The organism is Pseudomonas sp. H2_A10 (assembly GCF_054680085.1).
Genome location: NZ_CP162821.1, coordinates 911027 through 968336 on the forward strand (window position 1 = coordinate 911027; position 57310 = coordinate 968336).

General features: G+C 61.0%; 50 protein-coding genes and 3 pseudogenes (2 of these 53 cut by a window edge). 35 read left to right on the plus strand and 18 right to left on the minus strand.

Annotated features, from left to right (window positions below; all coding sequences use genetic code 11):
* The 20 genes and pseudogenes from yidD to AB4O23_RS04185 form a co-directional block, all read left to right on the plus strand.
* On the plus strand, positions 1-176 hold the 3' portion of the coding sequence (yidD, locus tag AB4O23_RS04090; RefSeq protein WP_019816912.1) for a membrane protein insertion efficiency factor YidD. It extends 70 nt beyond the left edge of the window; only the last 176 of its 246 coding nucleotides appear in the window; its start codon lies beyond the left edge, outside the window; the stop codon is at positions 174-176.
* A gap of 2 nt (positions 177-178) precedes the next feature.
* Positions 179-1861: a membrane protein insertase YidC gene (gene yidC, locus AB4O23_RS04095; RefSeq protein WP_017528677.1), complete on the plus strand. Its 1683-nt coding sequence runs from the start codon at positions 179-181 to the stop codon at positions 1859-1861.
* Between the two features lie 79 nt (positions 1862-1940).
* Positions 1941-3311, plus strand: coding sequence for a tRNA uridine-5-carboxymethylaminomethyl(34) synthesis GTPase MnmE (gene mnmE / locus AB4O23_RS04100; protein ID WP_017528676.1), 1371 nt, complete (start codon positions 1941-1943; stop codon positions 3309-3311).
* Between the two features lie 552 nt (positions 3312-3863).
* Positions 3864-5755: pseudogene (gene mnmG / locus AB4O23_RS04105) on the plus strand (tRNA uridine-5-carboxymethylaminomethyl(34) synthesis enzyme MnmG).
* Entirely contained in the window at positions 5752-6396 is a 645-nt protein-coding gene (rsmG, locus tag AB4O23_RS04110) for a 16S rRNA (guanine(527)-N(7))-methyltransferase RsmG (RefSeq protein ID WP_017528674.1), read from the plus strand. Before mnmG ends, rsmG begins: the two are co-directional and overlap by 4 nt.
* Positions 6397-6414: 18 nt before the next feature.
* Positions 6415-7212: a ParA family protein gene (locus AB4O23_RS04115; protein ID WP_017528673.1), complete on the plus strand. Its 798-nt coding sequence runs from the start codon at positions 6415-6417 to the stop codon at positions 7210-7212.
* 9 nt (positions 7213-7221) lie between these two features.
* Positions 7222-8094 (plus strand): ParB/RepB/Spo0J family partition protein, encoded by an 873-nt coding sequence (locus AB4O23_RS04120; RefSeq protein ID WP_460089423.1) that lies wholly within the window; start codon positions 7222-7224, stop codon positions 8092-8094.
* Positions 8095-8242: 148 nt separating this feature from the next.
* Positions 8243-8650 carry a F0F1 ATP synthase subunit I gene (locus tag AB4O23_RS04125; RefSeq protein WP_010565865.1) on the plus strand — a complete coding sequence of 136 codons (408 nt, stop codon included), beginning with the start codon at positions 8243-8245 and terminating at the stop codon, positions 8648-8650.
* Positions 8651-8666: 16 nt separating this feature from the next.
* Positions 8667-9536, plus strand: a complete 870-nt coding sequence (atpB, locus tag AB4O23_RS04130; RefSeq protein ID WP_065879216.1) for a F0F1 ATP synthase subunit A — start codon at positions 8667-8669, stop codon at positions 9534-9536.
* Positions 9537-9669: 133 nt separating this feature from the next.
* Positions 9670-9927: a F0F1 ATP synthase subunit C gene (gene atpE, locus AB4O23_RS04135; RefSeq protein WP_002555987.1), complete on the plus strand. Its 258-nt coding sequence runs from the start codon at positions 9670-9672 to the stop codon at positions 9925-9927.
* A 56-nt stretch (positions 9928-9983) separates the two neighbouring features.
* A complete protein-coding gene (locus AB4O23_RS04140; RefSeq protein WP_008439543.1) occupies positions 9984-10454 on the plus strand; it encodes a F0F1 ATP synthase subunit B in 471 nt (156 codons plus the stop codon).
* A gap of 12 nt (positions 10455-10466) precedes the next feature.
* The gene (locus AB4O23_RS04145) at positions 10467-11003 is read left to right on the plus strand and encodes a F0F1 ATP synthase subunit delta (RefSeq protein WP_017528669.1); all 537 of its coding nucleotides are present in this window, start codon (positions 10467-10469) and stop codon (positions 11001-11003) included.
* 21 nt (positions 11004-11024) lie between these two features.
* Positions 11025-12569, plus strand: a complete 1545-nt coding sequence (gene atpA / locus AB4O23_RS04150) for a F0F1 ATP synthase subunit alpha (protein ID WP_003177064.1) — start codon at positions 11025-11027, stop codon at positions 12567-12569.
* 50 nt (positions 12570-12619) lie between these two features.
* Positions 12620-13480 (plus strand): F0F1 ATP synthase subunit gamma, encoded by an 861-nt coding sequence (gene atpG / locus AB4O23_RS04155; RefSeq protein WP_017528668.1) that lies wholly within the window; start codon positions 12620-12622, stop codon positions 13478-13480.
* A gap of 27 nt (positions 13481-13507) precedes the next feature.
* Positions 13508-14884 (plus strand): F0F1 ATP synthase subunit beta, encoded by a 1377-nt coding sequence (atpD, locus tag AB4O23_RS04160; RefSeq protein WP_003177062.1) that lies wholly within the window; start codon positions 13508-13510, stop codon positions 14882-14884.
* Positions 14885-14928: 44 nt separating this feature from the next.
* Entirely contained in the window at positions 14929-15345 is a 417-nt protein-coding gene (locus AB4O23_RS04165; RefSeq protein ID WP_005792601.1) for a F0F1 ATP synthase subunit epsilon, read from the plus strand.
* Positions 15346-15468: 123 nt separating this feature from the next.
* Entirely contained in the window at positions 15469-16836 is a 1368-nt protein-coding gene (gene glmU / locus AB4O23_RS04170) for a bifunctional UDP-N-acetylglucosamine diphosphorylase/glucosamine-1-phosphate N-acetyltransferase GlmU (protein WP_460062346.1), read from the plus strand.
* Between the two features lie 227 nt (positions 16837-17063).
* Entirely contained in the window at positions 17064-17831 is a 768-nt protein-coding gene (locus AB4O23_RS04175) for a DeoR/GlpR family DNA-binding transcription regulator (protein WP_017528666.1), read from the plus strand.
* A gap of 10 nt (positions 17832-17841) precedes the next feature.
* Complete coding sequence (glmS, locus tag AB4O23_RS04180) at positions 17842-19674, plus strand: glutamine--fructose-6-phosphate transaminase (isomerizing) (RefSeq protein ID WP_017528665.1); 1833 nt, start codon at positions 17842-17844, stop codon at positions 19672-19674.
* A 61-nt stretch (positions 19675-19735) separates the two neighbouring features.
* Positions 19736-20101 (plus strand): hypothetical protein, encoded by a 366-nt coding sequence (locus AB4O23_RS04185; protein ID WP_017528664.1) that lies wholly within the window; start codon positions 19736-19738, stop codon positions 20099-20101.
* A 39-nt stretch (positions 20102-20140) separates the two neighbouring features.
* Here AB4O23_RS04185 and pbpC read toward each other — a convergent pair.
* Together pbpC and AB4O23_RS04195 are read right to left on the minus strand one after the other, a co-directional pair.
* Positions 20141-22437: pseudogene (gene pbpC, locus AB4O23_RS04190) on the minus strand (penicillin-binding protein 1C).
* On the minus strand, positions 22418-28228 hold the full coding sequence (locus AB4O23_RS04195; RefSeq protein ID WP_065879220.1) for an alpha-2-macroglobulin: 5811 nt from the start codon (positions 28226-28228) through the stop codon (positions 22418-22420). Before AB4O23_RS04195 ends, pbpC begins: the two are co-directional and overlap by 20 nt.
* 71 nt (positions 28229-28299) lie before the next feature.
* Here AB4O23_RS04195 and AB4O23_RS04200 point away from each other — a divergent pair.
* A pseudogene (locus AB4O23_RS04200) lies at positions 28300-28490 on the plus strand (Lrp/AsnC ligand binding domain-containing protein); the annotation flags it as partial.
* A 68-nt stretch (positions 28491-28558) separates the two neighbouring features.
* Here the strand turns inward: AB4O23_RS04200 and AB4O23_RS04205 are convergent.
* The 6 genes from AB4O23_RS04205 to AB4O23_RS04230 are packed head-to-tail and all read right to left on the minus strand — an operon-like array spanning position 28559 to position 34246.
* On the minus strand, positions 28559-29491 hold the full coding sequence (locus tag AB4O23_RS04205; RefSeq protein ID WP_017528659.1) for a phosphatidate cytidylyltransferase: 933 nt from the start codon (positions 29489-29491) through the stop codon (positions 28559-28561).
* A 1-nt stretch (position 29492) separates the two neighbouring features.
* Entirely contained in the window at positions 29493-30113 is a 621-nt protein-coding gene (locus AB4O23_RS04210; protein WP_017528658.1) for a lysophospholipid acyltransferase family protein, read from the minus strand.
* Between the two features lie 10 nt (positions 30114-30123).
* Positions 30124-30567, minus strand: a complete 444-nt coding sequence (locus tag AB4O23_RS04215) for a hypothetical protein (protein ID WP_065879221.1) — start codon at positions 30565-30567, stop codon at positions 30124-30126.
* Entirely contained in the window at positions 30557-31855 is a 1299-nt protein-coding gene (locus tag AB4O23_RS04220) for a phosphatase PAP2/dual specificity phosphatase family protein (RefSeq protein WP_068936552.1), read from the minus strand. Before AB4O23_RS04220 ends, AB4O23_RS04215 begins: the two co-directional genes overlap by 11 nt.
* Positions 31856-31857: 2 nt before the next feature.
* Complete coding sequence (locus tag AB4O23_RS04225) at positions 31858-33612, minus strand: bifunctional alpha/beta hydrolase/class I SAM-dependent methyltransferase (RefSeq protein ID WP_017528655.1); 1755 nt, start codon at positions 33610-33612, stop codon at positions 31858-31860.
* Positions 33613-33622: 10 nt separating this feature from the next.
* Positions 33623-34246, minus strand: a complete 624-nt coding sequence (locus AB4O23_RS04230) for a CDP-alcohol phosphatidyltransferase family protein (protein ID WP_017528654.1) — start codon at positions 34244-34246, stop codon at positions 33623-33625.
* 308 nt (positions 34247-34554) lie between these two features.
* On the opposite strand from AB4O23_RS04230, the gene hflK (AB4O23_RS04235) reads away from it, so the two are divergent.
* The 8 genes from hflK (AB4O23_RS04235) (at position 34555) to cfaB (ending at position 43729) form a co-directional block, all read left to right on the plus strand.
* Positions 34555-36480 (plus strand): protease modulator HflK, encoded by a 1926-nt coding sequence (gene hflK / locus AB4O23_RS04235; protein WP_065879223.1) that lies wholly within the window; start codon positions 34555-34557, stop codon positions 36478-36480.
* A gap of 9 nt (positions 36481-36489) precedes the next feature.
* On the plus strand, positions 36490-37485 hold the full coding sequence (gene hflC, locus AB4O23_RS04240) for a protease modulator HflC (protein ID WP_370737716.1): 996 nt from the start codon (positions 36490-36492) through the stop codon (positions 37483-37485).
* Positions 37482-38516 (plus strand): protease modulator HflK, encoded by a 1035-nt coding sequence (hflK, locus tag AB4O23_RS04245; RefSeq protein WP_017528651.1) that lies wholly within the window; start codon positions 37482-37484, stop codon positions 38514-38516. The genes hflC and hflK (AB4O23_RS04245) overlap by 4 nt, the downstream gene beginning before the upstream one ends.
* On the plus strand, positions 38513-40399 hold the full coding sequence (locus AB4O23_RS04250) for a cation-translocating P-type ATPase (protein WP_065879224.1): 1887 nt from the start codon (positions 38513-38515) through the stop codon (positions 40397-40399). Before hflK (AB4O23_RS04245) ends, AB4O23_RS04250 begins: the two co-directional genes overlap by 4 nt.
* Positions 40400-40516: 117 nt before the next feature.
* Positions 40517-40768, plus strand: coding sequence for a BufA2 family periplasmic bufferin-type metallophore (gene bufA2, locus AB4O23_RS04255; RefSeq protein ID WP_017528649.1), 252 nt, complete (start codon positions 40517-40519; stop codon positions 40766-40768).
* Between the two features lie 64 nt (positions 40769-40832).
* Entirely contained in the window at positions 40833-41678 is an 846-nt protein-coding gene (gene bufB / locus AB4O23_RS04260) for an MNIO family bufferin maturase (RefSeq protein ID WP_017528648.1), read from the plus strand.
* A complete protein-coding gene (locus AB4O23_RS04265; RefSeq protein WP_017528647.1) occupies positions 41669-42457 on the plus strand; it encodes an HvfC/BufC N-terminal domain-containing protein in 789 nt (262 codons plus the stop codon). Before bufB ends, AB4O23_RS04265 begins: the two co-directional genes overlap by 10 nt.
* A gap of 87 nt (positions 42458-42544) precedes the next feature.
* The gene (gene cfaB, locus AB4O23_RS04270) at positions 42545-43729 is read left to right on the plus strand and encodes a C17 cyclopropane fatty acid synthase CfaB (RefSeq protein ID WP_017528646.1); all 1185 of its coding nucleotides are present in this window, start codon (positions 42545-42547) and stop codon (positions 43727-43729) included.
* Positions 43730-43856: 127 nt separating this feature from the next.
* On the opposite strand, the gene cls is transcribed toward cfaB, so the two are convergent.
* Positions 43857-45296 carry a cardiolipin synthase gene (gene cls, locus AB4O23_RS04275; protein ID WP_116078258.1) on the minus strand — a complete coding sequence of 480 codons (1440 nt, stop codon included), beginning with the start codon at positions 45294-45296 and terminating at the stop codon, positions 43857-43859.
* A 130-nt stretch (positions 45297-45426) separates the two neighbouring features.
* On the opposite strand from cls, the gene AB4O23_RS04280 reads away from it, so the two are divergent.
* Positions 45427-45948: a DUF3617 domain-containing protein gene (locus AB4O23_RS04280; RefSeq protein ID WP_065879225.1), complete on the plus strand. Its 522-nt coding sequence runs from the start codon at positions 45427-45429 to the stop codon at positions 45946-45948.
* Here AB4O23_RS04280 and AB4O23_RS04285 read toward each other — a convergent pair.
* The 7 genes from AB4O23_RS04285 to folE2 are packed head-to-tail and all read right to left on the minus strand — an operon-like array spanning position 45945 to position 51564.
* Positions 45945-47282: a dihydroorotase gene (locus AB4O23_RS04285; protein WP_460062367.1), complete on the minus strand. Its 1338-nt coding sequence runs from the start codon at positions 47280-47282 to the stop codon at positions 45945-45947. The two genes, AB4O23_RS04280 and AB4O23_RS04285, sit on opposite strands and share 4 nt — an antisense overlap.
* Before the next feature lie 3 nt (positions 47283-47285).
* Positions 47286-47846: a gamma carbonic anhydrase family protein gene (locus tag AB4O23_RS04290; protein WP_003231797.1), complete on the minus strand. Its 561-nt coding sequence runs from the start codon at positions 47844-47846 to the stop codon at positions 47286-47288.
* Positions 47843-48256, minus strand: coding sequence for a phosphoribosyl-AMP cyclohydrolase (gene hisI / locus AB4O23_RS04295; RefSeq protein ID WP_017528642.1), 414 nt, complete (start codon positions 48254-48256; stop codon positions 47843-47845). The genes AB4O23_RS04290 and hisI overlap by 4 nt, the downstream gene beginning before the upstream one ends.
* On the minus strand, positions 48253-49131 hold the full coding sequence (locus AB4O23_RS04300) for a metal ABC transporter substrate-binding protein (RefSeq protein ID WP_065879226.1): 879 nt from the start codon (positions 49129-49131) through the stop codon (positions 48253-48255). The genes hisI and AB4O23_RS04300 overlap by 4 nt, the downstream gene beginning before the upstream one ends.
* Positions 49132-49142: 11 nt before the next feature.
* On the minus strand, positions 49143-50009 hold the full coding sequence (locus AB4O23_RS04305; protein ID WP_017528640.1) for a metal ABC transporter permease: 867 nt from the start codon (positions 50007-50009) through the stop codon (positions 49143-49145).
* Entirely contained in the window at positions 50009-50677 is a 669-nt protein-coding gene (locus tag AB4O23_RS04310; protein WP_065879227.1) for a metal ABC transporter ATP-binding protein, read from the minus strand. Before AB4O23_RS04310 ends, AB4O23_RS04305 begins: the two co-directional genes overlap by 1 nt.
* Positions 50674-51564, minus strand: a complete 891-nt coding sequence (gene folE2, locus AB4O23_RS04315) for a GTP cyclohydrolase FolE2 (RefSeq protein WP_017528638.1) — start codon at positions 51562-51564, stop codon at positions 50674-50676. The genes AB4O23_RS04310 and folE2 overlap by 4 nt, the downstream gene beginning before the upstream one ends.
* A gap of 129 nt (positions 51565-51693) precedes the next feature.
* On the opposite strand from folE2, the gene AB4O23_RS04320 reads away from it, so the two are divergent.
* The gene (locus AB4O23_RS04320) at positions 51694-52896 is read left to right on the plus strand and encodes an N-acetylmuramoyl-L-alanine amidase (protein WP_017528637.1); all 1203 of its coding nucleotides are present in this window, start codon (positions 51694-51696) and stop codon (positions 52894-52896) included.
* On the opposite strand, the gene AB4O23_RS04325 is transcribed toward AB4O23_RS04320, so the two are convergent.
* Positions 52893-53261 (minus strand): hypothetical protein, encoded by a 369-nt coding sequence (locus AB4O23_RS04325; protein WP_017528636.1) that lies wholly within the window; start codon positions 53259-53261, stop codon positions 52893-52895. The genes AB4O23_RS04320 and AB4O23_RS04325 overlap by 4 nt on opposite strands.
* 203 nt (positions 53262-53464) lie before the next feature.
* Here AB4O23_RS04325 and zigA point away from each other — a divergent pair, with 203 nt between their 5' ends.
* Genes zigA through AB4O23_RS04340 form a run of 3 tightly spaced genes read left to right on the plus strand, consistent with a single transcriptional unit; the run spans position 53465 to position 56321 of the window.
* Positions 53465-54670 carry a zinc metallochaperone GTPase ZigA gene (gene zigA / locus AB4O23_RS04330; RefSeq protein ID WP_017528635.1) on the plus strand — a complete coding sequence of 402 codons (1206 nt, stop codon included), beginning with the start codon at positions 53465-53467 and terminating at the stop codon, positions 54668-54670.
* The gene (locus AB4O23_RS04335) at positions 54670-55314 is read left to right on the plus strand and encodes a DUF1826 domain-containing protein (protein WP_065879228.1); all 645 of its coding nucleotides are present in this window, start codon (positions 54670-54672) and stop codon (positions 55312-55314) included. The genes zigA and AB4O23_RS04335 overlap by 1 nt, the downstream gene beginning before the upstream one ends.
* 44 nt (positions 55315-55358) lie before the next feature.
* A complete protein-coding gene (locus tag AB4O23_RS04340; protein WP_460070308.1) occupies positions 55359-56321 on the plus strand; it encodes a CobW family GTP-binding protein in 963 nt (320 codons plus the stop codon).
* Here the strand turns inward: AB4O23_RS04340 and AB4O23_RS04345 are convergent.
* Entirely contained in the window at positions 56315-56710 is a 396-nt protein-coding gene (locus tag AB4O23_RS04345; protein WP_017528632.1) for a DUF3301 domain-containing protein, read from the minus strand. The two genes, AB4O23_RS04340 and AB4O23_RS04345, sit on opposite strands and share 7 nt — an antisense overlap.
* 116 nt (positions 56711-56826) lie before the next feature.
* Here AB4O23_RS04345 and pdxY point away from each other — a divergent pair, with 116 nt between their 5' ends.
* A protein-coding gene (gene pdxY, locus AB4O23_RS04350) for a pyridoxal kinase PdxY (protein ID WP_065879229.1) crosses the window boundary here: on the plus strand, positions 56827-57310 show its 5' portion. The gene runs 389 nt beyond the window's last position; only the first 484 of its 873 coding nucleotides appear in the window; it begins with the start codon at positions 56827-56829; its stop codon lies beyond the right edge, outside the window.

The following is a 57310-nucleotide window of genomic DNA, read 5'->3' on the forward strand; positions in this document are numbered from 1 at the left end:
GTCGTTTCTACCCCAGTTGTTCCTGCTACGCGTTAGAGGCCATAGAAAATCATGGTCTTCTGCGCGGTGGCTGGCTGACCTTTCGTCGTTTAGGTCGCTGTCATCCGTGGAATCCCGGTGGTTATGACCCGGTTCCACCTATCCCTACCTCCCGTTCTTCTTCGATGGCCGAGTAATCATGGATATTAAACGCACAATCCTGATCGTCGCCCTGGCAATCGTGTCCTATGTCATGGTCCTTAAATGGAACCAGGACTACGGTCAGGCTGCCCTGCCGACTCAGAATGTTGCTACCAATCAGGCTGCGCCGGCAATTGCGGACACCCCGCTGGGTAACAATGCGTCCGCGAGTGCCGATGTTCCCAGCGCGAATGGCGAGACAAGTGCCCCGTTAGAAACGCCAGTGGTCACCAACAAAGACCTCATCCACGTGAAAACGGATGTGCTCGACCTGGCTATCGACCCACAGGGTGGTGATATCGCACAGCTGAAGCTGCCGCTTTATCCACGTCGCCAAGACCATCCGGATGTGCCGTTCCAACTGTTCGATAACGGCGGTGAACGTACTTATCTGGCGCAAAGCGGCCTGACCGGCACCAATGGTCCGGATGCACGTGCTACCGGTCGTCCGGTTTATTCGACCGAACAGAAGACTTATCAACTGGCAGACGGCCAGAACCAGTTGAACGTCGACCTGAAATTCAGCCTCGACGGCGTCAACTACATCAAGCGTTTCAGCTTTACCCGCGGTTTGTACGATTTGAAGGTCACTTACCTGATCGACAACACCAGCGACAAAGCCTGGAGCGGCAACCTGTTTGCCCAGCTCAAGCGTGACGCCAGCTCCGATCCGTCTTCCAGCACCGCCACCGGCACCGCGACTTACCTGGGCGCCGCCCTGTGGACAAGTAACGAGCCGTACAAAAAAGTGTCGATGAAAGATATCGACAAGGGCACGCTGAAAGAAACCGTCCAAGGTGGCTGGGTAGCGTGGCTGCAGCACTATTTCGTGACCGCCTGGATCCCGAACAAGGGTGACGCGAACCTGGTTCAAACCCGCAAGGACAGCCAGGGCAACTACATCATTGGCTTCACTGGCCCGGCGTTGACCGTCGCTCCAGGCGCCAAGGCTGAAACCAGCGCTACCCTGTACGCCGGCCCTAAAAGCCAGGCCGTATTGAAAGAGTTGTCCCCAGGTCTGGAACTGACTGTGGATTATGGCTTCCTGTGGTTCATTGCCCAGCCGATCTTCTGGCTGTTGCAACATATCCACAGCATCGTCGGTAACTGGGGCTGGTCGATCATCTTCCTGACCATGCTGATCAAAGGGCTTTTCTTCCCTCTGTCGGCAGCCAGCTACAAGTCGATGGCGCGTATGCGTGCAGTGGCGCCAAAGTTGGCTGCACTGAAAGAACAGCATGGCGATGATCGGCAGAAAATGTCGCAAGCCATGATGGAGCTGTACAAGAAAGAGAAGATCAACCCGCTGGGTGGATGCTTGCCGATTCTGGTGCAGATGCCGGTGTTCCTGTCGCTGTACTGGGTACTCCTGGAAAGCGTAGAAATGCGTCAGGCTCCGTTCATGCTGTGGATAACCGACCTGTCGATCAAAGACCCGTTCTTTATCCTGCCGATCATCATGGGCGCGACCATGTTTATCCAGCAACGCTTGAACCCGACTCCGCCGGACCCGATGCAGGCCAAAGTGATGAAAATGATGCCGATCATCTTCACCTTCTTCTTCTTGTGGTTCCCAGCTGGTCTGGTGCTGTACTGGGTGGTCAACAACGTATTGTCGATCTCTCAACAGTGGTACATCACACGTAAAATCGAAGCGGCTACCAAAAAAGCCGAGGCGTAATTTACTCTGTGGATAACCACTCAAGACGCCCCCTAGTGGGGCGTTTTGCTTTCCGTCACTTTTGTCCTGGAACCTGCCGATGAGCGCTCCTCGTGAAACCATCGCTGCTGTTGCAACCGCTCAAGGTCGCGGCGGTGTCGGTATTGTGCGTATTTCCGGACCGCTCGCAGGTCCTGCCGCCAAGGCGATCAGCGGTCGGGAGTTGAAGCCGCGTTACGCCCATTACGGCCAATTTCTGGCCGCCGACGAAAGCGTGTTGGACGAAGGCCTGGCGCTCTATTTCCCAGGCCCCAACTCCTTCACCGGTGAAGATGTCCTGGAGCTACAGGGCCACGGCGGCCCCGTGGTCCTGGATATGCTGTTGCAACGCTGTCTGCAATTGGGTTGCCGTCTGGCCCGTCCAGGTGAGTTCAGTGAGCGGGCATTCCTTAACGATAAGCTCGACCTGGCACAGGCCGAAGCCATCGCCGACTTGATTGAGGCCAGTTCTGCACAGGCGGCGCGCAACGCGTTGCGTTCTTTGCAGGGGGCATTTTCGGTGCGTGTGCATAACTTGACCGAGCAATTGATTAGCCTGCGTATCTACGTTGAGGCGGCGATTGATTTTCCTGAGGAAGAAATCGACTTCCTCGCCGATGGCCACGTCTTGGCGATGCTGGATAAAGTCCGTGAGGAGTTATCCACCGTTCTGCACGAAGCCGGGCAGGGCGCTTTACTGCGCGATGGGATGACCGTGGTGATTGCGGGTCGACCCAATGCCGGTAAATCCAGCCTCCTCAACGCATTAGCCGGCCGTGAAGCGGCTATCGTCACCGAAATTGCCGGCACCACCCGGGACATCCTGCGCGAACATATCCACATCGACGGCATGCCACTGCACGTGGTCGACACCGCAGGCTTGCGCGATACCGACGACCAAGTGGAAAAGATCGGCGTGGAGCGCGCCCTCAAGGCCATCAGCGAAGCGGATCGCGTGTTGCTGGTGGTCGATGCCACTGCGCCGGAGGCTGCGGATCCCTTTGCCTTGTGGCCGGAATTTCTAGAGCAGCGACCTGACCCGGCCAACGTTACCCTGATCCGCAACAAGGCCGACCTGACAGGCGAAGCCATCGTTCTGGAAACCAGCGAGGATGGCCATGTCACTATCAGCTTGAGCGCCAAGTCGGCGGGTGATGGGCTTGAATTGCTGCGAGACCATCTCAAAGCCTGCATGGGCTATAAGCAGACGTCCGAAAGCAGTTTCAGTGCGCGTCGCAGGCACCTGGAGGCGCTGCGTCATGCCAGCGCGGCCCTCGAGCATGGACGGGCTCAGCTGACCCTGGCGGGTGCTGGGGAGCTGTTGGCTGAGGACTTGCGTCAGGCACAGCAACTCCTGGGCGAGATCACTGGCGCATTCAGCTCGGATGATTTGCTGGGTCGGATTTTTTCCAGCTTCTGCATCGGTAAATAACCCTTCGTTGTTCACAGGCAGGCCATTCGTGCGTGCCTGTTTTGCCCGTTTCAGGGCAGCTCTTTTGATTTTCTGATTAATCCCTCGCATCGAGGCGGCCTTGCCGTGGGCGAAATGTGCCGCCAACTACGCTTTTGTGTGGATTAAGCCCTGTGAATAACCGCGCCTGTGCCCAGTTGATAACAGGGCGTAAAACCTGAGTAAAAACCCCTCTGTGGATAACCAATACTTTAATCCACAGGCTTAAAGCACTTATCCAAGGGCCTCATTGGCACATGACCACAGACTTTTGAATCTCTGTACACACCGTAAATAAAGGCTTGTAGAGATCTATCCACAGAAAAGGTGCTCAGTAGAAATAAACATAAAAACAAAGATCTTATAAATTTCTTTCTTTTTAATTTCTATTGTCTGTGATTCATCCACAGCTGGTTAAATTTTGTGCAAAGGGTTCTTTAGGAAGGGCTAAGTCCCTATACTTGCCGCCAAAGCTCTAAAACCCTTTCAACAAACAATTCCTGATTACCTACATAAGCAGGCACGAGGTGCGTGGTGGATTTCCCTTCCCGTTTTGAAGTGATCGTCATCGGCGGCGGTCATGCCGGTACCGAGGCAGCACTGGCGTCAGCACGCATGGGCGTAAAAACCCTGCTGCTCACGCATAACGTGGAGACCCTCGGTGCAATGAGTTGCAACCCTGCCATTGGCGGAATTGGCAAAAGCCATCTGGTCAAGGAAATCGACGCCCTTGGCGGCGTCATGGCCATGGCTACCGATAAGGGTGGCATTCAATTTCGCGTGCTCAACAGCCGCAAAGGCCCGGCCGTGCGCGCTACTCGGGCACAAGCTGACCGTATTCTGTACAAGGCGGCAGTACGCGAAACCCTGGAAAACCAGCCGAACCTGTGGATATTTCAACAGGCGGCGGATGACTTGATCGTCGAACAGGACGTGGTGAAGGGCGTTGTCACCCAAATGGGTCTGCGTTTCTTCGCGCAATCCGTGGTGTTGACCACCGGTACCTTCCTCGGCGGACTTATCCACATTGGCATGCAGAACTATTCCGGTGGCCGTGCTGGTGATCCGCCGTCGATTGCCCTGGCAAAGCGCCTGCGTGAGTTGCCCCTGCGTGTCGGCCGTCTGAAAACCGGTACCCCACCACGTATCGACGGGCGTTCGGTGGATTTTTCGGTGATGACCGAACAAGCCGGTGATACCCCGATTCCGGTCATGTCGTTCATGGGTTCCAAAGAACAGCACCCAACACAGGTGAGCTGCTGGATTACCCACACCAATGCGCGTACCCACGAGATCATTGCCGCGAACCTCGACCGTTCGCCGATGTATTCCGGGGTTATCGAAGGCATTGACCGCGTTATTGCCCCTCGATCGAAGACAAGATCCACCGCTTTGCCGACAAGGAAAGCCACCAGGTCTTCATCGAGCCCGAAGGCCTGACGACGCACGAGTTGTACCCGAACGGGATTTCCACTTCGCTGCCGTTCGATGTGCAAATCCAGATCGTGCAGTCGATTCGCGGCATGGAAAACGCACACATCGTGCGTCCAGGCTATGCCATCGAGTACGACTACTTCGACCCGCGCGACCTGAAGTACAGCCTCGAAACCAAAGTGATCGGCGGCCTGTTCTTTGCCGGGCAAATCAACGGCACCACCGGTTACGAAGAAGCCGGAGCCCAAGGTTTGTTGGCCGGGACCAACGCGGCGCTGCGTGCACAGGGCAAAGACAGTTGGTGCCCGCGTCGTGATGAAGCGTACATCGGCGTGTTGGTTGACGACCTGATTACCCTGGGTACCCAGGAACCGTACCGGATGTTTACATCCCGGGCCGAATATCGCCTGATCCTGCGCGAAGACAACGCCGACTTGCGCCTGACCGAAAAAGGTCGCGAACTGGGCCTGGTCGATGACGCGCGTTGGGCCGCGTTCTGCAAAAAACGCGAGAGCATTGCACTCGAAGAACAGCGCCTGAAAAGCACGTGGGTTCGTCCGGGTACCGAACAGGGCGACGCGCTCGCCGAAAAATTCGGGACGCCGCTGACCCACGAATACAACCTGCTGAACTTGCTGTCCCGTCCTGAAATCGACTACGCGGGCCTGGTCGAAGTAACGGGCGGTGGCGCAGAAGATCCACAGGTCGCCGAACAGGTTGAAATCAAAACCAAATACGCCGGTTACATTGACCGCCAGCAGGACGAAATCGCCCGTCTGCGTGCCAGTGAAAACACCAAGCTGCCTGTGGATATCGACTACACCGGTATCTCCGGGCTGTCGAAAGAGATTCAAAGCAAGCTGGGGATAACTCGGCCGGAAACCCTGGGCCAGGCGTCACGCATCCCCGGCGTCACCCCGGCAGCCATTTCGCTGTTGATGATTCATTTGAAAAAACGCGGCGCGGGCCGTCAGTTGGAGCAAAGCGCTTGAGTTCGTTGGTTACCTCGCAACACGCCGAAGAGTTATCCACAGGTGCCCGCCAGTTGGGCGTTGACCTGAGCCCCGTCCAGCAGCAATTGCTGCTCGGCTACCTGGCCCTGTTGATCAAATGGAACAAGGCTTACAACCTCACGGCGGTGCGTAATCCCGACGAGATGGTGTCCCGGCATTTGCTCGACAGTCTGAGCGTTATGCCGTTCATCGAAAACGGTCGCTGGCTGGATGTGGGCAGTGGCGGCGGCATGCCGGGCATTCCCTTGGCCATCCTGTTTCCCGAGTCGCAAGTGACCTGCCTGGACAGCAACGGCAAGAAAACCCGCTTCCTGACCCAGGTCAAACTCGAACTCAAGCTGGATAACCTGCAAGTTATCCACAGTCGCGTCGAAGAGCTCATCCCTGAACAGCCTTTCAACGGGATTGTGTCCCGAGCGTTCAGCAGCATGGAGAACTTCAGCAACTGGACCCGTCACTTGGGCGACCGCGATACTCGCTGGCTGGCAATGAAGGGCGTCCATCCAAGCGATGAGCTGTTAGCATTGCCGGCAGACTTCCACCTCGATAGCGAACACGCCCTGGCCGTACCCGGTTGCCAAGGCCAACGCCATCTGCTGATACTGCGCCGCACGGCATGATTGGGAACACAAGCAAGAATGGCTAAGGTATTCGCGATAGCGAACCAAAAAGGTGGCGTGGGTAAAACCACCACCTGCATCAACCTCGCAGCATCCCTGGTCGCGACCAAGCGCCGGGTGCTGTTGATCGATCTCGATCCACAGGGCAACGCCACCATGGGTAGCGGTGTGGATAAACACGGCCTGGAAAACTCGGTCTACGATTTGCTGATCGGCGAGTGCGACCTCGCACAGGCCATGCACTATTCCGAGCACGGTGGTTATCAACTGCTGCCGGCCAACCGCGATTTGACCGCGGCGGAAGTGGTGCTGCTGGAAATGCAGATGAAAGAAAGCCGTCTGCGCAGCGCCCTGGCGCCGATCCGTGATAACTACGACTACATTCTGATCGACTGTCCACCCTCGCTGTCGATGCTCACGCTCAACGCGTTGGTCGCCGCCGATGGGGTGATTATCCCCATGCAGTGCGAGTACTACGCGCTGGAAGGGCTCAGTGACCTTGTGGATAACATCAAGCGCATCGCCGAGTTGCTCAACCCGAACCTGCAGATCGAAGGCCTGTTGCGCACCATGTTCGACCCGCGCCTGAGCCTGATGAACGATGTGTCGGCCCAGCTCAAGGAACACTTTGGCGAGCAGCTATACGACACCGTAATCCCACGTAACATCCGCTTGGCCGAAGCGCCGAGCTATGGCATGCCGGCGTTGGCGTATGACAAGACTTCGCGTGGCGCCATTGCCTACCTGGCTTTGGCTGGCGAGATGGTTCGCCGTCAACGCCGCAACTCCCGCACCGCTGCAGCCCAGCCAACTTAAGGAATCCCCATGGCCGTCAAGAAACGAGGTCTCGGACGTGGACTGGATGCACTGTTGAGTGGTCCGACCGTCACATCGCTTGAAGAACAAGCGGTGCAGGCTGACGAACGTGAGCTGCAGCACCTGCCTCTGGACCTTATCCAGCGCGGCAAGTACCAGCCACGCCGGGACATGGACCCGCAGGCGCTGGAAGAACTGGCCAACTCGATCAAGGCCCAGGGCGTGATGCAGCCGATCGTGGTTCGCCCGATCGGCGCCGGGCGCTTTGAAATCATTGCGGGCGAACGCCGCTGGCGCGCCAGTCAGCAGGTCGGCAAAGAGACCATTCCGGCGATGGTGCGCGATGTGCCGGATGAAACGGCCATTGCCATGGCGTTGATCGAGAACATTCAGCGTGAAGACCTCAACCCGATCGAAGAAGCGATCGCCTTGCAGCGTTTGCAACAGGAATTCCAGCTGACCCAGCAACAAGTGGCCGAGGCGGTGGGTAAATCCCGCGTAACCGTGTCCAACCTGCTGCGCCTGATCGCGTTGCCGGAAGTCATCAAGACCATGTTGTCCCATGGTGACCTGGAAATGGGCCACGCCCGTGCATTGCTCGGATTGCCTGAAAATCAACAGGTTGAGGGGGCGCGACACGTTGTCGCACGGGGGCTCACCGTTCGTCAGACCGAAGCCCTGGTTCGCCAGTGGCTCAGCGGCAAACCTGCACCGGTCGAAACCGCCAAACCTGATCCGGATATCGCGCGTCTTGAGCAGCGCCTGGCCGAGCGCCTGGGCTCTGCGGTGCAAATTCGCCATGGCAAGAAAGGCAAAGGCCAATTGGTCATCGGATATAACTCCCTTGATGAGCTGCAGGGCGTCCTTGCCCACATCCGCTGAAACATTTGCTTATGTAGCGCGTGATCGGAAATCACTACCCGGCAGTTGAATAGGGGCAGAACCGCCCCTATACTCTGCGCGCATTTTGTCGGCACAAATTATGCCAAGTTATTGATTTCCGGCAGCCGACCATTGAGGAGCAAGAGTGATGGAAACCCGCACGCCAAACACGTTGCCGTTCCATCGCTTGGCCGTTTTCCCGGTCCTATTGGCTCAATTTGTCATTTTGCTGATCGCCGCATTGGCGCTTTGGTACTGGCACGGAGTCGTAGCCGGATATTCAGGACTCTGCGGAGGCCTGATAGCCTTGCTGCCCAATATGTATTTTGCTCATAGGGCCTTTCGGTTTTCCGGCGCCCGAGCAGCCCAGGCTATCGTCCGGTCTTTTTATGCCGGCGAGGCAGGGAAACTGATTTTGACGGCAGTGCTGTTTGCACTGACCTTTGCAGGTGTGAAGCCATTGGCGCCGCTGGCTGTATTCGGCGTCTTCGTGTTGACCCAACTGGTCAGCTGGTTCGCTCCCCTGCTAATGAAAACAAGACTTTCGAAACCTTAGGGCGTTTGAGGCAACCATGGCAGAAACAACCGCTTCGGGCTATATCCAGCACCACTTGCAGAACCTGACCTTCGGTCAGCTTCCCAACGGCGGCTGGGGCTTTGCCCACTCCGCAGCAGAAGCCAAAGAAATGGGCTTCTGGGCTTTCCACCTGGACACTCTGGGTTGGTCGGTCGCACTGGGTCTGATCTTCGTCCTGATTTTCCGCATGGCGGCAAAAAAGGCGACTTCCGGTCAACCGGGTGCCCTGCAGAACTTCGTCGAAGTACTGGTCGAATTCGTCGATGGCAGCGTGAGAGACAGCTTCCATGGCCGCAGCGCCGTGATTGCACCGCTGGCACTGACCATCTTCGTCTGGGTTTTCCTGATGAACGCCGTCGACCTGATTCCGGTTGACTGGATTCCTCAACTGGCCATCCTCATCTCCGGCGACCCGCACATTCCATTCCGCGCGGTATCGACCACTGACCCGAACGCTACCCTGGGCATGGCCCTGTCGGTGTTCGCGTTGATCATTTTCTACAGCATCAAGATCAAGGGCATCGGCGGCTTCATCGGCGAACTGACCCTGCACCCGTTCGGCAGCAAGAACGTTTTCGTTCAAGCCCTGCTGATCCCGGTGAACTTCCTGCTGGAATTCGTCACCCTGGTCGCCAAGCCGATTTCCCTGGCGCTGCGACTGTTCGGCAACATGTATGCCGGCGAGCTGGTGTTCATTCTGATCGCTGTGATGTTCGGTAGCGGTCTGCTCTGGCTTAGCGGCCTGGGCATTGTTCTGCAGTGGGCGTGGGCCGTGTTCCACATCCTGATCATCACCCTGCAGGCCTTCATCTTCATGATGCTGACCATCGTCTACCTGTCGATGGCGCACGAAGAGAACCATTAAGGCCAGTCTCGACTAGTCTGATGTCCTTCCCGGTGAAACGGGAAGGTGGCCCACCAGGGCTATGAAACGATTTGTTTTACCGCTTTAAAATCTAAAAAACCTAAACCATACGACGTAAAAGTCGGGAGGAAAGATGGAAACTGTAGTTGGTCTAACCGCTATCGCTGTTGCACTGTTGATCGGCCTGGGCGCTCTGGGTACTGCCATTGGTTTCGGCCTGCTGGGCGGCAAATTCCTGGAAGGCGCAGCGCGTCAGCCAGAAATGGTTCCAATGCTGCAAGTTAAAATGTTCATCGTCGCCGGCCTGCTCGACGCCGTGACCATGATCGGTGTTGGTATCGCTCTGTTCTTCACCTTCGCGAACCCCTTCGTTGGTCAACTCGCCGGTTAATCACTCATTTTTTTGAGTGATTGGTGTGTTGTGCAACGAACGAGCGAGGTATTGGCGTGAACATTAATGCAACCATTATTGGTCAGTCCTTAGCGTTCTTGATTTTTGTAGTTTTCTGCATGAAGTTCGTATGGCCTCCGGTCATCGCGGCTTTGCACGAACGTCAGAAGAAGATCGCGGATGGACTGGACGCTGCCGCCCGAGCAGCTCGCGACCTGGAGTTGGCCCAAGATAAAGCGGGTCAGCAACTGCGCGAAGCGAAAGCCCAGGCAGCCGAAATCATTGAGCAAGCCAAGAAACGCGGTAACCAGATTGTTGAAGAGGCTGTTGAAAAAGCCCGTATCGACGCTGACCGTGTGAAGGTTCAGGCTCAGGCCGAGATCGAGCAGGAACTCAATGGTGTCAAAGATGCGCTGCGTGCCCAACTGGGTGCTCTGGCCGTCGGCGGTGCTGAGAAGATCCTGGGTGCCACAATCGATCAAAACGCGCACGCGGAGCTGGTTAACAAACTGGCTGCTGAAATTTAAGCGAGGGCGATCATGGCAGAATTGACCACGTTGGCCCGACCTTACGCTAAGGCAGCCTTCGAGCACGCCCAGGCCCACCAGCAGCTGGCCTCTTGGTCAGCCATGCTCGGCCTGGCTGCAGCAGTGTCGCAAGACGACACCATGCAGCGCGTGCTCAAGGCCCCGCGACTGACGAGCGCAGACAAGGCCGCCACTTTTATTGAAGTGTGCGGCGACAAGTTTGATGTGAAGGCACAGAACTTCATCAACGTCATTGCCGAAAACGACCGTCTCCTGCTTCTGCCGGAGATTGCCGCTCTGTTCGACCTGTACAAGGCTGAGCAAGAGAAGTCGGTAGACGTTGAAGTCACCAGTGCTTTTGCATTGAACCAAGAACAGCAAGACAAACTCGCCAAGGTTCTCAGTGCACGACTCGACCGGGAAGTGCGCCTGCAAGTTGCGGAAGACCCATCCCTCATTGGGGGTGTTGTCATTCGCGCCGGCGACCTGGTTATCGATGGCTCGATTCGCGGCAAACTCGCGAATCTTGCCGAAGCATTGAAATCTTGAGTTTGAAGGGGCAGCAGAGCAATGCAGCAACTCAATCCTTCCGAAATAAGTGAAATTATCAAGGGCCGCATCGACAAGCTCGATGTGACCTCCCAAGCCCGTAACGAAGGCACTGTCGTCAGCGTATCTGACGGCATCGTGCGGATTCACGGTCTGGCCGACGTTATGTACGGCGAGATGATCGAGTTTCCGGGCGGCGTCTACGGTATGGCCCTCAACCTGGAGCAAGACTCCGTAGGTGCCGTTGTATTGGGCGCATACACCAGTCTGGCTGAAGGCATGAGCGCCAAGTGCACAGGCCGCATCCTCGAAGTTCCGGTTGGTAAGGAACTGCTGGGTCGCGTAGTCGACGCACTGGGTAACCCTGTTGACGGTAAAGGTCCACTGGGCAACACCGAGACCGACGCGGTCGAGAAAGTTGCTCCAGGCGTGATCTGGCGTAAGTCGGTAGACCAGCCTGTACAGACTGGCTACAAGGCTGTCGATGCCATGATTCCTGTCGGCCGTGGCCAGCGTGAGCTGATCATCGGTGACCGTCAGATCGGTAAAACCGCTCTGGCCATCGACGCGATCATCAACCAGAAGAACAGCGGCATTTTCTGCGTCTACGTCGCTATTGGTCAGAAGCAATCGACCATCGCCAACGTGGTTCGCAAGCTGGAAGAAAACGGCGCCCTGGCCAACACGATCATCGTGGCTGCCAGTGCTTCGGAATCTCCTGCGCTGCAATTCCTGGCACCGTACTCCGGTTGCACCATGGGTGAATTCTTCCGCGACCGCGGTGAAGACGCGCTGATCGTTTATGACGATCTGTCCAAGCAGGCAGTGGCTTATCGCCAGATCTCCCTGCTGTTGCGCCGTCCACCAGGCCGTGAAGCTTACCCAGGCGACGTGTTCTATCTCCACTCCCGTCTGCTGGAGCGCGCATCCCGCGTTTCGGAAGAGTATGTAGAGAAGTTCACCAACGGCGCAGTGACCGGAAAAACCGGTTCCCTGACCGCACTGCCGATCATCGAAACCCAGGCTGGCGACGTTTCCGCGTTCGTTCCGACCAACGTGATTTCCATCACCGACGGTCAGATCTTCCTGGAATCGGCCATGTTCAACTCAGGCATCCGTCCTGCAGTGAACGCCGGTGTTTCGGTATCCCGTGTGGGTGGTGCCGCTCAGACCAAGATCATCAAGAAGCTCTCCGGTGGTATCCGTACCGCTCTGGCTCAGTACCGTGAACTGGCGGCATTCGCCCAGTTCGCATCTGACCTGGACGAAGCGACCCGTAAGCAACTTGAGCATGGTCAGCGCGTTACCGAGCTGATGAAGCAGAAGCAATACGCCCCAATGTCGATCGCTGACATGGCGTTGTCGCTGTATGCCGCTGAGCGTGGGTTCCTGACCGACGTTGAAATCGCCAAGGTCGGCAGCTTTGAACAAGCGCTGATTGCTTACTTCAACCGCGATCACGCCGAATTGATGGCGAAGATCAACGTGAAGGGTGACTTCAATGACGATATCGACGCTGGCATGAAAGCCGGTATCGAGAAGTTCAAGGCCACCCAAACCTGGTAAGCCGCAGCGGGAGCCGCAAGGCTCCCGCTTGCTAACCTGATAGGTGTTACATGGCAGGCGCAAAAGAGATTCGCAGTAAGATTGCGAGCATCAAAAGCACGCAAAAAATTACCAGCGCCATGGAAAAAGTGGCGGTCAGCAAAATGCGCAAGGCACAAATGCGCATGGCTGCTAGCCGTCCTTATGCGGAGCGTATCCGCCAGGTAATTGGGCATCTGGCCAACGCCAACCCGGAATACCGCCACCCGTTCATGATCGGCCGCGAAGTTAAGCGTGCGGGTTATGTGGTAGTGAGCAGTGACCGTGGTTTGTGCGGTGGTTTGAATACCAACCTGTTCAAGGCCCTGGTCAAGGACATGGCGGTAAACCGCGAAAACGGCGTCGAGATCGATCTGTGTGTTGTTGGTAGCAAGGGTGCGGCCTTTTTCCGCAACTTCGGCGGTAACGTCGTTGCAGCTATCAGCCACCTGGGTGAAGAGCCGTCGATCAATGATTTGATCGGCAGTGTGAAGGTGATGCTGGATGCGTACCTGGAAGGCCGGATTGACCGCCTGTCCGTGGTATCCAACAAGTTCATCAACACCATGACCCAGCAGCCAACCGTGGAGCAGTTGATTCCACTGGTGGCGACCCCGGATCAGGAACTCAAGCACCACTGGGACTACCTCTACGAACCAGACGCCAAAGAGCTGCTTGACGGCTTGATGGTGCGCTACGTGGAGTCGCAGGTGTACCAGGCGGTGGTCGAGAACAACGCAGCTGAACAAGCGGCGCGGATGATCGCGATGAAAAACGCTACCGATAACGCCGGTGATCTGATCAGCGATTTGCAGCTGATCTACAACAAGGCGCGTCAGGCTGCGATCACCCAAGAGATCTCGGAAATCGTCGGCGGCGCTGCCGCGGTTTAACGGTTCAAATATTCAGAGGATCCAGCTATGAGTAGCGGACGTATCGTTCAAATCATCGGCGCCGTTATCGACGTGGAATTCCCACGCGACAGCGTACCGAGCATCTACAACGCGCTGAAAGTACAAGGCGCGGAAACTACTCTGGAAGTTCAGCAGCAGCTGGGCGACGGCGTAGTTCGTACCATTGCGATGGGTTCCACCGAAGGCTTGAAGCGCGGTCTGGACGTTATCGACTCTGGCGCAGCCATCTCCGTACCGGTCGGTAAAGCGACCCTGGGCCGGATCATGGACGTACTGGGCAACCCGATTGACGAAGCTGGTCCGATCGACACCGAAGAGCGCTGGGGCATTCACCGTCCAGCACCTTCGTTCGCCGAGCAAGCGGGCGGCAACGACCTGCTGGAAACCGGCATCAAGGTTATCGACCTGGTTTGCCCGTTCGCCAAGGGCGGTAAAGTCGGTCTGTTCGGTGGTGCCGGTGTAGGCAAAACCGTAAACATGATGGAACTGATCCGTAACATCGCCATCGAGCACAGCGGTTATTCCGTGTTCGCCGGTGTGGGTGAGCGTACTCGTGAGGGTAACGACTTCTACCACGAGATGAAGGACTCCAACGTTCTGGACAAAGTGGCACTGGTTTACGGTCAGATGAACGAGCCGCCGGGAAACCGTCTGCGCGTAGCACTGACCGGCCTGACCATGGCCGAGAAGTTCCGTGACGAAGGTAACGACGTTCTGCTGTTCGTCGACAACATCTACCGTTACACCCTGGCCGGTACTGAAGTATCCGCACTGCTGGGCCGTATGCCTTCTGCAGTAGGTTACCAGCCGACCCTGGCTGAAGAGATGGGCGTTCTGCAAGAACGTATCACTTCGACCAAGGAAGGTTCGATCACTTCGATCCAAGCGGTATACGTACCTGCGGATGACTTGACCGACCCATCGCCAGCCACCACCTTCGCCCACTTGGACGCCACTGTCGTTCTGTCCCGTGACATCGCTTCCCTGGGTATCTACCCAGCGGTCGATCCACTCGACTCGACTTCGCGCCAGCTGGACCCGAACGTGATCGGCCAGGAGCACTACGACACCGCTCGCGGCGTTCAGTACGTGCTGCAGCGTTACAAAGAACTGAAGGACATCATTGCGATCCTGGGTATGGACGAGCTGTCGGAAGCCGACAAGCAGTTGGTAAACCGTGCTCGTAAGATCCAGCGCTTCTTGTCGCAGCCGTTCTTCGTGGCTGAAGTCTTCACCGGTGCTTCGGGTAAATACGTTTCCCTGAAAGACACCATTGCTGGCTTCAAAGGCATCCTCAACGGTGACTACGACCACCTGCCAGAACAAGCGTTCTACATGGTCGGCGGCATCGAAGAAGCGATCGAGAAAGCCAAGAAACTGTAATCCAAGCGCCCGGAAACGGGCGCTCATCAGGTTGAGGCAATCAGATGGCTATGACAGTCCATTGCGATATCGTCAGCGCGGAAGGAGAAATTTTCTCCGGTCTGGTCGAGTTTGTAACAGCGCACGGCGACCTGGGTGATCTTGGTATCGCCATGGGTCACGCCCCGTTGATTACCAGCTTGAAGCCAGGTCCGATCACGTTGACCAAGCAAGGCGGGGAAAAGGAGGTGTTTTACATCTCCGGTGGTTTCCTCGAAGTTCAGCCGAACATGGTCAAGGTACTTGCCGACACCGTGCAACGTGCTGGCGACCTGGATGAAGCCTCCGCTCAGGAAGCCGTCAAGGCTGCCGAGAAGGCGCTGAACGAAAAAGGCGCAGACTTCGACTACAGCGCTGCTGCAGTCCGTCTGGCCGAGGCCGCAGCCCAGCTGCGTACTCTCCAGCAGATCCGCAAGAAGTAAGCGGCCACGCCGTCATGCTTCATGCGCGATTGATTAAAAAGGGTAGCCTCGGCTACCCTTTTTCTTTTTTTGCAAAACACTTCTCTGGTCTGAAGCCGGACCGCCCAGGATTGGTAGCCATTCATGTCTCTTGAAATCGTCATTCTCGCCGCAGGCCAGGGCACCCGTATGCGTTCGGCCCTGCCCAAGGTGCTGCACCCGGTTGCCGGCAACTCTATGCTGGGCCATGTTATCCACAGCGCCCGGCAGTTGGCCCCGCAGCGTATCCACGTGGTCATCGGCCACGGTGCCGATGTGGTGCGTGAGCGTCTGGCGGCGGATGACCTAAATTTCGTCCTGCAGGACAAGCAACTGGGCACCGGCCACGCCACAGCACAAGCCGTGCCGTTCATCACCGCTGACACCGTGCTGATCCTCTACGGCGACGTACCGCTGATCGAAGTGGAAACCCTGCAACGCCTGCTCAAGCACGTGGTCCCAGGCCAAATGGGCCTGCTGACCGTCGAACTGGATGACCCCACCGGCTACGGCCGCATCGTGCGTAATGCCGACGGCAAGGTCGCCGCCATCGTGGAACACAAGGACGCCAGCGAAGCCCAACGCGCCATCACCGAAGGCAATACCGGCATCCTCGCCGTCCCGGCCAACAAGCTCGCCGACTGGATGAGCCGCCTGTCGAACAACAACGCCCAAGGCGAGTACTACCTCACCGACGTCATCGAGATGGCGGTGAGTGACGGCCTGGTGGTCGCCACCGAGCAGCCCCACGACCCGATGGAAGTGCAGGGCGCCAACGACCGCAAGCAGCTTGCAGAGCTGGAGCGCCACTACCAACTGCGCGAAGGCCGCCGCCTGATGGCCCAGGGCGTCACCCTGCGCGACCCGGCTCGCTTCGATGTACGCGGTGAGGTCACGGTAGGCCGCGACGTATTGATCGATATCAACGTGGTCCTCGAAGGCCGCGTGATCATCGAAGACGACGTGGTGATTGGCCCGAACTGCGTGATCAAGGACAGCACCCTGCGCAAGGGCGTGGTGGTGAAAGCCAACAGCCATATCGACGGTGCCGTGATGGGCGAGGGCAGCGATGCCGGCCCGTTCGCACGTTTGCGTCCCGGTAGCATGCTGGGAGCCAAGGCACATGTGGGTAACTTTGTTGAAATGAAAAATGCCCAATTGGGTGACGAGGCTAAAGTCGGCCATTTGACCTATTTGGGTGATGCCACGGTGGGGGCGCGTACCAACATTGGCGCTGGCACTATCACGTGCAATTACGATGGCGCCAATAAGCACCAGACCACCATCGGTGCAGACGTCTTTATTGGCTCCAACAATTCGTTGGTCGCCCCCGTTACTCTCGACGATGGCGCCAGCACCGCAGCAGGCTCAACCATCAACCAGAATGTGGATAAGTCCCAGTTGGCCGTCGCCCGCGCCCGCCAACGCAACATCGACGGTTGGAAACGCCCGGTCAAAATCAAAAAGACCTGAGTTATCCACAGCCTCACCGGCCACATAACTCCAATGTGGGAGGGGGTTTGCTCCCGATAGCAGTGTGTCAGGCACTTATATGCCACTGATACACCGCTATCGGGAGCAAGCCCCCTCCCACATCTGCTCTGCGTCGTTAACAAAAAATGCGGTCCGGCGCTTGACGATCTTTCGCTAATAGGTTTTGATTGCCTTCGTTATCTTTCGAAACGAAACTTATCACTGCCATGTCGAAACGAAATACACCCCAACGACGCCACAACATCCTGACCTTGCTCAACGAACAAGGCGAAGTCAGCGTGGACGAATTGGCCAAGCGTTTCGAAACGTCAGAAGTCACCATCCGCAAGGATTTAGCCGCGCTGGAAAGCAATGGCTTGCTGTTGCGCCGCTACGGTGGCGCGATCACCATGCCCCAGGAACTGGTCGGCGACCCTGCCCAACCCATCTCAACCTACAAACGTGCCATCGCCCGTGCTGCCGTGAAGCGCTTGCGCGAACACGCCCGCATCATCATCGACAGCGGCAGCACCACCGCCGCCATGATCCCCGAACTCGGGCACCAACCCGGCCTGGTGGTGATGACCAATTCCTTGCACGTGGCCAGCGCGTTGAGCGAACTGGAACACGAGCCGGTATTGCTGATGACCGGCGGCACCTGGGACCCGCATTCGGATTCATTCCAGGGTCAGGTCGCCGAGCAGGTACTGCGCTCCTACGACTTTGATCAACTGTTCATTGGCGCCGATGGCATCGATCTGGAGCGCGGTACTACCACCTTCAACGAACTGCTGGGCCTGAGCCGTGTGATGGCCGAGGTCGCCCGTGAAGTGGTGGTGATGGTCGAGTCCGACAAGATCGGCCGCAAGATTCCCAACCTGGAGCTGCCCTGGAGCAGCGTCCATACCCTCATTACCGATGATCGCCTGCCGCTTGAGGCCCGCGACCAGATCCAAGCCCGCGGCATTACGCTGATATGCGCGGCAATCATCTAGGAGAAGCACCATGTGTGGAATTGTTGGCGCAGTTGCCGAACGTAACGTTACCGCCATCCTGATCGAAGGCCTCAAGCGCCTGGAATACCGCGGCTACGACAGCGCGGGCGTGGCGGTTTTCACCAACGCCGGCAAGCTTGAGCGTGTGCGTCGCCCAGGCAAGGTCAGTGAGTTGGACCAGGCCCTGGCCGGCGAGCCGCTGGTTGGCCGCCTGGGCATTGCCCACACCCGCTGGGCAACCCACGGCGCCCCGTGTGAACGTAACGCCCACCCCCACTTCTCCGGCGACCTGGCGGTGGTGCACAACGGCATCATCGAAAACCACGAAGTGCTGCGCGAACAGCTCAAGGGCCTGGGCTATGTGTTCACCTCCGACACCGACACCGAAGTCATCGCCCACCTGCTCAACCACAAACTCAAGGACCACAGCGACCTGACCACCGCGCTCAAGGCTACGGTCAAGGAACTGCATGGCGCCTACGGCCTGGCGGTAATCAGCGCCAGCCAGCCTGACCGTGTGGTCGCCGCCCGCAGTGGCAGCCCGCTGGTGATCGGCCTGGGCCTGGGGGAAAACTTCCTTGCCTCCGACCAACTGGCCCTGCGCCAGGTTACTGACCGCTTCATGTACCTGGAAGAAGGCGATATCGCCGACATTCGCCGCGAAAGCGTGCAGATCTGGGACGTGAACGGCAACTCCGTCGAGCGCGAAGCCGTGCAATACCGCGACGGCGCCGAAGCGGCCGACAAAGGCGAATACCGCCACTTCATGCTCAAGGAAATCCACGAGCAACCGGCCGTGGTGCAACGCACCCTGGAAGGTCGTCTGGGTGACAAGCAAGTGCTGGTCAACGCGTTCGGCCCACAAGCCGCCGAGTTGTTCGCCAAAGTGCGCAATGTGCAGATCGTCGCTTGTGGCACCAGCTACCACGCCGGCATGGTTGCCCGTTACTGGCTGGAAGAACTGGCCGGCATCCCGTGCCAGGTCGAAGTGGCCAGCGAGTTCCGCTACCGCAAAGTGGTGGTGCAGCCCGATACCCTGTTCGTGACCATCTCCCAGTCCGGCGAAACCGCCGACACCCTGGCCGCCCTGCGTAATGCCAAAGAGCTGGGCTTCCTCGCCAGCCTGGCGATCTGCAACGTCAGCATCAGCTCATTGGTGCGTGAGTCAGACCTGACCCTGCTGACCCAGGCCGGTCGCGAAATCGGCGTGGCCTCTACCAAAGCCTTCACTACCCAACTGGTGGGCCTGCTGCTGTTGACCCTGTCCCTGGGCCAAGTGCGCGGTACCCTGGCCGACGGCGTCGAAGCCACCCTGGTGGAAGAACTGCGCCGCCTGCCGACCCGCCTGGGCGAAGCCCTGGCCATGGACAGCGTTGTGGAAAAAGTCGCCGAGTTGTTCGCCGACAAAAACCACACCCTGTTCCTCGGCCGTGGCGCGCAATACCCGGTGGCGATGGAAGGTTCCCTCAAGCTCAAGGAAATCTCTTACATTCACGCCGAAGCCTACCCGGCCGGTGAGCTCAAACACGGCCCATTGGCCCTGGTGGATGACGACATGCCGGTGGTCACCGTCGCGCCGAACAACGAACTGCTGGAAAAGCTCAAATCCAACCTGCAGGAAGTGCGCGCACGTGGCGGCCAACTGGTGGTCTTCGCTGACGAGAAGGCCGGCATGACTAATGGCGAAGGTACCCACGTCATCAACATGCCGCATATCAACGACACCCTGTCGCCGATCCTCTACACCATCCCGCTGCAGTTGTTGTCGTACTACGTGGCGGTGTTGAAGGGCACCGACGTCGACCAGCCGCGCAACCTGGCCAAGTCGGTGACCGTGGAATAACCCGCCCTGCGCCTGGAGGCCCCGTTGGATCTCCAGGCGCCCACGCAAGGATGCGACAGTGATGACACCTGTCTTTTCCCAACTCGGCGAGCGTTTGCACAATCGCCGATTTGCGGTCAGCCACAATACCCACGGGCTATCCGGCGCCGGCACGGTGTTTCACTACCGGGTCGAGGGTGACGCTATTTCCAGTACCTACCAGGGCGGTCGAATTCGCTTGGGCACGCAAGTCGGACGCGTAACTGGCGCCGATACCATCGAGCTGCTTTTCCAGTGCCTGACGCTGGACGGTGAACTGCTGTCCGGTTGGTCGCGCGGCACAGTGGCTGTGGATAAGTCTGGGCGCACTACCCTGAGTTTTGTTTGGGGGTGGTTGTCGGGTGCGGTGGGGGGAGGGGAGTCCGATTATCGTGAACTGGTTGAGTAGCCTCCTCGGCTCACCAGCCTTCCAAAGGTATTGAGGCACTCAAGGCACAAACTCCACCCTCAACCCGCGACTCGCAGTGCGCCCCTGATCATCGCTCACCCGCAACCGATACTCCCCGGACTTGCCCGGCCGCCAGTTCAGTGTGGTTTGCGGCGGGCCCTGGCCGATCAAGGTTTGATCAGCAAACCAATACAGCGTCGCCGCATCGCTGGCCGCATTCGCGTTCAACGGGATGCTTTCCTGGGGCTGGGACAGGCGCAACTGATAACTTACTTGAGTCAGCGGTGAGCGGATCTGCGGCGCCTCGCTCTGGTCGCTGATGCGGTTGGGCCGGCAATTTTTCATCACGTTCGGCGGCGTGCGGCGAGGCAGCCTGCGGCGCGGTACAGGCGTTGCACGTCGCTGGGCCAGAATTCGAAGATTTCTTCGCGGGTGTACTGCGGGTCGAACGGCGGGCAGGCGGCCTTGCCGGTGCGGGTGTCGATTAGCACCGGGCGATGCAGGTTGGACACGCGAATCGGTGAGACGCCAGGGATGTACCAAGTCTTGCGGGTTTGCGGGCACCAGCGATTGGGCAGCTCGCCCGACGCCGCGCAGACGTCGATGCGCACCAGACCGGCGGGTGGTTTATCGGCTTTGATCGCCACCGTCGGCAAGGCCAGCGGCAGGGCGTCAGCGATGCGAAAGAACAGCGGCGCGGCGGTCTTGGCGCCGATAAACGCCGGGTTCGGCCGGCCATCGAAGTTGCCCACCCACACCACCAGCACGTAGGGGCCGACCAGGCCGGCGCTCCACGCATCGTGAAAGCCCCACGAGGTGCCGGTTTTCCATGCGGTGCGCCACTGTCGGGCGGGCAGGCCATCCGGGCGCGGGTTGCGGCGCAGCATGTCGCGCACCATAAAGGCTGCCTGGGGCGTGAGCAGTTGCGCACCAGTGGCCTGCGGTTGCTCCTGCAAGTAGCGCAACGGCCGCAGGTGCCCGTCGCCAGCCAGCATCACATACAGCCGCGCCAGTTCCTCCGGGGTCATCTCGCCGCCGCCAAGCGCCAAGGCCAGGCCGTAATGGCTTTCGTCGCGCAGGCCCTTGATACCGGCGCGTTGCAGCAACCCATACAGCGAAGGCGATTTAACCTGGCTGGCCAGCCACACCGCCGGGATATTGCGACTACGGATCAAGGCATCTCGCGCGGTCAGCGGCCCGACAAAACTGCCGTCGAAGTTTTCCGGTTGGAAGTAGCCGAAGTTACTCGGCAAGTCCTTAAGGATACTCATGGGGTGAATCACCCCCTGGTCCAGCGCCAGCCCATAGAGAAACGGCTTGAGCGTCGACCCTGGCGAGCGGCGCGACAGCACGCCATTCACTTGCCCGTGGATGCCTGTGGATAAGTAATCCGCCGAACCCACCAGGGCCTTGACGCTCTGGTCGCGGCTGTCGATCAGGATCGCCGTGGCGTTTTCCACGCCGGTGCTGCGCCGCTCGGCAATAAAGCCGGTGATCAGGCGTTCGAGCAACTGCTGCAAGGGCAGGTTAAGGGTGCTATTCAATTCATTGCCGGCCTGGGACGCCAACAGTTGTTCGCTCAGGTGCGGCGCCAGAAACGGGATCTGCTGGCGGTTGCGCGCCTCCAGCGGCAAGTCCAGCAAACTGTCATTGCGCGGGTCGTGTGGATAAGTTTCGCGCCAGTCATTCATCAGGCGCAGCCGCGCGGTTTGCAGCGAGGGGCCGAAGCGCGCGCGCCGCCCCGGCTGTTGTGGGATAACCGCCAATGCCAAGGCTTCGGACAACGACAACTGCGCCGACGATTTGCCAAAGTAGATGCGGCTCGCCGCCTCGGCGCCTTCGATATTGCCGCCCATGGGGGCCAGGTTCAGGTAGGCCTCAAGAATGTCGTGCTTGCTGTAGCGCGACTCCAGCCACAGCGCCAACGCCATCTGCTGCATTTTGCCGGGGATCTGGCGGGTGTTCAGGTCCCACAGGCGTCGTGCCAGTTGCATGCTCAAGGTCGAGCCGCCCTGGCGTTGGCCGCCGCTGTAAGTGGCCATGGCCGCACGCAGCAACGCCGCAGGATTGACCCCTGGGTGCCAGTAGAAATTGCGGTCTTCCTTGAGGAGCAACGCCTCGACCAATGTCGGCGAAATCCGCTCCAGCGGTAGCCACAGGCGGTATTGGCCGTCATCCGCGAGGGTCATGCGCAACAGCGAGCCATCGTCAGCCAGCACCACCCTGGAGGAGGTGACGGCTTGTTCCAGCGGCGCATGGGGCCACCACCGCAACCCCGCCAGCACCGCCGCTGCTGCCAGCAGCGGTGTCAGACGTTTAAGGCTTGGTAATTTCAAGCTGGCCTACTTTGCCGCGCCCTTGCAGGGTGGTTTCGTACATGCCTTCGGCGTAGGCCGGTGGCGTATTGAACGTGCCGGCGTTGGTAGCACGTACGCGGTAAACGAAAGTACCTACATCGCGCAGCGCGGTGCCGTACAGCACCACCCGATCATCACGTACATCCACGTAGTCCGGCTGCCAGTTGCTCAGCTCGGTTTCACCGATTGGCGCTTGCCAGGTGTCGGCTTCTTCTTCGCTGGCTTGCACGTACTCGGATTCCTCGCCTTCGCTTTCCTCGCTGCTGTCGGCTTGCGGGTCCGGCTCCGGCGGCAAGTTATACACAGGCTCGACGCCACCGGGCAGCAGGTCGACGACCGCCACTTGCTGCACCTGGTCACGGTCGGTAGCGCGCAGGCGCAGACGTACCAGGAACTCATCGCCCACCGCGACTTTGCTTACCGGCTCGCCTTTGAGGTCGAGGTATTCGTGGATGATTTCCAGGCCGTTGTTGATGGCCTTGAGCTTGGCGCCTTTATCAAAACCGGCTTCGCTGAGCATGTAGAACGCCGCCGGGCCGTCGGATTTTTCCATCACCAGCTTTTGCGTGGTGCCCGGTACGGCGGCTCGCGGCGGCTGGCCGGCCATTTCCAGCAGTTGTTGCTGCTTGTCGCCCAACCAGGCGGTGGCCTTGAGGGTCATGTCGCTTTGCGCGCGCTGACCATAGTTGTCCAGGGCACGCAGCAACAGGGCCGCCGACAGCGAGTTGTAGCGTTGCTCGTTGAGACGTTTGCCAAGCTTGTCCAGCAGCGCCGTGGGCACATCATCCATCAACTCGGGGAAGTGGCGCGCCAACAGGTGCAAGTGTTCGGCATCGTGCACCAGCGGGTCGTAGTACAGGCCGTCGCTGTCCCACTTATCCACAAGCGAACGCCACGGGATTTTGCGGAACAAGGAGTCGGCCTGGCGATCCTGCTTGAGCAGCTTGTAGCTGGCGGCCAGGTAAGCGGCGCCCAGGTCGTTCTGCCAGCTGTCTTTGAAGTAGCTTTCGTAGCGTTCGCGGATATCGCTCAAGGCGCCGCTTACCAGAATCCCCTGACGGCTCAGCAGGTAACTGGCGTAGGCACGGTTACGCAATTCCGACAGGCCTTCGCTGGGGCCATTGGCCAGGTCCGTCAGATAGGTATTGGCGCGTACCAACACATCTTCCGGTACCGGCAGCCCGCGTTCCCTGGCTTCGATCAGGAAGTCGGTGGCGTACAGGCTGGCGTAGGGCGCCACGTCCGGGTTGGCGGCCCACAAACCGAAACCGCCGGCCTGGTTCTGGCGTTGGCGCAGCATGCGCACCGCGCCGGCGAAGGCCTGTTCGGCCTCGGGTGCGGTGCCGCCCCAGATCAACGCCGGCATGGCCTTGGACACCAATTGTTCGGTGCACGCGTAGCCATAGTCATCCAGGTAATGCTTGAGGCCGTTGGCCCATACCAGCGGCGAAGCGGCCACGCCCAACTGCACGTCGCGCAGTTGGCTGAACAGCTCACGCGTCGGTTTAAGCTCTTTGCTGGCGCTATCGAAACGGCCCAGGCTCAGGGCCACGCGGTGTTCGCTCAAGGGGCGGATCGAGGTGGTTTCCGCCACCTGGATGCGCTTGCCGCCCGGCAATACCGCGATAAATCGCAGGTCTGCCGAGCCGAGGGTGTCGCCGACCTTGATCTTGAACTCGGCAGTGCCTTCCTTGCGCGGTTGCAGCGACAGGGTGCTGCCCTTGTCGCCCTGCACCACCAGGCCGGCGCTGGTCTGCACTTCGAACTTCACATCCGCCGCCGCGTCGAGGTTACTGAACACCCCGGCGCTGACGTTGAACACGTCCCCCGGCGCGACGAAGGCCGGTACGTTTGGCGTGATCACGATGGGCCCGCGCACGTCGGTCGTGGCCTCGCTGACGCCCACGCTGTCGGTATCCACCGCCACCGCAAACAGGCGCAACTTGCCGTTGAAGCTGTCCGGCACCTCGTAATGCAGAGTGGTTTCGCCGGCCGGTAAGTCCACCAGCCCGGACCACCACGCCACTGGCGGCTTATGTTTGCGTTTGAACGGGTTGAGATGATTGGCCAGTGCGCCGTCGGTATCGCCGCCGGGCGCTGCCCCACTGAGCAGGCGGGAAAATTCCGGCAGGATCAGGTCAAGAATCTGGCTGGTGCCTACTTCCAGCGCACGTTTCTGGAAGAAGAAGCCCAACGGGTCCGGCGTCTGGTAGCGCGCCACCTGCAAAATGCCCTCGTCCACGGCATACACCACCGCACGGCCCGGACGGTCGGCATTGACCTTGATATCCAGGGTCTGCCCCGGCTCGACCTTCGCCGGGCCTTCGACCTTCAGCGCCATGCGCCGCGCATCCAGGTTGATGCTGAAGGGCACCACGCCGTAGGACAGCGGGCTCATGTAAACCTCGGACGAGCCGATGTCGCGCACGAATTGCACGTTGACGTAGGCATTGCCCTCAAGCCCTGCCGGCACGCGGATATGCTGCACGCTGTTGGTGCTGTCGGCCTTGAACCACTGCTGGGTGTAGACCTTGTCCCGCTCGATGGTGATCAAGCCCGCGCCGGTGTACGGCGCGCGAATGCTGATGGCGATCTCGTCACCGCTGGCGTAGCTGCGTTTATCCAGGCGCAATTGCAGCTCGGCGTTGCGCTCCAGCGAACGCGAGGTGTTGCCGCGCCCGGCCACGCTGTAATCGATCTGGTTGAGCAGGTTGCCGTTGGCATCCTTCAGTTGCAGGGTGAAATCCCCCGGCGTGCCGGTGTTCAGGCTCTGCCTGGCGCCGTCTTTGGTCATCACCAGCGGCGTAGCCGGTTGGCTGATGTTCTTGATGCGCGACTCGTACTTGTAGGTGCCATTGGACTGTTTCACCAGTACCGACACATAACGGTGCTCGACCACTTCGCTGGTCAGGCCTTCCACCGCCAGCGGTGTCAGGTCCGGCGCTACAGCCAGCCAGTGCACTTGGCGCGGGGCGTCCTTGGCGACGTACGACAGTGAATCCTGACTTTTCACACCCACCAGGTAGGGCGCGGACGACACCAGTAACGCACTTTGCGCGGCCACGTTACGCCCACCTTCGGCCTCGAACACCTGAGTCATCACTTGCAGGCGATAAGTGCTGTTGGCGAAGCGTTGCAGGTTGAGGTCGAGCACGGCCTGGCCGTTATCGTCGACAGTGGTTTCAGCCAAGTCTTCAGTGCTGGCGTCTTCCAGGGAGTCGTTGAGGCGGAAGCGGTAATCGGGGTAGCGCTCGAAGGCCGCGAGGGTCGGGCTCAGGGCCATCTTCGCTGTGACGCGGCGGCCTGTCGCCGGGGCGCCGAACAGGTGCATCGCAGTGACTTTGGCCACCACCTGGTCCGGCGGGATCCAGCCTTGCACCGGTGTGTCGTGCAGGCTCAGGCTGACCTTCATGCGGTCCGGCTCGAAATCGCGGACCTTGAAGCTGACACTGCCCAGGTCGGTACGGGTCTGCTTCTGGCCAATCAACTGCAAGGTCGCGGTGTATTCCCCGGCGGGGCTGACTTCGCTGCTCGGGAAATCAAAGGTCTCAAAACCGCTGGCCGACAATTTCAGCGGTTGGCGAATGACCTCCAGGCCGCGCGGATCAGTGATTTGCAGCTCCACCGGCAGGCCTTGCAAGGCGCCTTTCCAGTTGCCGCTGCGCACGATCATGCCCAAATGCGCGGTTTCGCCGGGCCGGTACAGGCCACGGTCGCTGAACAGGTAGGCACTGAGACGATCAATCGCGCCGTCTTCTTCCAAACCGCCTACATCGAAGCGCGACAAATCCAGCTGTTGGGACTGACGGGCAATCGGCAGGAACGACTGGTCATTACCGCGACTGACCACATACATCAGCGGCGTTTTCTCACGGCGCAGTTCATCCAGTTTGGCGAAATGCACATGGCCTTCGCCGTCAGTGTGCCCACTGCTCACCGGCAAACCGTTACGACCAATGATGTCGACCTGTGCGTCGGCCACCGGCGAACCGTTGCCGATGGACTGCACATACACGTCGTGGCTGCCGTCACTGGAGCGTTTGGCGATGATGCCCAGGTCAGTCACCACGATAAACCGCAGGTCGCTGGTGCTGCTGCGGTTGTAGTCGAATGTGCGTTCGGCCGGTTCATCCTGGGGGCTGAGCTTAAGCACGAAAATACCGCGCCGGCCGCCGTTGGCGGTGAGGTAGTGGCTCAGGTCCACGTTGTCGTAGACGGTTTTGGCTGGGTCGTTGGACGACAGCGGGATGTCCAACGTCTGACGCTCGACCATGCGATCGAAGTATTCGTTACCGAAGTTGGGCCGGGCAAAGCTGCCGCTGCTCTGGTCCACCAGGTGTTGTAACTGGTTGGGCAACAGGCGGGCGATTTCCACATGGGCACCCGGTACGCCACGGGCCATGAAACCCAGGCGTTTTTCGCCATTGAGGCTGAGCAACGCGCCGTCAGACAAGAACTGCAATGTGCGCGGATACGCCGGCATGCTCACCAGCGACGCCGTAGGATTCTTCGCCAGATAGCCACCGATAGCTTCCAGGTTGGCGGGCACACGTACATACAGCGCACGACCGGCCGGAGCCTTGAACTTGAAGGCGTGCAGGGTGTTCAGCGGTTCGACGCTGGGCACGTGGGTCAGCGTGACCTTGGTGCTGCGGGCCAGCAGCGCGTCGTCGATCTCGTTGGTGTTATAGGGGCGGGTGTCGTCCTGGGCTTTTTCCGGCAACAGCCAGGCTTGCACCTTACCGGCGATGGTCTCATCGGCCACGGCGCTGGAGCTGCTGAACATCAGCACCGGCTCGGGCTCGCCGCGCTCGTTGTCCACGAAGCTGACTTCGGCGCCAGTAAAGGTCAGGCGATAGCGGCCGGGCACGGTAACTTCCGCTACCAACGGTGCGGTGCTGGCATTGCCACCGTCACGCGCCTTGATGCCCTCATCGAGCCTGGCGCTGACCGGGGTGCTTTCCAGCGGCGTGGCCAGGGCGGCGGAGCGTACGTAGGCGTTGAGTTTTTTCTCGTCGAAGGTGATTTCCGCACGGTTGGGCAACTGGGCGTCGCGGTAGGCCAAGCCTTTGCCGAGGCTGACCGTTACGCGTTTGCGTAGGTTGTCTTCATCTACCGGGTGGGAAAAATGGAAGGTCGCCACCAGCTGTTTCAGCGTTGGATTGGACGGGTCCTGGTACAGCTCGTTTTGCGCCAGGGTGGCGCGGAACGGCTGGGTGGAAAATTGCGCACTGTATTGGTCGAGCAAGACGCCGTCGGCGAGCAGGTTTTTCTTTGCCAGGTCCAGGGTGTAATGCGCGTCGACAGGCCAGTCTTTGTCCGGCACGAACAACAGGCTGCGGTCATCCGCCCAGCGCCAGGTGCCGGCAACCTCGGGTTTGAGGGTAATGCCCTCGGTCACCGGTTTGCCGATGGCCGCCAGTGGCGCCACGGACTCGCCGAAACGCACCTGCAAGTTATCCACAACCGGCGTTGGCTGGGTGTAGTCGGTCAGGTTCGGTTTGTGCAGCGAATAACTCGCGGTGTGCGGTTGCGGCAGGTTGGAATACCAGTGCCAGCCGTAGAAACCCGCAGCGGCGAGCAGCACCAGGCCGAGCACTCCGGCACCGGTCTGGCGCGGATAAGCGCGGGCTTTGCCCCCCAGGGTCGCCATGCCACGGCCGACGGCGCGCAGCCACTTTGGCGGCTGCCACTGTCCGAAAACGGCCCTCCCCACGGTCAAAAACACACCGACAACACGACGGCTGATGGCTTTGAGCGAATCGAACATGGCGAGCATCCCTGGCTAAGTGCGGCGTATCTTACACGCGTCTTTGCTACAAAAGATGTCGCCGATACTTCCTGGTGTCGGGGGAGTCGGATTTTCTGTTGCAGGTGGTGGTGCCGGATCTGCGCGGGTATGAGCGGTTTGTGACCGGCAGTTTGTTGAAGCTGCCGGGGGGCGCGACATTCGCAGCAATTTTGCGATTCAGACGGTGAAAACCCCAGGTCCGATGCCGCTGGGGCATCTACCGGGACAAATGCTCTTGTAGTGAGCGGGCTTGCCCAGGGCAAGCCCCTCCCACATTTTGATCTTCATTGGGTTTTGGGGCGGTGTGGGTCAGGTCCACCAGTACCGCACCAGATGAAAGAAAATCGGCGCCGCAAAACACACCGAATCCAGGCGATCCAGCATGCCGCCGTGCCCTTCGATCATATGGCCCCAGTCCTTCACGCCCCGGTCGCGCTTGATCGCCGACATCACAATGCCACCGGCAAACCCCAGCAGGTTGATCAACAGCGCAATCAAAAACGACTGCCATGGGTTGAACGGCGTGGTCCACCACAGCGCGGCGCCGATGAGGGATGACAGCAAAATCCCGCCGACAAAGCCTTCCACGGTTTTAGAGGGCGACAGGTTGGGCGCGATCTTGTGTTTGCCGAACAGCTTGCCGCACACGTATTGCAGCACGTCCGACAGCTGCACCACGATCACCAGATAGGCGATCAGCAGCAGGTTGCGCCCTTCGTAGCCGGGAATGTCCAGTGTCAGCAGCGCCGGCACGAACGACACGCAGAACACCGCGATCATCAGGCCCCATTGCACCTTGGAGGCGCGCTCCAGGAAGTGCGTGCTGTCGCCGCCCAGCGAGGCGAGGATGGGCAGCAGCAAAAACACGTACACCGGGATGAAGATCGAGAACAGCCCGTACCAATCGGAATAGATCAGCAAGTATTGCAGCGGCAGGGCCAGATAGAACGCGGCCACCAGTGCCGGGTAGTCGCTGCGGCGCGTGGGGGTGAGGGTGAGAAATTCGCGCAGGGCGTAGAACGACACCGCGTAGAACAACAGGATCACCGCGCCGGTGCCGAGCCAGAAGGCGATGCCGATCACCACCACCATGACCCACCAGGCGTTGATGCGCGCGTTGAGGTTGTCGATCACCGCGTTCGGCGTGCCACGGGTGCGCAGTTTGAGGATCAGGCCGATCAGCGAGGCCAGCACCAGGATCGCGCCGATCCCGCCGAACAACATCAGGGTTTGGCTATCCATGTCAGGAATGCTCCGGGGCAAGGGCGAGCAGGGCGTCGCGGGTGCGGGCGAGAAACAGCGCCTTGTCTTCACCGTCTGTCAGTTGCAGCGGCGCGCCGAAGCTGGTGGTGCATAACAACGGCAGCGGCAGTACGCGGCCCTTGGGCATGACGCGGTTGAGGTTGGCGATCCACACCGGGATCAGCTCCGCCTGTGGGTAACTTTTGGCCAAGTGATACAAACCGCTTTTGAACGGCAGCAAGCCGTCTTCCAGATTGCGCGTGCCTTCGGGAAAGATGATCAGCGAATCGCCCCCTTCCAACGCGGCGAGCATCGGTTGCAGTGGGTTATCCACAGGCTCTTTGCGCTCGCGATCGATCAGCACGCCATTGAACACGCGGTTGATGATGTAGCGGCGCAGCGCGCTTTTGTTCCAGTAATCGCTGCCGGCCACCGGGCGTGTGAATTTGCGCAGGTTTTGCGGCAGCGAGGCCCACAGCAGTACGAAGTCGCCGTGGCTACTGTGGTTGGCGAAGTAGATGCGTTGCACCGGCACTGGCGCGCAACCCAGCCACAGGCTGCGAGCACCCGTGACAGTGCGGGCCATGGAGGTAATGAGCGTGGCAACCACAGGTTCGAACATGGGGGGTTCCTTATCCGGCGAAAGGCAGCCAAGGGCTGGCGAGGATCATGCCCAGGGTCAGCAGCGCTTGTGCACCGAGCAGCCAGGCTTGTTTGCGCAGCAGTTTGAGGGCGCCGCGACGACGCTCGGCCCAAGGCCGGCCGGCACGTTTGGGCGATTGCAGGCCGAGGGTCTGCAGGGCTTGGTCGAGGTCGGCGGTACGCCCGGTGTCACGCGCCAGCAGGGCGAACAGGTCGGCATCGAAAGCCACCCGCAGCGCCCAGTATTTTTGCAGCAGCCCGAGGATGATCATCCACAGGCTGAGCAGCAGGCAAATAGGCGTAATACTCGGCATCAGCAATTGCGCCAGGCCGAATAACACGCCGGCGACGGTGAGGCCTGTGGATAACTGATCCAGCGCGCGACCACGGCGCAGCAGGCTGGCAACCACTTGCAGTTCCATATCAGCGGGCATGGGGCAAACCCTCCAGTGCTTCACGGTGAGCGGGATGCAAGACCACGTTGGCCCGCGCTGTACGAATGATAGCCAGCGCCTGTTCCACCGTCGGGGCACGCCCGCTGTGTAGCAGCCAGGCGGCGACGGCGGTGGCGCTGCGCGAGTAGCCGAGGGCGCAGCACACCAGCAACGGGCCGCTTGCGCGCAAGCGTTCGATGGCCTCGGCCGCGTGCCGGCATTCGGCTGAAGTCGGTGCGATCAAGTCCAGCACGGGAATACATTGATACGCTCGGGCCTGTGGATTAATCGGCAGTTCGGCGCAGAGGTCGACGATAGCGCTGAATGAACCCTGCTCTTTAGAGGTAGGAATTCGCCCAAGCCAAACGTTATCCACAATCAGATCGGGCTGTGGATGCCTGTGCGTCCACAGCCGTGAATTGATCCACGCGGCCGCCAGGTAAGGTGCATATAGCCAGCGCGCGGCGGGCGTGAGCCGGCCATCGGCACGCTTTTGGAAGCCTGCCGCGCCGAGCACACAGTAATTGGCCATGACCAGGCCGAGTGACGTCGCCGGCCACAGTAACCACAACCACCCCCCACGCAGGCTGAGCGCCAGAAGGGCCAACGCCAGCGCGCCTATCCCGTAGCGCATACCCAGCCGCCAGCGCTTCGGGTCGCGGCTGAGTCGCGCATTCAGCAGCGGGCTCGGGTGTTCCACCGGCCACAACCACACGCACAGCCAACCGGCGAGGGCACCTGTGGGTAAGTCGATAAAGTGGTGTTGATAAGTGGTCAGTACCGAAATACCGATCAGCGCGAACCAGCCGTGCACCAGCCAACGCCAGACCCCTTGGCTGTGGCGTTGGAACATGACCCATAGAATCACCAGCAACGCGATATGCAGCGACGGCGCCTGGTTGAACGGCTTATCGAAGCCCGCCAGCACCGCAAACAGCCAGCCAAACACGCCATCGAGCTCCGGCCGTTCGAACGTGAAACGCAGCGGCCAGATCAGGAAGCAGCTCACCGCAATCACCTGCGCGCTGAGCAGGCGCAATGCATGTTGCTTGAGTTCGTGGCGAGTGTTGGGCAGCAGCAGGGAGAAACCGTAGAGCAGGTCAATGGACCAATAGGGCACGATGGTCCACGCCCAGAATGGCATATAGGTTTCCCAGCCGAACACCAGCGTGCCCACGTCGCTGCGCTGGCTGGTAACCCAGGTGGCGAAGCCGTAGGTGCTGAAGAACAGCGGCGCCAACAGCAGCAGCCACAAGACTGCGGGTTTTAATAGACCGGCTTCGCGCATGCTCAGATCTTCTGTGCCAGGGACACGGTAAAGATGCCCCACTCATCCACGCGCTGGGTGATTTTGCGGAAACCGGCGGCCTCTACCAGTTGATCCATTTCCGCCTGGCTGCGTCGGCGCATCACCCAGGCCTGGCCCTGGCGATGGCTGGTAAGGGCGCGCGCGATCAGCTCCAGCTGCGGATGCCACGGTTGGCCGGTGTACACCAGATAGCCACCCGGTTCGACGGCTTCGGCCAGGCCGGCCAGCGAACCGCCAACCATGCCGTTGTCGGCAAACAGTTCATACAGCCCGGACACCACGGCCAGCGTCGGCTTGGGGTCCAGGGCGGCCAAGTCCAGGCGGTCGAACGCATCGCCTTTGACGAACTGCGCGATGTCCCCCAGGCCCTTCTCACGAATCAACGCGCCACCGTCGCGCACGTTGATGTCGCTGTAGTCACGCAACAGAATCGACTCCGGCAGCGGCGACACGCCCTGCAAGGCTTCCAGGATGTAACGCCCGTGGCCGGCGGCGATGTCGACGATACGCACTTCACGCTCATCCGCGCGCAGCTTGGCCATGGCCAGGCGCAGCAGTTCTTCGACGTTCAGCTTGCGCTGGCGAATGCCGCGCCAGCCGATGGAGTTGAGGTAGTTGGTGTCGATCATCCGCCCCAGCCTGCCCTTGCCGGTGGGCGTGTTGCGGTAGACGTAGTCCAGGGTACTGCCGGAGTCGAAGCCGGTGTCGAAGCCCAGTTTCACGCCGTCCGACAGGTTCTTGCCCAGGCCCATGCTGGCGCGGGTCATGCGCCAGTACAGGTCGCGCAGGGAATTGCGCGGCAGCGGCGCGGCGAGGGATTCGGATTCGGCGCAGGTGGCGCCGAGTTTGTCGGCGTCCAGCAGCGAGGCGCGGTCCAGCGGGTGCTCGAAATTCTGCAGGATAAAGCGTCGGGCGCTGCTCACGGCCACCGCACGGTCGCGTTCGCCGAGGGTGTCGTGGAAGAAGCCGGGGAGGACGTGCAGTTCTTTTTTCAGGCTGCCGAGGCGATCGAAAAATTGCTGCTGGGGTTTGCGGTGCACCACAAAATCCGAACCGGAGACGAGCAATTGGGTCGGCACCTGGATCGCCTGGGCATCGGCCACCACTCGGTCGGCGGCTTCGTACAGGCCCAGCAGCACATTTACCGAAATCGCCTTGGTGATCAGCGGGTCGCTGTCGTAGGACGCCACGCGCTCGGGGTCATGGCTGAGGAACTTGGCCTTGACGTAGCTGTTGACGAAAAAATTGCCGCGAAACTTGCGCATCAGCGCCAGGCCCGGGCGAGCGAAGGGCACGTACAGCTTGACCTTGAACGCCGGGGAGGCAAGCACCAGCGCGCGGATCCTGGGGGCATAATCGTGCACCCAGGTGGCCGCGATGACCGCGCCCACGCTTTGCGCGATCACTGCGAAGTTTTCTTCCTCGATGCCATACGTGGCGCCGATATGGTCGCAGAAGGTCTGCACGTCGCGGGCGCTGGTGGCGAAGCTGGGGCTGTCACCGCGCTCGCCGGGGGACTGGCCATGGCCGCGCGCGTCCCAGGCGAAGAAGTCGAATTGCGGCAGGTTCAGTTCATCGACCAGGTGGGCGATACGCCCCGAGTGCTCATGGCCGCGATGGAACAGCACAATGGCTTGGCGTGGCGCGCCGTCCGCTGAGGCGGTGGCTGGCCAGTGCCGATAGAAAAGCTCGACGCCATCATGGGTACTGAAGGTGTGCTGCTGCTGTTCGCGCATCGCAAAATCCTTATGCAGAAGGGGAAATGGAGTGTTCTTCTTTGAGACCCTGACGCACCCGGTTGACCAGGGTGTAGGCGAGCAGGGCCGCGACCAGCCACATCACCGTGTCGACCCAGCCGGCGCCGAGCCAGCCCAGCGCGACGCCGGTGGCCAGCACGCCGAGTACAAAGGCCCGATCACTCTTGCCCATCGGCCCGTCGTAGCGTCGCGAAGCGCCGACCATGGGCCCGAGCACGCCGGCGTATTCGCTGAATACCGCGAGCAGCGCCACCAGCAGCACCGGCGCCAGGCTTACCCCGGGGATCAGCGCAAACGGCAGGATCAGCGCGCTGTCGGCGATCACGTCACACAGTTCATTGAGGTAGGCGCCCAGGCGTGACTGCTGGCCGAACTCCCGGGCGAGCATACCGTCGATGGCGTTGAGGGCCATGCGCAGGATCATCCACAGCGGGATCAGCGCAAACAGCCACACATGCTGGGCGAAGCTGGCGATCAGCAGGCCCACCAGCAGCGAAACCACGCCGGCCAGCACCGTGATCTGGTTGGCGGTGGTGCCGTTGTCATACAGACGCTGCACGAGGGGCCGCAGCAGGTTTTGAAAACGCGGTTTGAGCTGATAGATCGAAATCATGGGGAGGTGACGCTTCCTTGTCCGTGGGCCCGCGAAAAACTGGTTGGGAGTGTGCCGATTAAACGCAGCATGCACCAGTGATGGCTCGTGTTTATGGGGGGTTAATCACGATTTCGAACGCGCACGGGAGCAAATGTGGGAGGGGGCTTGCTCCCGCTCGCGGTGGGTCAGTCACTACAGGCCTGGCCGACATACCGCCATCGGGAGCAAGCCCCCTCCCACAGGGGGTCTGTGGTGTATTCAACGAACAAAAATTTCACGCCCCGTGTTATATCGTAACGAACTGTGTGTGAGCGGGCGTTAAGTCGATGCAAGTGGATTTAGAAGCTGACGGCGCTTCGGTGGAAGGCCTTCCGCGTTTTCAGCAGGGGTTGTTCCATGCCCGTCGATTGCGCCAGGCCGGTGCCAGCCTGACGGTGCTGGCCGTCGGCGGTTGGGTGTTGGCGTTGTTTGTCGCGTTGTTTGCCCCGTTGTCGATCTGGCCGGTGGTGTTGATCAACTGTGCGTCGGCATTGCTGGTGCTGGTGGCGGGGTTGCAGTCGGCCTGGTGGGTGGCGGACTGGCGCGCCCAGGCGTTGGAAGAACCGACGGTTGAGCTGATCCCTGCGCCGGCTGAAGACCCTGGCGTCTATGCACGCCTGGTCGGTCGTCTGGGCAGTGGCTTGCTGGCGCAGATCGGCACGCCGGTGTTGTGGCTCGCGGGTTGGTCGCTGCTGGCGCTGATCAGCATTATCGAATTCTGGAACCTGGCGCTGCCGGCCGCGGTGGTCGGCCAGTCCGCCAGCGTTGGCGCTGCGCTGGCGTTGGCATTGGCGTTTGGCTTGCTGGTATTTGAGCGGCGCCTGGCCCAGGAAACCGCCGCGCAATGGCCGGAAGCTTCGCAACTGGCCCAGTTGAGCCGCGTGGCGATTACCTGTCTGCTGGTCAGCGCGGTTTGCCTGCTGTTTGCCGGTGCCGAATCGGTGTGGCCGTTGCGCCTGGTGGTGCTGATCGGCCTGCTGCCGGCGCTGGTGGCGGTGGAGTTTCTGCTGAGGGGCGCGTTGTCGCTGTTCAGCCCGCGCCAACCGCGCCTCGAACCGCGTCTGATGGCGCAGAGTTTTATCGCCGGGCTGCTGCGCTGGCCGCCACAGCCGCTGCTGGCGTTGCAGCATGAATTGCACAATCGCTTCGGCATCGACCTGCGTCAGATCTGGGCCTTTACCTACATGCGCCGCGCATTTTTGCCGGTGCTGCTGGTAGTGCTCACGGTGGGATGGGCGCTGACCGGCGTGCATGAAGTGCCGCTGCAAGGCCGTGGGATCTATGAGCGCTTTGGCAAACCCGTGCAGGTGTTCGGCCCGGGCTTGCATGCCGGTTTGCCGTGGCCGCTGGGCCGCGTGATCAGCGTGGAAAACGGCGTGGTGCATGAACTGGCTACCAGCGCCAGCGAAGCCGCCGCGCCTGAGCTGGCCCCGGCCGAAGGCCCGCCGCCCGCCATCGCCAACCGCTTGTGGGACGCCAGCCATGTGAATGACAAGTCCCAGGTGATCGCCAGCAGCCGTGGCGACAAGCAGGGCTTCCAGATCGTCAATATGGACGTGCGTTTCGTCTACCGCATCGGCCTGACCGACCAGGCCGCGCTGGCCGCGACCTATCACAGCGCGAATGTGCCGAGCCTGATTCGCAGCACCGCCAGCCGCATCCTGGTGCATGACTTCGCCTCGCGCACCCTCGACGAATTGCTCGGTGAGCAGCGCACCCTCTTGGCTGACGAAATCGGCCGCGCCGTGCAGGCCGACCTGCAAAAGCTCGACAGCGGCGTGGAAATTCTCGCCACCGTGGTGGAGGCCATCCACCCTCCGGCCGGTGCCGCGAATGCCTACCACGGCGTGCAAGCCGCGCAGATCGGCGCCCAGGCGCTGATCGCCCGCGAGCGCGGCGCCGCCAGTGAGCACACCAACCAGGCGCTGCTGCAAGCCAGTACCGCCCGCGACCGGGCCCTGGCCACCGCGCGTGAAGTGAATGCCGGCGCCCAGGCGGCGAATCTGCGCTTTGCCGCCGAACAAAAAGCCTACGCCAGCGCGGGCCAAGCCTTCGTGCTGGAGCAATACCTTGGCCAACTGAGCCAAGGCCTGGCCAATGCCAAGCTGCTGATTCTGGATCACCGCCTGGGCGCCGACGGCGCACCGACGATCGATCTGCGTTCTTTTACCTTGCCGGCCGACCCTTCGGTGCCGCGTAAAGCCGTTCAATAAGGAGTCTGTCTGTTGAGCGCTCATTCTCACGATCACGGTCATCACCATCATCACGGCCACCACCATCACCACCACGGCGATGAACACGCGGCCGGCCCCTTTCCTTGGCGGCGCATGGCCTGGGCCGTGTTGCTGGTGCTGTTTGCGGTCGCGGCGGCCAGCCTGGTGCAGGTGCGCTCCGGCGAAGCCACGGTCATCACGCGCTTCGGCAACCCCTCGCGAGTACTGCTTGAGCCGGGCCTGGGCTGGCGTTGGCCGGCTCCGTTCGAAGCGGCGATCCCGGTGGACCTGCGCCTGCGCACCACCTCCAGCGGCTTGCAGGACGTGGGCACCCGCGATGGCCTGCGTATCATCGTGCAGGCCTATGTGGCGTGGCAGGTGCAGGGCGACGCCGACAACGTGCAGCGCTTTATGCGCGCCGTGCAGAACCAGCCGGATGAAGCGGCGCGGCAGATTCGCACGTTTGTCGGTTCGGCGCTGGAAACCACGGCGGCCAGCTTCGACCTGTCCAGCCTGATCAATACCGACGCCAGCCAAGTACGCATTGCTGATTTTGAAGCGCAGTTGCGCCAGCAGATCGACCAACAATTGCTCACCACCTACGGCGTGCGCGTGGCCCAAGTGGGCGTCGAGCGTCTGACGCTGCCCTCGGTGACTCTCACCGCCACCGTGGATCGCATGCGTGCCGAGCGCGAAACCATCGCCACCGAGCGCACCGCCGTAGGCAAGCGTGAAGCGGCGCAGATCCGTTCCGCCGCCGAGCGCGATGCGCGCATCGTGCAGGCCGACGCCACGGTGAAAGCCGCCGATATCGAAGCGCAATCGCGGGTCGAGGCGGCGCAGATCTATGGGCGCGCCTACGCCGGCAACCCGCAGTTGTATAACCTGCTGCGTTCGCTGGATACCCTGGGCACGGTGGTCACGCCGGGTACCAAAATAATCCTGCGCACCGATGCCGCGCCGTTCCGTGCGCTGGTGGATGGGCCCAAGGACATTCAGCCATGACCGAGCGTGACAGCCCGGACAGCCCCTGGATCCAGGCCGGACGCCTGACGTTCATGGCGCTCTACGCGGTGACGGTGTTGGCGGCGTTGGCCTGGGCGTTTTCCAATGTGCGCCAGATCGACCCGCAAAACCGTGCGGTGGTGTTGCACTTCGGCGCCTTGGACCGCATCCAGAACGCCGGGCTTTTATTGGCTTGGCCGCAACCGTTCGAGCAGGTGGTGCTGTTGCCGGCGGCCGACCGTGTGATCGAGCGGCGAGTGGAGAACCTGCTGCGTTCCGATGCCGCGATCCAGGCCGACCGCGTGGCCAGTTTCGCCACACCCCTGAGCGATGCCCTGGCCGGTTCCGGTTACCTGCTGACCGGCGATGCCGGGGTGGTGCAACTGGATGTGCGGGTGTTCTACAAGGTCACCGAGCCGTATTTCTTTGTATTGCAGGGCGACCACGTTTTGCCGGCCCTGGACCGCTTGGTGACGCGCAGTGCCGTGGCCCTCACGGCGGCGCGGGACCTGGACACCATCCTGGTGGCGCGACCCGAACTGATCGGCAGCGACAACGGCGCCGCCGAACGTCGCGAGCGCTTGCGCGGTGACTTGGTACAAGGCATCAACAAACGCTTGGGGGAGCTGACCTCCAGCGGCCTGGGCCTGGGCATCGAAGTGACGCGTGTGGACGTGCAGTCGAGCTTGCCAAGCCCGGCGGTGAATGCGTTCAACGCGGTGCTCACTGCCAGCCAGCAGGCTGACAAAGCGGTGGCCAACGCCCGCACCGACGCAGAAAAACTCACCCAGACCGCGACCCAGGCGGCCGACCGCCTGGTGCAGGTGGCCCACGCCCAGGCCAGCGAGCGTCTGGCCAATGCTCAGGCGCAAACCGCCACCGTCACCAGCCTCGCCCAGGTCAAAGACCCAGGCCTGCTGTTGCGGTTGTACCGCGAGCGCCTGCCGAAGATTCTCGGCCAGGCCGGCTCTGTGACCACGGTCGACCCTAAAGACGACTCCCGCTTGATCATCCAGGGAGCCGAGCAATGAGCGCACCCATGCTGACCTCCGTCGAGCAGCGCAGCGCCGCCCGGCAATTGACCCTGGCGATGTTGGCGCTGGGCTTGCTGATGCTGGGCCTGGTGTGGCGCTGGCTGGCGCCGGATCAGAGCGGTGTGAGCCAATTGCTGCTGGGCGTCGCCTCGTTGCTGGTGGCCGTGCCGGTGATGCGCTCGGCCTGGTTCAGCCTGCGCTTCCCCAGCCTGCATGGCATTACCGACCAACTGATCGCCCTGGCCATGCTCGGTGCCTGGGCCACGGGCGATCTGCTGACCGCTGCGTTGTTGCCGATCATCATGATCTTCGGCCATGTGCTGGAGGAGCGCAGCGTGATCGGCTCCCAGGAGGCGATCCATGCCCTGGGCAAGCTGACCCGCAGCCACGCACGCTTGGTGCAGGCCGACGGCAGCATTGTCGAAGTGGACAACGGCACGTTGAACACCGGCGATATCGTCGAAGTGCGCGCCGGTGACCGCGTGCCGGCCGATGGCGTGGTGCTGTCCGGCCAGGCGAGCCTGGACACGGCGCCGATCACCGGGGAATCGGTACCGTTGGAAGCCAGCGCCGGTATGCAGGTATTTGGCGGGGCGATCAACCTCGACGGGCTGTTGCGCCTGCAAGTGACGCGCACCGGCGATGAGTCGACCCTGGGCAAAGTCATCGCATTGATGCAGAACGCTGAACGTTCCAAGCCGCCGATCACGCGGCTGTTGGAGCGCTATGCGGGCAGTTACATGGTGTTGGTGTTGTTGCTGGCGGCGGTGACCTGGTTTGTGACTAACGATGCCCAGGCAATGCTCGCCGTGCTGGTAGCGGCGTGCCCCTGTGCGTTGGTGTTGTCGGCGCCGGCCACGGCAATTGCCGGGATCGCCGTAGCGGCGCGCCACGGGATCCTGATCCGCAGCTCGGCGTTCCTTGAAGAGCTGGCGGACTTGACCTCGTTGGTGGTCGACAAGACCGGCACCCTCACCTTCGGCACCCTGCGTTTACAGTCCATTCAAACCTCGTTTCCGGATCGCCAGGCGCTGCTCAACCTGGCGGCCAGCCTGGGTTCGGCCAGCAGCCACCCCGTCAGCCGCGCGTTGGCCGGGTTGGCGGTTCAGGAACACCTGCTGGCGTTGACCGACATTCGCGAACGCCAGGGTCTGGGCGTGGTGGCGCAGACCGGGCAGGGCGAAGCGGCGCTCGGACGGCCGGAATTGTTCGACCAGTTGGGCATTGTCACCACCACGGTCCCCACCCATGACGGCCCGATTGCCGGGCTGGCGCTCGACGGGCAATTCCTTGCCTGGCTGCTGCTGGCCGACAGCGTCAAGCCGGAAGCGCGTCAGGCCTTGCAGGAACTGCGCGACCTGGGCCTGGGCCGCCAACTGTTGCTGACCGGCGACCGTCAAAGCGTGGCCGACAGCCTGGCGCTGGACGTGGGCATCAGCGATGTCGAAGCCCAGGCGTTGCCCGAGGACAAACTCAATCGTGTGCTGGGGGAAATCGGCAGCGGTTTCCGGCCGATGGTGGTGGGGGATGGGATCAACGATTCCCTGGCGCTCAAGGCCGGTGTGGTCGGCATCGCCATGGGCGCGGGCGGTGCGGATATCGCGCTGGCATCGGCGGATGTGGTGTTGATCGGCAGCGACCTGCGCCGATTGGGCACGTGTGTGCGCTTGAGTCGTCAGTGTCGGCATACCTTGCAGGTCAATGTGATCATTGGCCTGGGTTGGACGTTGGCGATCGTGGTGTTTGCCGCATTCGGGTGGTTGGGGGCGGCGGGGGCGATGATCGCGGCGGTGTTGCACAACCTCAGTACGTTGCTGGTACTGGGCAACGCCGGGCGTTTGCTGCGGTTTCAAGAGCCGCTGTTGAAGCTCGACGAATAAATTCCAGAAATTTTTGCCCAGGGCTGTAACGCCGGTGAGGCGCCTCACTCTAGGGGTGTGTCGAGACTGAACAATCCGTTCAGTCCGACACCCCTACCGATCATGAGGAAGACAACCATGAAGATTAAATCCGCTGCTGCTGGTGCCGCGCTCGCGATGGCCGCCGCTACCCTGTTTGCCGGTGTTGCCACTCAGGTACAAGCGGCAGATGCGCCAGTGCATTGCTACGGCGTGACTTCGTGCAAAGGCATGAACGATTGCAAGACCGCTGAAAACGCCTGCAAAGGCCAGGCAGTCTGCAAAGGCCACGGCTTCAAGGCCATGACCAAGGCTGAGTGCGCCAAGGCGGGCGGCAAAGTCGGCGAGTAATCGGCCAACGCGTGTAACCGCAGCGCAGCCCCAGCGCTGCGGGCACGTTTCAAAGGAGCGAGTCATGTCCGCTTGCCTTCCAAGCCTGGGTTACGGCCTGGGCTTACGCAGTGAGTATTACCAGCAGATCCTTGAACAGTCGCCGGCCGTGGATTGGTTCGAAGTGATCTCCGAGAATTACCTGGTGCAGGGCGGTAAGGCCTTGTACTTCCTGGATGCCATCGCCGAGCGCTACCCGCTGGTGATGCACGGGGTGTCCTTGTCCATCGGCGGGCCCCATGCCCTCGATACCGACTACCTGAAACAGATCAAACAGCTCGCCGAGCGTATCCAGCCGGCGTGGGTTTCCGATCACCTGTGCTGGAGCCGTGGCAGCGCGCACCAGTTGCATGACCTGCTGCCGCTGCCGTACACCGAAGAAAGCCTGTATCACGTGGCCGGCCGCGTTCGCCAAGTGCAGGATGTGTTGCAGCGCCCGCTGGTGCTGGAAAACGTCTCCAGTTATGTGCGCGCCAGGGCGGATGAGTTCACCGAGTGGGAGTTCCTCAACGCCCTGACCCATCTAACGGGGTGCCAGTTGTTGCTGGACGTGAACAACGTATATGTCAGCTCGCGCAACCACGGGTTCGACGCCTGGACCTTCATTCGCAATGTGCCGCCCCAGAGCATTCGTCAATTGCACCTGGCAGGGCATATGGACTACGGCGACTACGTGGTCGATACCCATGACCATCCGGTGTGCGATCCGGTGTGGGCTCTGTATCAACAGACCCTGGAGTATGTGGGGCCGGTCTCGACGCTGCTGGAGCGCGATGACCATTTTCCGCCGTTCCAGGAGTTGCTCGGTGAACTGAGCAAGGCCCGCGAATTGGGCGCCGGCGCCCTGGCCAGGAGGGCTTTATGCGCCTGATCGATTGGCAGTTGGCTTTCGAACAGCATCTATTAACGCAAGCGCCTGAGGCCAACAGTGGCTTTGCCGCCACCTTGCTCGGTGGGCCGACGCTGGATGTGGACACGGGCCTGGCGATCTACCACAACGCTTACATGGCGCGGTTGCAGGAAGTGTTGCGCCATGACTTCGGCGCCGTGCTGTATTGGCTGGGTGATGAGGAATTTGCCGCGCTGGCCGAAGCCTATGTGCGTCGCTACCCGTCGGCCCATTACAGCCTGCGCTGGCTGGGTGAGCGGTTGCCGGCGTTTATCCTCGAGCATTTTGTGGCCGAGCACAGCGCGCCGCTGGCGGAGCTGGCGCGGTTGGAATGGGCCTTTACCCTGGCATTCGATGCGCCGCAGGGCTTGCCGCTGGCCCTGGACGATATGGCGCTGCTGCCACCTGAGGATTGGCCGGGTTTGCAGGTTGAGCTGACGCCGTCGGTGCAGACGCTGCTGTGCCGTTTCAACTCGCTGGCGATCTGGCGCGCGAGTAAAGATCAAGCGGATTTCCCTGGCAGCCACGCCCTGGACCCCGCGCAGATCTGCCTGGTGTGGCGCCATCAGCATGTGTGCAACTACCGCAGCCTTGAGCCCGCCGAGGCATGCGCCATCGCGGGCATGGTGACGACTGGTTGGACCTTCGCAGAACTGTGCGAGCAACTGGCAGTCACTTATTCAGAGGGTGCGCCATTGCAGGCGGTTACGTGGCTCAAGCAATGGATCCAGGAGGGCTTGCTGCAGCGGCGAGTCTTATAGAAGAGCGCTATCAAATCGATAGCCTCCTACTTTTTCTGGGGATGGTCTACCCTCTCAGCAGACGTCTGAAACAAGGGGGGACTACTCATGCTCGCGCAACTTCCACCGGCCTTACAGAATCTACAGCTACCGCTGCGTCTTCGACTCTGGGATGGCCATGAATTCAACTTGGGCCCCGAGCCCAGTGTGACCATCGTGGTGAAGGACCCCACGGTTGTGACGCAACTGACCCATCCGACGCTCGATACATTGGGCGAGGCTTTCGTCGAGGGCAAACTGGAGCTGGAAGGCTCCATCAGCGAAGTGATCCGGGTGTGTGACGAGTTGAGTCACGCCCTGGTCGAGGACGACGAGGGCAGTCGACCGGTGCGCTCGATCCACGACAAGGCAACTGACGCAGCGGCGATTTCCTACCATTACGACCTGTCCAACGAGTTCTACCAGCTGTGGCTGGACCAGGACATGGCGTACTCCTGCGGTTATTTCGAAACCGGCAGCGAGTCCATCGACCAAGCCCAACAAGACAAATTTCGCCACCTGTGCCGCAAGCTGCGCTTGCAGCCGGGGGAATATTTGCTTGATGTGGGCTGCGGCTGGGGCGGGCTGGCGCGTTACGCGGCGCGGGAGTTTGGGGTGAAAGTATTTGGCATCACCCTAAGTAAAGAACAGCTGGCACTGGCTCGGGAGCGGGTGAAAGCCGAGGGCCTGGACGGCCAGGTCGACCTGCAATTGCTCGACTACCGCGACCTGCCCCAGGACGGCCGCTTCGACAAAGTGGTGAGCGTGGGCATGTTCGAACACGTCGGCCACGCCAACCTGGCGCAGTACTGCCAGACGTTATTCGGCGCGGTGCGCGAGGGCGGCCTGGTGATGAACCATGGCATTACCGCCAAGCATACCGACGGCCGCCCGGTGGGCCGTGGCGCCGGCGAGTTTATCGAACGTTATGTCTTTCCCAACGGCGAGTTGCCGCACTTGGCAATGATGACCGCCGAAATCAGCGAAGTAGGGCTTGAAGTGGTCGATGTCGAAAGCCTGCGCCTGCATTACGCGCGCACTCTGGACCACTGGAGCGAGCGCCTGGAAGACAACCTGGAAGCGGCGGCGAACATGGTGCCGGAGCAGGCACTGCGTATCTGGCGGCTGTACCTGGCCGGCTGCGCTTACGCGTTTGCGCGGGGTTGGATCAACCTGCACCAGATCCTGGCGGTGAAGCCGCATGCCGATGGCAGCCATGAACTGCCGTGGACACGGGAAGACATCTACCGATAACCGAAGAACGGTGGTGTTTCAAATGTGGGGGCTTGCTCCCGATAGCAGGGTGTCAGGCACTGCATCTGTGACTGAGCCACTGCTATCGGGAGCAAGCCCCCTTCCACATGTTGTCCCGTGTTGTTTGTTAGAGAATCGGTGAGATCAAGCGCGCCACGCGCATGCCCAGTTGTTGCAAACGCCGCGTCTCACGGCTTTCTTCCTGGCTGACTTCATGGGCGTGGGCGAAGTCATCCAGCAGCATGTGCTCGACCTCTTTGGCGAAGGCTTCATCGACGGTCAGCAGCATCACTTCGAAATTCAATCGGAACGAACGGTTGTCCATGTTCGCACTGCCGATGGCGCTGATTTCGCTGTCCACCAGCACCACCTTCTGATGCAGGAACCCTGGCATGTAGCGGAACACCCGCACCCCGGCGCGCACGGCTTCGATCGCATACAGACTGGAGGCGGCATACACGATGCGGTGGTCGGGCCGCGACGGCAGTAGCAGGCGCACATCGACACCGCGCAGCACCGCCAGGCGCAGGGCGGCAAACACCGCCTCATCGGGGACGAAATACGGGCTGGTGATCCACACGCGCTCGGTCGCCGCGTGGATGGCCTCGACAAAAAACAGCGAGCAGGTTTCATAGGCGTCCGCCGGGCCGCTGGCGAGCAATTGGCAGAGCACGCCGTCTTCGGGGTAGGCGTCGGGCAGGATCAGCGGCGGCAGTTCCCGGGCCGCCCAGAACCAGTCTTCGGCAAATGACTCCTGCAGGCACGCCACCACCGGGCCGGTGACTTGCACATGCGTATCGCGCCAGGGCGCCAGCGGCGGTTTTTTGCCCAGGTATTCATCGCCCACGTTATGCCCGCCGACAAAACCGGTGATGCCATCCACTACCACGATTTTTCGGTGGTTGCGGAAGTTGACCTGGAAGCGGTTCAGCCAGCCGCTGCGGGTGGCGAATGCCTTGACGCGGACCCCGGCGTCGCGCAGCGACTGCACATAGCGATGGGGCAGGGCGTGGCTGCCGATACGGTCATACAGCACGTAGATGCTGACGCCTTGCTCGGCTTTTTCCTTGAGCAGGGCATGCAAACGGCGGCCGAGGTCATCGTCATGAATGATGAAAAACTGAAACAGCACTGCCGTTTTGGCAGTGCGGATGGCTTCGAAAATCGCGCTGAAGGTGGCATCGCCATTCACCAGCAGGCGTACTTGATTGTTTGCCAGGCACGGCATGCGCCCCAATTTGGGCATGGCGCGCAGCGAGGCGTAGGCGCTGGAGTTGCGTGCGGCCAGGGCTTCTTCGACCCAGGGGCGCCAGTTCAGCTCGGTGATAGCGGTGTGCATTTCCTGGTTGGCCTGACGGCGGGCCTGGATATACGCGTCGAACGTGCTGCGGCCGAAAATCAGATAGGGGATCAGCGTGAGATAGGGCATGAACATCAGTGACAAGGCCCAGGCGATCGAGCCTTGAGCGGTCCTGACGGTCAGCACCGCATGGATCGCGGCAAGGGTCCCGAAAAAGTGCAGCGTGGCGATGAAGTAGGCGAGCAGGTGCGGGCCGAAGAAATCCATGAACAACATCACTCCAGGCAGTCCATTGCCTAACAGACCATGTTCGGCCTTGAATGTCGCTATTTTATTTGCCATGCAACGCTGGCCCGTTTGCAGCGTCTAACGCCCACAATTACCCAGGAGTTACCCGATGAATGCTCGTCTGCTTGGTTTAGCCATGGTTGTTGGTTTGTCGCTGCCGGTGGCAGCACAGGCGCAGATGTTGGCGCCGGGCTTGTGGGAATTGACCACCAGCAATATGAAGGTCGATAACCAGGACCTGCCGGACTTGTCCCTGATCCTCGGTCAGCTCAAGCAACAGATGACCCCCGAACAGCGCGCCATGCTGGAAAAACAAGGCATCACCATGGCCGGCAAAGGCGTGCAGGTGTGCCTCACGCCGGCGCAGGTGGCTTCGGACTCGATCCCCCTGACCGACCCGCAATCGGGTTGCAAACAGCAAGTGACCGACAAGACCGGCAACCAGTGGAAATTCCGCTTCAGTTGCCCGAAAGCCCAGGGCACCGGCGTCGCCACTTTCCAAAGCCAGAAGGAGTTCACCACCACTGTGAACGGCACCTTCAATGCCACTGGCATTCAGCAGAAGGGCAGCCTGGATACCCACGCCCAGTGGCTGGGCAACGACTGCGGTACAGTCAAACCGCGCGCTTAACGCGCAAACTGCAGCGGCAGGCCCTGGCAGCTTTCGACCACCTGGCCGTTGTGCCACGCCAGGTGGCCCGACACCAGGGTGGTGCTGACGCTGTGGCGAAAGCGGCGTTCGGCGAACGGCGTCCAACCGCAGCGGGCCAGGACCGGTTCATCGCACACCGGCTTGCCTTCAGGCACGGGGTTGATCAGCACAAGATCGGCCCAATAGCCTTCGCGCAGGTAACCGCGGTCCGCGATCGCAAACAGGTCGGCGACACGGTGGCTGGTTTTGGCCACCAGCGTGGTCAGCGGTAAATGCCCGTCCGCCACCAGTTCCAATAGTGCCGGCAGCGCGTGTTGCACCAGCGGTAAACCGGACGGTGCTTCGCGATAGGCCAGCTGTTTTTGCGCCCAGGTATGCGGCGCATGGTCAGTGCCGATCACGTCCAGACGATCACTCAATAACGCCAGGCGCAGCGCGTCGCGGTCGGCGCGTGTCTTGATCGCCGGGTTGCATTTGATCTGGTGGCCCAGGCGGTGATAGTCGCGGTCATCGAACAGCAGGTGGTGCACGCAGACCTCGGCGGTGATGCGTTTTTCGGCCAGGGGTTTGTCGTCGAACAGCGCCAGCTCGCGGGCGCTGGTGAGGTGCAGCACATGCAGGCGCGTGCCGTGACGCTTGGCCAATTCCACCGCGAAAGACGATGAGCGATAGCACGCTTCGGCGTCACGGATCAGCGGATGGGCGACGGCGGGGATCTGGTCGCCAAAGCGCTCGCGCAGACGCGCTTCGTTGGCCTGGATGCTTGGCGTGTGCTCGCAGTGGGCCAGCAGGATGGTCGGCACTTGCGCGAACAGGCGCTCCAGGATGCGTGGGTCGTCCACCAGCATGTTGCCGGTGGAGGCGCCCATGAACACTTTGACTCCGGCCACCTCCCGAGGGTCGAGCGCGGCGACGGTGTCGAGGTTGTCGTTGCTCACCCCGAAGTGAAAACCATAATTGGCCACCGAATGCAGGGCCGCGCGGCGCTTTTTGTCGGCCAGCTCTTGCAGGTTCAGCGTGGCCGGGTGGGTGTTGGGCATGTCCATGAAACTGGTGATCCCGCCCGCCACCGCCGCCCGGGACTCACTGTAGAAGCTGCCTTTTTCCGGTGCGCCGGGCTCGCGAAAGTGCACTTGGTCATCGATCATGCCCGGTAACAGCCACTGGCCTTTGGCATCGATGGACAGCGGGGCGTTACAGCCCTGGATGCTGCTCGCGATCTTCTCGATACGGCCATTGGCGATCAGGACGTCGGCGTCGAACATCCGGCCTTCGTTGACCAGGCGGGCATTGCGGATCAGCAGGCGACTCATGGCTCAGAACTCGTTTTGCAGGGCTTTGTAACCGCGCACCAGGTCGACATTGGTGCGCGCTACGTCTTCGGAAAACTCCGAAGCGCTGACGCTCACTGGCGGGAATTGCGACAGGTCGGTGTTGGGGCCGATGCGGGTGGTGGAGGGCACGTAGAACGCATCCGGCAAGTCGCGGCCGTCGACCACTGAGTTGTGGCGCACCACGCAGCCGTCGCCCACCACGCAGTTGAACAGCACGCTGTTGAACCCGATGAACACACGGTCACCCACGGTGCAGGGGCCGTGGACGATGGAACGGTGGGCGATGGAGGTGAATTCGCCGATCGTCACCGCCGCGCCGGATTTGGAGTGGATGACCACGCCGTCCTGGATATTGGAGTTGGCGCCGATGGTGATGGGGTCCATGGCGCCGCTGGCGTCGACTTCGTCGGCACGGATCACGGCGTAGGGCCCGACGAAAACGTTCTCGCCGATGATGACTTTGCCGCAGATGATGGCGGTCTTGTCGACATAGGCCGATTCGGCAATCACCGGCAGATCGCCGGAAGGGTTCTTGCGGATCATTCAGCAGGCTCCGTAATGATGTGTACGTGGTCGCCGTCGATGGCGTTGTAGAAACAGGTCGGGCGGCCGGTATGACAGGCAGGGCCCAATTGGTTGACGATCAGCAGCACCGCATCGCCGTCGCAATCCAGGCGTGCTTCGACCAATTGTTGCCAGTGGCCGGAAGTCTCGCCTTTGCGCCACAGCTGCCGGCGCGAGCGTGACCAATAGCAGACGTGCCCGGTGGCCAGGGTCTCGTTGAGGGCCTGGCGGTTCATCCAGGCCAGCATCAACACCTGGCCGTTACCATGTTGCTGGGCGATGGCGGCGATCAGGCCATCGCTGTTCCACGGCAGGGCGTCGAGCACGGCGTCGAGTGGAAAGCGGCTGCCGAGGGCAGCGCTTTCCAGGTCGAGCATGCTCAGGTTCATGGCTTGCTCAGCGCGGCGCACAGGGTGTTGAGGTTGTATTCGAACAGGCCGGTAAAGGTGCTGGCCGGGCCTTCGGCGGCGAGGGCATCGGAGTACAGCGTGCCGCCGATCTGCGCGCCGCTTTCATCAGCGATCTGCTTGAGCAGGCGCGAGTCTTTGATGTTTTCCATGAACACGGCCTTGACCTTGTCTTTGCGGATCTGGGTGATCAGCGCGGCGACTTCGGCAGCCGAAGGCTCGCGTTCGGTGGACAGGCCCTGGGGCGCCAGGAACTGAATGCCATAGGCCTGGCCGAGGTAGCCGAAGGCATCATGGGAAGTGACGATGCGACGGTTGCCCGCCGGCAGGGCGCCGAACTTGGCCTTGGCTTCGGCCAGCAGGCGGTAGATTTCCTTGAGGTAGGTTTGACTGTTGCGCTGGTAGTCGGCGGTGTTGGCCGGGTCAGCGGCGATCAGCGCCTTGGTGATGTTGTTTACATAGATTTCGGCATTGGCCAGGTTATGCCAGGCGTGTGGGTCTGGGATGGTTTCGCCGTCTTCGTCCATGGTGTGCGAGATCACGCCCTTGCTGGCGGTGACGACCGTGGCCTTGGTTTCGGTGCTGGTCACCAGGCGGTCCAGCCAGGGCTCGAAGCCCAGGCCGTTTTTGATGATGACGTTTGCCTTGAGCAGCGCCTTGGCGTCGTCCGGTGAAGGTTCGTAGGTGTGGGCATCGGCGTCGGGGCCGACCATGTTGCTGATCTGGATGTGATCGCCACCAATCTGGTGGGTCATGTCATCGAGAATACTGAAGCTGGTAACCACCTGGAGTTTGTCGGCGGCCTGGGCCATCGACAGCGGCAGCAGCAGACTGAACAGCACGAGTAGAGCGCGCATCGGGAAACACCTCATTGGGATGACAGCAAGGGCGGGCGGCGCAGCAAACCGTGCACCGGCCCGAAGACCACGGACAGCAGGTACCCACCGCCGGCCACCAGCACAATCGCCGGGCCGCTGGGCAGTGAGTAGTAAAACGAGAGCAACAAGCCAAGCCACACCGACAGGCATCCCAGCACCGCCGATACGGCGATCAACACCGGCAGGCGCCGGCTCCAGAAACGTGAAGCGATGGCCGGCAACATCATCAAACCCACCACCATCAATGCGCCGATGGCCTGGAAGCCGATCACCAGGTTCAGCACCACCAGCGTCAGAAACAGCCCGTGGGCCAGCGGGCCCAGGCGGCTGACGGTTTGCAGGAACAGCGGGTCGAGGGTGTCCAGCAACAGCGGTTTGTAGATCAGCCCCATGGCGATCAGGCTGAACCCCGAGACCCAGAGCATGCCGGTGAGGGTGGTTTCATCCACCGCCAGGGCCGAGCCGAACAGCAGGTGCAGAAGGTCTAGGCGTTTGCCGGCGATGCCAAGGATGAGCACGCCGGCGGCGAGGGAGATGGGATAGATGGCGGCGAGGCTGGCGTCCTCGCGCAGGCCGGTGCGACGGGTGATCCACGCCGACAGCCCAGCCATGCTCAGGCCGGCGCCGAGGCCGCCGATGGTCAGCGCGGGCAGGCTGAGCCCGGCGAACCAGAAGCCCAGGGCGGCGCCGGGCAGGATGCCGTGGGCCACAGCGTCACCGATCAGGCTCATGCGCCGCAGGATGAGGAATACGCCCAGCGGCGCGGTGCTGCATGCCAGCACCAGCCCGCCGATCAGGGCGCGGCGCATAAAGACGAAGTCGGCGAAGGGCATCCACAGGTGGGCGGCGAAGTGCATCAGGCCACCTGCATCTGGGGCTGTGGGCGGATCAGTTCTTTACTGGCGCCGAATATGCAGCCCGTGTTTTTGATTTGCAGCACTTGGTGGGTGTGTTGGCGCACGGATGCCAGGTCGTGGCAGACGATGACCAGCGTGCGGCCTTGGTCATGCCAGGCGTGAATGTGTTTCCAGCACAGCGCCTGGCCGTCCTCGTCGAGGGCGGCATGGGGCTCATCCAGCAGCAACACCGGCGAATCTGCCAGGCTCATGCGGGCGAGCAGGGCGCGTTGCAACTGCCCGCCGGACAAGGCCATCAACGGGCGCTGTTCCAGGCCGCCGAGGCACCAGTCTTCCAGCACCGCCTCCAGGCGTTCGCGGCGTTGCGGCGGGGCGAGTTGGGTGCCCCAGAAGCCTGCGGCAACCAACTCTTGCAGGCTGATCGGAAACTGACGGTCGAGGTGTTGTTGCTGGGGCAGGAACGCCAAGCCACCACGGCGTGGAACATTCACGGCGACTTTACCCGCCAATGGCTTTTGCAGGCCGGCGATGACTTTGAGCAGGCTGCTTTTGCCACAGCCATTGGGGCCGATCACGCCGGTGAGGCTGCCTTGTTGCAGGGTGAAATCCACAGCGGGTGTAAGCGGTTGGCCGGGGGCGCCCCAGCGTAAAGCGGTGCAGGTGATCATGCAGGGTCTCTCGTCCAGCGGCTTTCAGCCACGGCATCGTGCGCGTGCAGGCTTTCGGCGTGGACCACTTTGAGGTGGAAGGCTTTGACCGCATCCGAGCGCTTCAAGGCGAGGTTCAGACGGCGGGCGGCGTCTTCGCAGAACATCAGGTTCTGCCCGTTGGCCAGGGCGAAGGCTTGTTCGTCCGCACGTTTCACTGCGGTTTGTACGGCAGTGCCGAGGGCGGCTTCGGCGTCGTTGATCAGGTCGGTCAGGGCCAGGTGCTCGCCTTGCAGGTACACATGCAATTGCGCGCTGCTGCGCTGGCTGTGGGGTGTGGCGACGATACCGTTGGCGCTGCCAAGCCACGTGAGGACGTCTTCATGCTGCAACGGCGTGTTGGCGAAGTCGTCGAGAAATTGTTGTTGAATCAGTTGCCTGGCAAGCGCAGCGGAGCAGGGGCACGTCGAGGAATACGTCACGTCAATTTTTTGTTCCACGTGGAACATCTGGTTTTCCAGGCGCGCTTCGATGCTCACCGGGTAGCGCTTCCAGCCGGCCAAAGGGCTCACCAGCGCAGGCCGCTTCAATAGCAAATGGGTATGGAGACGCAGGTAGGCGTTCTTAGATAAATCTTCATGACTGTCGAGAAAGCGCTGCAGTACATTGCGCAGAAGTGCCGGTGTGAGGGGTTGCTCGTCGAGCATCTCCAGCGCCAGGTACAGGCGTGACATATGAATGCCACGGGCGCTGCCATCGTCCAGGCTGACGCCCGCGTCGGCGGTGGCGGTCAGGCGCTGACCGTCGATCAGGATTGGCAGGGCAACGCCGCACATGCCCACCCAGTCGAGTGGCAAGGCTTGGCGTAAAGCCTGCCCGGCGATATCCGGCAGAGTCAGCGCATTCATAAGCAGGTCCATCGTTGGAAATAATTCGACATGTTATAGTATAACAATAGAGTCGACGATGAATTTTCTGCCCCGGCTCTTTTTCGGTCATGTCGAGTACGGACGCTCCTTATATTTGCGGTATTTGTCATGCACAGACGTCAGCTTCTTAATCTGCTCCTGGTCAGCCCTTTGTTTGCTTTGCCGTTCGCAGCCCACGCCACGCAGATTCGCAACGCTCGTTTGTGGCGCTCGGACGACAGGCTGCGGTTGGTGTTCGACCTCAGTGGCCCGGTGCACTACAAGACCTTCTCCTTGACCGCACCGGAACGACTGATCATCGATCTGAGCGGTGCAGGCCTCAGTGGCGATTTTTCTCAACTGGAACTGAAAAACAGCGGCATCACTTCGATCCGATCGGGACATTTCGGCACGGCGGACACGCGCATCGTGCTCGACCTGGCCGCGCCGATGCAGCTCAACAGCTTTGTATTGCCACCTCAGGACGGGCAGGGGCACCGCCTGGTGCTCGACCTCACCAGCGCCACCCAGGCGCCGCGTCAGATTGCGTCTGCACCCAGCCCATTGGTGGAGAAAGCCCACCCCAAGCGCGACATCATTGTGGTGGTCGACCCCGGGCACGGCGGTAAAGACCCGGGCGCCGTCGGCTCCAAGGGCCAGCGTGAAAAAGACGTGGTGCTGTCCATCGCCCAATTGCTGGCCAAACGCTTGAAACGCGAGAAGGGTTTTGACGTGAAACTGGTGCGCAACGATGATTTCTTCGTGCCGCTGCGCAAACGCGTGGACATTGCGCGCCAGCACAAGGCCGACATGTTCATCTCGGTGCACGCCGATGCGGCGCCACGGCTTACGGCCTCGGGGGCGTCGGTGTATGCATTGTCCGAAGGCGGCGCAACGTCGGCCACCGCACGCTTCATGGCACAACGTGAAAACGGCGCGGATTTGCTGGGGGCTACCACGTTGCTCAATCTCAAAGACAAGGACCCGATGTTGGCCGGGGTGATTCTCGACATGTCGATGAACGCCACCATTGCCTCCAGCCTGCAATTGGGCAGTTCAGTGTTGGGTAGCCTGCAAAACATCACCAGCCTGCACCAGAAACGCGTGGAGCAGGCCGGGTTTGCGGTGCTCAAGTCGCCGGATGTGCCGTCGATCCTGGTGGAGACCGGTTTTATTTCCAATGCCCAGGACGCCCAGCGACTGGTTACCGCACGTCACCAACAGGCGGTGGCGGATGGCTTGTTCGACGGCCTGAAAAACTACTTCCAGAAGAATCCGCCGATGAACAGCTATATGGCCTGGGTTCAGGAGCAGAAGAACAGTCAGGTCTAACAGCCGGTGATGCGGCTGCAGGTGAATTTGGCGCTGGCCCCGCCCGAGCTGGAAAACCGGTTGATCGTGGTCCAGCCCACACGCCGGGTATAACCCACCCACGCCTCGCCATCCGATGCCAACCCGGTAAAGAACGTCAGCTGGCCATAGCGGCTGTTGGTCTGGGCCCAGTAGCGTTTGCCGATCACCTCAACACCGCGCAAATACGTGGTGGTACCCACCGTCGCCACGCTGTAGGCATTGCCTTGCGGGTCTACACAGGCGAGCAGGTTGGCGCTGCGCGTGCAGTTGGCCAGCGGGCTCGGCACTTGAGCGCAGACAGGCCAGGCTGCTGTCAGTAATACGACGCACAACAGGCGTTTCATAGTGTTTCTCGGGGTAGGGAAGCGTTCAAGCATTGCGCCCTTCGTCGTAAGGAGCAAGCGGATTGGCTTATTTGTGTTGTTATACTATAACATTAAAGGCCAGCCTGACCCGTGAACCGTTTATCAAAGCCAAAGAACGTGAAGAGCTGCGCGAACGCCATAAACGGGCGGTTTGACCGGCCAACCCTGATGAGGACCACCTGATGCCCAATCGTCTCCCCGTTACCGTGTTGTCCGGCTTTCTCGGCGCCGGTAAAAGCACGCTGCTCAACTATATTTTGCGCAACCGCGAAAACCTGCGCGTGGCGGTGATCGTCAACGACATGAGCGAAATCAACATCGACGGCAGCGAGGTGCAGCGCGACGTCACGCTCAATCGTTCGGAAGAAAAACTGGTGGAAATGAGCAACGGCTGCATCTGCTGCACCTTGCGCGAAGACTTACTCGAAGAGGTCGGAAAACTCGCCAAGGAAGGTCGATTCGATTACTTATTGATCGAATCCACCGGCATTTCCGAACCCTTGCCGGTGGCCGAAACCTTCACCTTTCGCGATGAAAACGAGCAAAGCCTGGCCGATATCGCCCGCCTGGACACCATGGTCACCGTGGTCGACGGCCTGCATTTCCTGCTCGACTACCAGGCCGCCGAAAGCCTGGCGTCACGGGGCGAAACCCTGGGCGAAGAGGATGAGCGCTCCATCACTGATCTGTTGATCGAGCAGATCGAATTCGCCGACGTCATCCTGATCAGCAAGATCGACTTGATCAGCAGCCACGAGCGCGAAGAGTTGATGGCGATTCTCGAACGCCTCAATGCCCAGGCGGAAATCATCCCGATGGTCATGGGCGAAGTGCCACTGAACAAGATCCTCAACACCGGCCGCTTCGACTTCGAGCGCGCCGCGCAAGCGCCGGGTTGGTTGCAGCAATTGCGCGGTGAACATGTGCCGGAAACCGAGGAATACGGTATTGCCTCCACCGCCTATCGCGCCCGTCGACCCTTCCACCCGCAACGCTTCTTCGACTTTATCGACCGCCCCTGGGTCAACGGTAAGTTGTTGCGCTCCAAGGGTTTTTTCTGGTTGGCCAGCAAGCATCAGGATGCTGGCAGTTGGTCCCAGGCCGGTGGCCTGATGCGTCATGGGTTTGCGGGACGTTGGTGGCGTTTCGTGCCGAAAAGCCAATGGCCGCAGGATGAAGAAAGCGTCGCGGCGATCATGGGCAATTGGCAACTGAGCACTGGCGACTGCCGCCAGGAACTGGTGTTTATCGGACAGAACATTGATTTTGCCCACATGCGCGAGGAGTTGGACGCCTGCTTGCTCACCGATGAAGAAATGGCCCAGGGTGTTGAAGGTTGGCGCCTGTTGGCTGACCCATTTGGCCCCTGGTATGAAGAGGCAGCCTGATGCTTGCGCCCGTTTTCCCCTTGCGCCCGGTGGTGCGACAGACCCGCGGTGACAGCCCACTGGCGCTGTCAGACATCCTCGAAGACGGCGTAAACCTGGCGTTGTGGCAGCGCCAGTTGCCGCTGCATATCGCCGAATTCGGCGCCTTGCTGGTGGCACTTAACGAGCCGTTGGCCGATTCGATGGTTATCGAACTCATTAGCGAGGACGCCGCGCCGAACTTGCAGGGTTTAGCGTCCAGCTGCCGCGATCTTGAAGGTTACGAAGGGTTCATCGCCGATGTTGCCTGGCTGGTCAGTGCCTTTGCCTGTCTGCTCGGTGCCAAACGTATCGGCGTGCGCCTGCGCTTGCTGGATAAAGCCATGTGCCCGCGCTTTCATGTCGACCATGTGCCGGTGCGGCTGATCACCACCTATGCCGGCATCGGCAGCCAATGGTTGCGTGAAGGCGTCATGGACCGCCGCACGCTCAGCCAACCGGACGCCGAACCCAGTGAGCGCATCGAGCAGATCCAGTGTGGTGAAGTGGCCCTGCTCAAGGGCACCAAATGGCACGGCAACGAAAACCACGGCCTGATCCACCGCTCGCCCGCCTTGAAAGCCGATGAGCGCCGATTGATTCTGACGCTGGATTGGTTGGCGTAACCGCGTAGGATCAAACGCTCTACACGATCTGAATGATGTCCCTGATGCTGCAGAATATTCCCACCCATGTGATTGCCGGGCCCTTGGGCGCCGGCAAGACCAGCCTGATCAAGCACTTGCTGGCCCAGCGCCCGGCCAACGAGCGCTGGGCGGTGCTGATCAACGAGTTCGGCCAAATTGGCCTGGACGCCGCACTGCTGACGCAGGACGACGACGGCATCGCCATGGGTGAAGTCGCGGGTGGCTGCCTGTGCTGTGTGAATGGTGCACCGTTCCAGGTAGGTCTGGGCCGCCTGTTGCGTAAGGTCAAGCCGGATCGGCTGTTTATCGAACCGTCGGGCCTGGGCCATCCCGCGCAATTGCTCAAGCAATTACGCCAAGCGCCTTGGCAGAAAGTGCTAGCGATTCAGCCGTGTGTGCTGGTGTTGGATGCCCAAGCGCTGGCGGCGGGCAAACCCTTGCCGCCGGCACAGCAGCAGGCGCTGGAAAGCGCCGGGTTGCTGGTATTGAACAAGGATGAAGCGCTGGATGCCGCGCAGCGCCAGGCGATCGAACGGCAGTTACCCGATCGCCCACATTACTGGACCCGCCAGGCGCAGCTGCCGTTGGCCCGGCTCCCAGGCCTGGATGTGAAAGCGGGCGCCGCTGTGGATAACCTTGACGTGCCCATCGGTCTGGCGCAGATGCCGGCCGTGTGGAGCGATCCCGCGTTGCCGATTTGTTTGAGCCAGGCTCAGGAAGGAGGCTGGAGTATTGGCTGGCGCTGGCACCCAAGCCAGTCATTCGATCCGCAGCGTATAACGTCGTGGCTCAAGACCCTTGCGTGGTGCCGCGCCAAGCTGGTTATCCACAGCCGTGGCGTGTGGCTCTGCGCCAACGCTGTGGATAACCGCTCGCTCGCCTGGCAGCCCAGCGAGTGGCGTCGCGATTCACGTATCGAACTGATCTTCAATGCGCCACAGGATGTGGTGGCGTTGCAGGCCGCGCTGGTCGCCTGCCGTTACTGACGGTTCTTGGTGGCGTGATCCTGACGCCACTGGCTCAGCTCGATCACTTCGGCGCTGGGCAGCGCTTCCTTGGCTTCGAACGGGTAGGGCGCCAGCTCGATCTGCGCGCTGTGGGCGCCGAATTGAGTGATAGTGCCACTGTGACGGGACTCGCCCGTGACGGTGAACTCAAAGTTATAGACGCGCGCCAGGCGCCGCCGACCGTTGGCGTCCTTCACAAAGCCAATGCGCTTGAGCGCCACCGCGCCGTCGAGCAACTCGATATCGAGCTTGCTGCAATGTTGCTTGACCCGCGCCAGCGCTCGCTCGCGCAAACCGTGGTTATGCCACACCCAGGCGGCGCCGGTTGCCAGCAGCATCAACACGAAGATGTTTCCCAGGGTCAGCATGTGAAAAACTCCAACAAAGTGAGCGCAGCTTAACTGTGTCGTCGGTCTGTCGTACAGGCTGCGTTTAGTCGCATACTGCGCGGCCAGAATTTCAATGGTTTTACGGAATATCCTGCATGAAACGCACACCTCATCTGCTTGCGATCCAGTCTCATGTGGTTTTTGGCCATGCCGGAAACAGCGCCGCCGTGTTCCCCATGCAGCGGATCGGGGTGAACGTCTGGCCGCTGAACACGGTGCAGTTCTCCAACCACACCCAGTATGGCCAGTGGGCGGGCGAAGTGCTGGCACCGCAGCAAATTCCCGCGCTGGTGGAAGGCATTGCCGCCATTGGTGAACTGGGTAACTGTGATGCGGTGCTATCGGGCTACCTGGGCAGCGCAGACCAGGGGCGGGCGATTCTCACGGGTGTGGCACGGATCAAAGCCATCAACCCCAGGGCCCTGTACCTGTGTGACCCGGTGATGGGCCATCCGGAAAAAGGCTGCATCGTGCCCCAGGAAGTCAGTGACTTCCTACTCGACGAAGCGGCTGCCATGGCCGACTTCCTATGCCCCAACCAGCTGGAACTGGACAGCTTTGCCGGGCGCAAGCCGCAGT

Excerpts from the sequence above, each read along its gene's own strand:
- yidC (WP_017528677.1), top strand. The coding sequence starts at position 179 with ATGGATATTAAACGCACAATCCTGATCGTCGCCCTGGCAATCGTGTCC.
- mnmE (WP_017528676.1), top strand. The coding sequence starts at position 1,941 with ATGAGCGCTCCTCGTGAAACCATCGCTGCTGTTGCAACCGCTCAAGGT.
- AB4O23_RS04115 (WP_017528673.1), top strand. The coding sequence starts at position 6,415 with ATGGCTAAGGTATTCGCGATAGCGAACCAAAAAGGTGGCGTGGGTAAA.
- AB4O23_RS04120 (WP_460089423.1), top strand. The coding sequence starts at position 7,222 with ATGGCCGTCAAGAAACGAGGTCTCGGACGTGGACTGGATGCACTGTTG.
- AB4O23_RS04125 (WP_010565865.1), top strand. The coding sequence starts at position 8,243 with ATGGAAACCCGCACGCCAAACACGTTGCCGTTCCATCGCTTGGCCGTT.
- atpB (WP_065879216.1), top strand. The coding sequence starts at position 8,667 with ATGGCAGAAACAACCGCTTCGGGCTATATCCAGCACCACTTGCAGAAC.
- atpE (WP_002555987.1), top strand. The coding sequence starts at position 9,670 with ATGGAAACTGTAGTTGGTCTAACCGCTATCGCTGTTGCACTGTTGATC.
- AB4O23_RS04145 (WP_017528669.1), top strand. The coding sequence starts at position 10,467 with ATGGCAGAATTGACCACGTTGGCCCGACCTTACGCTAAGGCAGCCTTC.
- atpA (WP_003177064.1), top strand. The coding sequence starts at position 11,025 with ATGCAGCAACTCAATCCTTCCGAAATAAGTGAAATTATCAAGGGCCGC.
- atpG (WP_017528668.1), top strand. The coding sequence starts at position 12,620 with ATGGCAGGCGCAAAAGAGATTCGCAGTAAGATTGCGAGCATCAAAAGC.
- atpD (WP_003177062.1), top strand. The coding sequence starts at position 13,508 with ATGAGTAGCGGACGTATCGTTCAAATCATCGGCGCCGTTATCGACGTG.
- AB4O23_RS04165 (WP_005792601.1), top strand. The coding sequence starts at position 14,929 with ATGGCTATGACAGTCCATTGCGATATCGTCAGCGCGGAAGGAGAAATT.
- glmU (WP_460062346.1), top strand. The coding sequence starts at position 15,469 with ATGTCTCTTGAAATCGTCATTCTCGCCGCAGGCCAGGGCACCCGTATG.
- AB4O23_RS04175 (WP_017528666.1), top strand. The coding sequence starts at position 17,064 with ATGTCGAAACGAAATACACCCCAACGACGCCACAACATCCTGACCTTG.
- glmS (WP_017528665.1), top strand. The coding sequence starts at position 17,842 with ATGTGTGGAATTGTTGGCGCAGTTGCCGAACGTAACGTTACCGCCATC.
- AB4O23_RS04185 (WP_017528664.1), top strand. The coding sequence starts at position 19,736 with ATGACACCTGTCTTTTCCCAACTCGGCGAGCGTTTGCACAATCGCCGA.
- AB4O23_RS04195 (WP_065879220.1), bottom strand. The coding sequence starts at position 28,228 with ATGTTCGATTCGCTCAAAGCCATCAGCCGTCGTGTTGTCGGTGTGTTT.
- AB4O23_RS04205 (WP_017528659.1), bottom strand. The coding sequence starts at position 29,491 with ATGGATAGCCAAACCCTGATGTTGTTCGGCGGGATCGGCGCGATCCTG.
- AB4O23_RS04210 (WP_017528658.1), bottom strand. The coding sequence starts at position 30,113 with ATGTTCGAACCTGTGGTTGCCACGCTCATTACCTCCATGGCCCGCACT.
- AB4O23_RS04215 (WP_065879221.1), bottom strand. The coding sequence starts at position 30,567 with ATGCCCGCTGATATGGAACTGCAAGTGGTTGCCAGCCTGCTGCGCCGT.
- AB4O23_RS04220 (WP_068936552.1), bottom strand. The coding sequence starts at position 31,855 with ATGCGCGAAGCCGGTCTATTAAAACCCGCAGTCTTGTGGCTGCTGCTG.
- AB4O23_RS04225 (WP_017528655.1), bottom strand. The coding sequence starts at position 33,612 with ATGCGCGAACAGCAGCAGCACACCTTCAGTACCCATGATGGCGTCGAG.
- AB4O23_RS04230 (WP_017528654.1), bottom strand. The coding sequence starts at position 34,246 with ATGATTTCGATCTATCAGCTCAAACCGCGTTTTCAAAACCTGCTGCGG.
- hflK (WP_065879223.1), top strand. The coding sequence starts at position 34,555 with ATGCAAGTGGATTTAGAAGCTGACGGCGCTTCGGTGGAAGGCCTTCCG.
- hflK (WP_017528651.1), top strand. The coding sequence starts at position 37,482 with ATGACCGAGCGTGACAGCCCGGACAGCCCCTGGATCCAGGCCGGACGC.
- AB4O23_RS04250 (WP_065879224.1), top strand. The coding sequence starts at position 38,513 with ATGAGCGCACCCATGCTGACCTCCGTCGAGCAGCGCAGCGCCGCCCGG.
- bufA2 (WP_017528649.1), top strand. The coding sequence starts at position 40,517 with ATGAAGATTAAATCCGCTGCTGCTGGTGCCGCGCTCGCGATGGCCGCC.
- bufB (WP_017528648.1), top strand. The coding sequence starts at position 40,833 with ATGTCCGCTTGCCTTCCAAGCCTGGGTTACGGCCTGGGCTTACGCAGT.
- AB4O23_RS04265 (WP_017528647.1), top strand. The coding sequence starts at position 41,669 with ATGCGCCTGATCGATTGGCAGTTGGCTTTCGAACAGCATCTATTAACG.
- cfaB (WP_017528646.1), top strand. The coding sequence starts at position 42,545 with ATGCTCGCGCAACTTCCACCGGCCTTACAGAATCTACAGCTACCGCTG.
- cls (WP_116078258.1), bottom strand. The coding sequence starts at position 45,296 with ATGGATTTCTTCGGCCCGCACCTGCTCGCCTACTTCATCGCCACGCTG.
- AB4O23_RS04280 (WP_065879225.1), top strand. The coding sequence starts at position 45,427 with ATGAATGCTCGTCTGCTTGGTTTAGCCATGGTTGTTGGTTTGTCGCTG.
- AB4O23_RS04285 (WP_460062367.1), bottom strand. The coding sequence starts at position 47,282 with ATGAGTCGCCTGCTGATCCGCAATGCCCGCCTGGTCAACGAAGGCCGG.
- AB4O23_RS04290 (WP_003231797.1), bottom strand. The coding sequence starts at position 47,846 with ATGATCCGCAAGAACCCTTCCGGCGATCTGCCGGTGATTGCCGAATCG.
- hisI (WP_017528642.1), bottom strand. The coding sequence starts at position 48,256 with ATGAACCTGAGCATGCTCGACCTGGAAAGCGCTGCCCTCGGCAGCCGC.
- AB4O23_RS04300 (WP_065879226.1), bottom strand. The coding sequence starts at position 49,131 with ATGCGCGCTCTACTCGTGCTGTTCAGTCTGCTGCTGCCGCTGTCGATG.
- AB4O23_RS04305 (WP_017528640.1), bottom strand. The coding sequence starts at position 50,009 with ATGCACTTCGCCGCCCACCTGTGGATGCCCTTCGCCGACTTCGTCTTT.
- AB4O23_RS04310 (WP_065879227.1), bottom strand. The coding sequence starts at position 50,677 with ATGATCACCTGCACCGCTTTACGCTGGGGCGCCCCCGGCCAACCGCTT.
- folE2 (WP_017528638.1), bottom strand. The coding sequence starts at position 51,564 with ATGAATGCGCTGACTCTGCCGGATATCGCCGGGCAGGCTTTACGCCAA.
- AB4O23_RS04320 (WP_017528637.1), top strand. The coding sequence starts at position 51,694 with ATGCACAGACGTCAGCTTCTTAATCTGCTCCTGGTCAGCCCTTTGTTT.
- AB4O23_RS04325 (WP_017528636.1), bottom strand. The coding sequence starts at position 53,261 with ATGAAACGCCTGTTGTGCGTCGTATTACTGACAGCAGCCTGGCCTGTC.
- zigA (WP_017528635.1), top strand. The coding sequence starts at position 53,465 with ATGCCCAATCGTCTCCCCGTTACCGTGTTGTCCGGCTTTCTCGGCGCC.
- AB4O23_RS04335 (WP_065879228.1), top strand. The coding sequence starts at position 54,670 with ATGCTTGCGCCCGTTTTCCCCTTGCGCCCGGTGGTGCGACAGACCCGC.
- AB4O23_RS04340 (WP_460070308.1), top strand. The coding sequence starts at position 55,359 with ATGCTGCAGAATATTCCCACCCATGTGATTGCCGGGCCCTTGGGCGCC.
- AB4O23_RS04345 (WP_017528632.1), bottom strand. The coding sequence starts at position 56,710 with ATGCTGACCCTGGGAAACATCTTCGTGTTGATGCTGCTGGCAACCGGC.